Origin of the sequence: Haliea sp. E17 (assembly GCF_048323675.1) — a bacterium.
Classification (GTDB): Bacteria; Pseudomonadota; Gammaproteobacteria; order Pseudomonadales; family Halieaceae; genus Mangrovimicrobium.
Map to the genome: position 1 here is coordinate 57672 of NZ_JBLWFK010000005.1, position 56946 is coordinate 114617.

The window sequence follows — 56946 nt, forward strand, 5'->3', positions numbered from 1 at the left end:
GAGTTCGCGCCCTACCGCGAGCGCTTCGGGCTGGACGTCGAAAAACGCAACTGAGCGGAGCCCGCGCAATGCACGAACGCATTTCCATCGACAGCATCGCCTTCATGCGCGAAAGCCTCGATACCCAGGCGGGCTACTGGCGCCGACTGGGCGCCAGCCGGGTCACCCTGCTCGGCGCGCATATCCAGATGGCAGGCGTGGAGGCCACTGCCGCCGCCCTGCAAAGCGCCGGCTGCAAGCTCGAATCCGTCGTTCACCCCTTCCTGCCCCAGCAACACCTCAGCGCCAACCCGGCCAGCTGGCAGGCGCCGCGCGACAGCCTGAACGCCGAGATCGAGGCCGCCGCGGCACTGGGCGCCAATTCCATCTACATGGTGACCGGCGGCCACGGCGGCATGGACTGGGAAGACGCCGCCCGGGTATTCACCGAGGCGGTGGCGCCCTGCGCGGCCAATGCCCGCGCCGCCGGTGTGCACCTGCTGATCGAGAACGCGCCGCCGGCCTACGCGGACATCCACCTTGCCCACAGCCTGCGCGACACCGTACACCTGGCGGAACTCGCCGGCCTCGGTGTCTGCATCGACTTGCCCGGCTGCTGGACCGAAGCCGGTTTGCGCGACACCTTCAAGCGGGCGATGCCCCTGACCCAGCTGGTGCAGGTGAGCGACTACGTTTACGGCGACCGCTGCGTCCCTGCCCGGGCGGTGCCGGGGGACGGCGACATGCCGCTGAAGCGCCTGTTCGAATGGCTGCTGGATGCTGGCTACAAGGGCGCGTTTGACCCTGAACTGATCGGCCCGCGCATCGACGAGGAGGGCGGTTTCGCCGCCACCCAGCGCGCCGCGGACTACCTCGACACACTGTTACGCGAACTCGGCGCCTGAACCAGGGCCGGTTTGCGAGGGAGACAAGCATGGCCTATGGCGACAGCCCCGCCGACGAACCCCTGCGCGATGCCTGGCGGGAGTTCTGCCGTAAACTGGAAGCCGCCGGCGACCGGGTGTTCAAGGATTACAACCCGGCCACCCCCGAACACCGCGCCGACGCCTTCCGCTTCCTCACCCAGAACCTCGGCCAGGCCTTCGACTTCGCCCTGGAAACCCGCGATACCCGCTACCCCGCCATTCACCGCTTCTGTACGCCCTACTGCAAGCTGGGCGGCGACGCCGCCGACTTCATGTACCAGCAGGCGTGGATCGACGGCGAGAGCGTTTACCGGATCAGCGGCAACCGCGGCACCGCGAAATTCTTCAACATCACCGTGCAGGGCGAGCGCCCGGAAACCCAGCCGGGCACGGATATTCCCAGCCTGCACGATCCCTTCGGCGATATTCCCGAGGCCAATATCTTCGGCCACCAGTTGCAGACTGCCTGGGACGGCAGTTTCGAGCTGTACATCGGCGGGCCCCAGCGCGGCCCCAACTGGCTGCCGACCACGCCGCAGTCGCGCAAGCTGTTTATCCGCAATGGCTTCGACCACTGGGACGAACTGCCGGCGACCATCAGCATCGAACGCATCGACATGGACACGCCCCGCCCCCTGCCCACGGTCGACAATATCACCGAGGCCATGGCCTGGGCCGGCACCTTCGTCGAGTCGCTGATGGACGACTGGCCCGACCATCCCTACGAGTACAGCCCCGCGGTGGACCCGGTCAAGGTCAACGCCTTCCCCGCGGATGCCGCCAACGACAGCTCGGACCAGAAGCGCGGCCGACTGGCCGCCAACATGTGCTGGGAGCTGGCCGCGGACGAGGCGCTGATCCTGGAGTTTCCCCAACACAGCGGTTTCTGGATGCTGGCCAACATGGGCACCTTTTTCAACAGCATGGATTATCTCTACCGCCAGGTCAGCTACACCCCGGCGCGCACCGCACTGGGCAGCGACAATATCGTCAGGCTGATCCTGTGCGCACAGGACCCCGGCTATCACAACTGGATGGACACCCAGGGCCTGGTCCGCGGCAACGTGATCTACCGCAACCTGCTTTCCACCGAGAACGCGGACTTCAGCACTCGCGTGGTCGGCGTCGACGAACTGGCGCAGGTGCTGCCCGCGGACACCCCGCGGGTAACGCCGCAGCAGCGCGCACAACAGTTACACACACGCTTCAACGCCATCCGCAGGCGTTACGGCATCTGAACTGCAGGCGCCGCTGCAACGCAGCCGCCAGCTGCGCGCAGGCGGCTGTGCCTGCAATCAAACAGGCTTCCCTCCCGGGCATCGGCTATATTGACCTGCAAGCTTTCGGCATAATCAAGCGCAGCAGCACATTCGGCGCCGCGCCAACCAGCGTCCAGGGGGACAAGCAGATGCAAGCTTCGACGAAAACACCGGAACAGCGCAACGCGGAACTGACCGACCTCGTGGTGCGCCTCGGGCTGATCGCGCTGCTCGCCTGGTTTGCCCTGAAGGTGTTTTCACCCTTCATGGGACTGATGGTCTGGGCCATTGTCCTGGCCATTTCACTGTACCCGCTGAATGAAAAGATTGCGGCCAAGCTCGGCGGAAGCAATGGTCGCGCGGCGACCGTACTGGTACTCGGCCTGGTACTCATCCTCGGTGTTCCCACCGTGCTGCTCGGCATTTCCCTGATCGACAACGCACTGGACAGCTACCGCAGCTTTTCCGCCGGGGAGCTGCGCATCCCCGCACCCAAGCCCAGTGTGCAGGAATGGCCGGTGATAGGCCCGCAAGTGTTCGAAGCCTGGGACGAGGCCGCCAGTAACACCGCCGCCTTCCTGCGCGAGCACGAGACCCAGGTACGCACCCTGTTCCGCGACGCCCTGGGTTTCATGGGCAGCGGCCTCACCACCATCCTGGCCTTTATCGGCGCCTTTATCATCGCCGGCATCATGATGGCCTACGCCCACCCCGGCGCCAGTTCCACCCGGCGCATTTTCGTTCGGGTCTGTGGGCCGAAAACCGGCCCCGAACTGCACCAGCTTACCGTTGCGACTATCCGCTCCGTCGCGGTGGGTGTGGTGGGCGTGGCCTTCATCCAGGCGGTGCTGCTGGGCATCGGCTTTCTCTTCGCCGGTGTTCCCGCCGCGGGCATACTCGCCCTGGTCGCCCTGCTGTTCGGTATCGCCCAGATTCCCGCGGCAATCATCGTCCTGCCGGTCATCGCCTGGATGTGGACGGCCGGCGATGCCTCGACTGTTTCCAACGGCATATTTACCGTCTACCTGCTGCTGGCAGGGCTCGCGGACAATGTCCTGAAACCACTGTTGCTGGGGCGCGGCCTCGCGGTGCCCATGCCGGTGGTACTGATCGGCGCCATCGGCGGCATGCTCAGCAGCGGCATTATCGGCCTGTTTATCGGCGCCGTTATCCTCGGGGTGGCCTACCAGATATTCATGGCCTGGGTCGATGAGGCGGACGTCCCCGAGGAGGCCAGCGCGGCGGCGGACGGCGAATGAAACGAGCCCGTCGGCTCGCGGTTATCGCACTGGCGGCCGTCGCCAGCGCCTGCACCACGCTCGGGCCTGATTACAGCGAACCGGATATCGCCTGGCTGGCCGGCTGGCAGCCCGGGCTCTACGGCGAAGTCGCGCAACAGGCGGACGCGGCCGGCCTCGGCAGCTGGTGGCAGCGCTTCGACGACCCGGTGCTCGACGACCTGGTGATCAAGGCGCGCAGCGCCAATCCAGGCCTGCGCATCGCCGGCCTGCGGGTGCTCGAGAGCCGCGCCCTGCAGGGCATCGCCAGCGGCCTGCGCTACCCGCAAGTGCAACAGATCAGCGCTTCCGGGGTAGCGGTAACCCAGGATACCGACGGCGGCCTCAACGACGGGCACAAGGATTTCCGCACCGCGGATGCTGCCTTCACCGTCGGCTGGGAAATCGATTTCTGGGGGCGATTCCAGCGCAACATCGAATCCGCGGACGCCGCCTACTTCGCCTCGGTGACCAACCAGCACGACGTACAGGTACTGCTGGCAGCTCAGGTGGCCTCGCTCTACTACAGCTACAAGACCACCCTGCAACGCATCGAGATTGCGCGCAGCAACGTCAAACTACAGGAGCGCAGCCTGCAGATCACCCAGAAGCTGTTCGACGAGGGACAGGATTCCGAACTGGATGTGCAGCAGGCGAAGGCCCAGTACCTCGGCACCCTGGCGACCATCCCCGCCCTGCAACTGGGCCTCACCCAGACCCGCAACGCCCTCGCCGCGATCCTCGGCCGCGCGCCCGGCGACGTGCCGGAGCTGGATGCGGTCGACAGCACGCTGCCGGAACTCGAGGCGGCGAGCGTGGCGCAACTGCCCGCCGAGCTACTGCTGCGCCGCCCGGATGTGCGGGTCGCCGCGTGGCAGGCCGCCGCACAGTCGGCGCAGGTGGGCGTCGCCCAGGCCGACCTCTACCCGGCGATTTCCCTCGGCGGCAGTATCGGCTGGTCCGGCAGCAGCGTGAACGCCGTCGGCGACACTACCCGACTGGCCGGTGGACCGGCGCTCAGCTGGAATATTTTCAATTACGGCCAGCTGAAAAATAACGTGCGGGCCCAGGACGCGCGCCTGCAGCAGGCGCTGGAAGGTTTCCAGGCCACCGTGCTGAGCGCCGCCCGGGAAGTGGACGACAGCGCGGCGAAAATTGCCCAGACCGGCGCCAGCCAGCAGATTCTCGACCAGTCGGTGACCGCCGCCGAGCGCTCGCTGGCGATCGCCAGCAAGCGCTATCGCGAGGGCTATTCCGACTTCCAGCGGGTTCTCGACGCGCAGGCGGCGAGCTTTGCCCAGGCGGACCGCGCCATCGTCAACCGCGGCGACCACGTGGCCGCGGTGATCGCCCTGTACAAGGCACTCGGCGGCGGCTGGCAGGCCGCTACCATCGACAACCTGGTGCCGCAGGAAATGCGCGAGACCATGCAGGAACGCACCGACTGGGGCGACCTGCTGGATGCGCCTCTCACCGAACCACCGGAGCAAGGAAACCCGCCATGAGCGAGTCCAACCCGACCACGCCCGCACCGGACGCCGCGCCAGCCCCCGCCAACGAGGCTCCTCCGCCGCCGCCCTCGACCAACCGGGGCGTGCTGGTGGTCCTGGTCCTGCTGCTCGTCTCCCTGGCCTGGTACCTGCTGGCGGACCGCTTCACGCCCTACACCTCGCAGGCCCGGGTGCAGGGCTACGTGGTGGGTGTCGCGCCCAAGGTGGCGGGTGTGATTACAGCCATCCACGTGGAAAACAACACCCGGGTCCAGCAGGGGCAGAAGCTGTTCAGTATCGACCGCTCGCAGTACGACATCGCCCTGCAAAGCGCGCTGTCCAACCTCGACAATACCCGCCAGCAGGTCTCCGCCGGCGACGCCGCTGTGGAACAGGCCCGGGCCAACCTGGTCGCGGCCGAGGCCGGGCAGCTGAAGGCCCAACAGGACTACAGCCGCCTGAAGCGCCTGCGCGAAGACGACCCGGGCACGATTTCCGAGCGGCGCCTGGAGATCTCCAGCGCCACCCTGGCCCAGACCCGGGCCCAGGTCGCCGCCGCCGTGGCAGGCGTGCAGCGCGCCATCGAGCAGAAGGGCGGCGACAGCGACGATTCCGGCAACACCCTGCTGCAGGCGGCGCAGGCGGCGGTGGACAAGGCGCAGCTGGACCTCGACAACACGACGGTGGTCGCCCAGTCCGACGGCGTGATCACCGACCTGCGCGCCGATGTCGGCCAGTTCGCCGGCACCGGTAGCCCGGTACTCACCCTGGTGGCGGTGCAGCAGGTATGGATAAACGCCGACTACACCGAGAACAACCTCGGCCACCTCAAGCCCGGGACACCGGTGGAGATCCTGCTCGATTCGATGCCCGGGCAGGTATTCGGGGGACGGGTCCGGGATATCGGTGTGGGCGTGAGCGCCGGCTCGCCGCCGCCGCCCGGCGCCCTGCCCAGCGTGCAGAACAACCGCGACTGGCTGCGCCAGGCGCAGCGCTTCCCGGTGCAGGTGGATTTCACGGAAAGCCCCTCCCCCGAGATCCTGCGCAACCTGCGGCTCGGCGGCCAGGCGTCGGTGATTGCCTACAGCGAGGGCCACTGGCTGCTGAGGATGCTCGGCAAGGCCTACATCCGGGTGCTCAGTGTGCTGTCCTATGCCTACTAGGACACGGGAGCCGCGCTGATGCATATCGCCGAGCGCCGCTGCTACCGGCTGGCCTGCGCGACCGGCATCGCGCTGGCGCTGGGCTACGGCATGGGCCTGGCGATCCCTTTTATCGCACCGCTGCTGGCGATACTGCTGGGCGCCAAGCCCGCCCGCCCGCCGGGACTGAAAGCGAGTATCATCGTCATCCTGTTCATGGTCGTCGCCCTCGGCATCGGGGTTGCCATCGGCCCGCTGCTGCAACTCGCGCCGGTCTCCGCGCTGTTGCTGATCTCACTGGGCCTGTTTTTTTCCAGCCGGCTGGCCATCGTCGGCGGCAAGGAAGTGCCCTCCACCCTGCTGGCCATGGGCTTTACCGTAATTCCTGCCGCCAGCTGTGTCAGCCAGGCGCTGGCCCTGGCGATCATCGCCACCCTGGCACTGAGCGTGGCGATCGCCATCGTCAGCCTGTGGCTCGCCTATCCCCTGTTCCCGGAGGGCAGCGGGACGCCGCCACCACCCCCGGCGCCGGTCAGCCCGGAGGAAGGCGGCTGGCTGTCCCTGCGCGCCACCCTGATCGTCCTGCCGGCTTTCCTGCTGACCCTGACCAACCCGGCGGCCTACCTGCCACTGACAGTGAAAAGTATCCTGCTGGGGCGGGAGGCGACCGAGGTCCGCCTGCGCGACGCCGGCCGCGAACTGATCGGCAGTACGGCACTGGGCGGAATCTGCGCCATCGCGGTGTGGGGACTGCTGAGCCTCGCGGTGGAACTGTGGTTCTTCACCGGCTGGGTGGTGCTGGTGACGCTGCTGCTGATGTCCGGTGCCTACGGCGCGCGCGCCAGCCGCTTCGGGGCCAGCTTCTGGGTCAACACCCTGACCACCATGCTGATCCTGCTCGGCGCCGCGGTGCAGGACAGCGCCAACGGCAAGGATGTCTACCAGGCCTTCGCGGTGCGCCTCGCCCTGTTCATCGCGGTGACTCTCTACGCCATACTGGCCATGGCGTTACTGGAGAACTGGCGCAACTGGCGCGGCGACCGAACCCGGAGAATGACTCATGCTGTTTAACCTCGCCCTTGGAATCGGCACCATGATCGTCTGCCTGCTGTTGCAGGGAATCCTGGTCGTCGCCGCCCTGCGTTACTATTCCCGCCGCTACGAGCGAATGTCGACCACCTTTATGGCCGCAATGCGGGTCACCGCGGGACTGATGCTGATCCTGATTATCGGCAACCTGGCCCAGGCGGCGGCCTGGGCGCTGCTGTTCATGGCGCTGGGTGAATTCGGGAGTTTTACCGAAGCGTTCTATTTTTCCACAGTCAATTTCGCCACCCTGGGCTACGGCGATATCGTCATGTCGGAAGCCCACCGCGTACTGGGTCCGCTGGAAGCGGTCAACGGCGTGCTGATGATCGGGGTATCCACCGCGGCGCTGTCACGGACCTTCCAGGAAGTGGTGAAATTCAGGGTTCACCGCGGCAGCGAAGAGCTCCCCCGCGTGCCGACCAATGGAGATTGAGAGCGAACTGAAATTCGCAGTAGCGCCGCGTACCGCGGGAAAACTGCTCAAATCCACAATCCTGAAGCAGGCGGCGACAGGTAAGCGCCGCAAACGCCGTCTGGTCAGCACCTATTTCGACACCCGCCAGCACACCCTGCGCAAGGCCGGCGCCGCACTCCGGGTGCGCCGCGGCGGCGACAGCGGAAGCTGCGAACAAACGATAAAGCTGCCCGCGCCGGGGCCGGCAGGCATGCAGAACTACGAGGAATGGAATACGCCGGTGGACGGCCCGGAGCCGGAGCTGCGCCGGTTTGACTCCGCGGCCCTGCGCCGTCTCGGTGAGGGCAAGTTCAAGGCCCGCCTGGAAGCGGTGTTCACCACCGATGTCGAACGCACCTCAATTCACCTGGTGCGCGGCAATACCCATTTCATGCTCGACCTGGATATCGGCGAACTGTGCGGACACGGCAAGCGGGAGCGCCGGGAGCCGGTCTGTGAGGCCGAGTTCGAGTTGCTCAGCGGCGACCCGCTGCGCATGCTCGATTTCCTGCTCGAGCTGGACCGGGACATCGGCTGGCACCCCCTGTATATGACCAAGGCGCAACGCGGTTACGCGCTGGCCCGTCCGGCACTGCGGGTAAAACGCAGTAAGGCGAGGACGGTGGCGCTTGAGCCGGGTGCTAGTGTCGGCGAGGCATTTCTCTGTATTGTCGGGGAGGCGCTCGGGCACCTGCAGCGCAACCTGCAACCGGCGCTGCAGGGCCAGCCCGAGGGCGTCCACCAGGCCCGCGTGGCGATACGCCGCACCCGGGCCGCGCTCCGCGGGTTCAAGTCAATCCTGCCCTACGACAAGCGCAAGGCGTTCAATGGGGAGTTTCGCTGGCTGCAATCGCGCCTCGCGCCGGCGCGCGACTGGCATGTGTTTCACAGCGAGACCCTGCCGCAGATAGCGCGGGAGGCCCCTGCGCAAAGTGACGACCTCCGGCGACTGCATCAGCTGGCGACGCGGGAGCGCAAACACGCAACCGCCGAAGCCCGCGAAGCACTTGCCGGCCAGCGCTTCACCCGTCTCATGCTGCAGTTCCAGCGCTGGCTTCTGTCCCTGGACAAGGCCTCCGGGGATATCTTCACCCAGTCCCTGCAGCCCTTTGCGCTCAGTGTACTGGGCAGGGCCCACCGCGACCTGTTACTGGATGGCCGCCCCCTGTCAAAAATGACCGAGGAAGAACGCCACGCCCTGCGCAAACGCGGCAAGAAATCCCGCTATGCGATGGAGTTCTTTTCCAGCCTCTGGCAGGGAGCGGCCGCAGACCTCTACCTGAAACAGCTGGAACAGTTACAGGACCGGCTGGGGGAAGCCAACGACGCCGTCGTCGCGCGCAAGCTGATCGCCAGCCTGCCGCCGCGCGCCCTGTCATCTTCCGGCCTGCTGCTGGTGCAGGACTGGTCGGCGGCCAGGGAGGCCAGCTGCCGCCGGGCGGGGCAACCGGTGTGGCGGAAAATGCAGCGCGCAACGTGTTTCTGGCATTGACCGCGCAGCGGGCAGCCGGCGGCACGACGGACAATTCCATCATTTCCAGACCAGCCATCCCATGCAGCCGGGTTCTTGCGTATGCTGGGTTGAGCGGGGGGAATTCCCCGTGTCACGGACGACAGACAACGCACGACAGGGAGAAGTCAGCATGAATCTGAAAACATTGATCATCGCCGCAGCGGCATTTTTCACCAGCGGCGTCAGCCAGGCGGCCACCATAGCCACCTGGGATATGACCGGCCAGCCCGGGGACCAGACGGTAATGGTCGCCAGTAATCTGGCAAGCGGCCTGCAAGCGGCGACGCTGTCCCGCGGCGCCGGTCTCAACGCGACCACCGGCACTGACTCCTTCAGCAGTTCCGGGTGGTCGGGAAGCGAGGCGGACGATTACCTGAGCCTCAGCCTCTCGGTTGCCGAGGGCTACCTGCTGAACCTCGACTGGCTCGCGATCGGCACCCGCGCCTCCAACACCGGCCCCGGCAGCATTGGCGTGTTTTCCAGCCTGGACGGTTTCAGCAGCCCACTGCAGGGCATTGCGCAAAATGGCGGCGAGGTGGTCGCTTCGCTGGTCGATCTCAGCGGCCTCGGGACATTGACCGGCAATCTGGAACTGCGCCTGTACGAACTGGGCAACACCCAGGCGGACGGCAGCGGCGACACCAGCGCCGCCGGCACGTTTCGCGTGGTTAACAGCACGGGCGGCTTCACCCGTTTCGAGGGTGAGCTGCAGCTGACCCCGGTGCCCCTGCCCGCCTCGCTGTGGTTGTTTGGTTCGGCATTGGCAGCACTGGGCATGCGCGGCAGATCGACTAGCTGCGGCTGAACAATGATTGTCCTCGCGGCGGGCCGGCGCCACTCCGGCTCCCGGTCCGCTGCAGTCCCCTGACCCGTGCGCCGGAATTGGGGACGGCGGGCTCGCGGCGAATTTCAGCGTGTACTGGCGATAATAAGCAGTTACGCTTGGACCTGCATTTCCAGCTCATCCAACCGACAGCACTCCAGGCAGGTACCCATGATTCGCCCCTCGCGCTTCCCCGCGGCAATTGCCGCGTCCATTCTCAGCACCCTCGCCGTGGTGACCCCCGACACCCGGGCCAGCGAAGCGCTGACGGAGCAACAGTTACAGGCAGCCTACCAACACCTGCACCAGAACCCCGAGCTGTCCCTGCAGGAGGAACAAACCGCCGCCTATCTCGCCGACCACCTCGAGGCAATGGGCTACCAGGTCACCCGCAATATCGGCGGGCACGGCTTGGTCGCACTGCTGCAGAACGGTGACGGCCCAACCATTATGTACCGCGCCGACATGGACGGCCTGCCGGTGGCGGAAAATACCGGCCTGCCCTTTGCCAGCAAGGCGACCGGCCTGTCGCAGGGAGACAGCCAGGTGCCGGTCATGCACGCCTGCGGCCACGACGTTCACATGACGGTACTGTTGGGCGTGGCCGCGGAAATGATGGCCCATCGCGGAGACTGGCATGGCACCCTGGAACTCATCGGCCAGCCCGCCGAGGAACTCGGCGCCGGCGCCCTGGCGATGCTGCAGGACGGCCTGTTCACTCGCTTTCCCCAACCGGACCTGAACCTTGCGCTACACGTTTATCCGGACCTGCCGGTCGGCACCATCGGCTACGCACCGGAATACGCGATGGCCAACGTCGACGAAGTGGATGTGACCATCTACGGCAAGGGCGGCCACGGCGCCTACCCGGAATCGAGTATCGATCCGATCATGATGTCGGCGGAAATCATCACGATGCTGCAAACCATTGTCAGCCGGGAATTGTCCGCGCTGGAACCGGCGGTGATCACCGTCGGCTCCATCCACGGCGGCAGCAAGCACAACATCATTCCCGACGAAGTCAAACTGCAGCTGACCGTGCGCAGCTATGCGGACGATACCCGCGCCTTCCTGCTGCGCCGCATCGAGGAGATCAGCCAGGGAATCGCACGCACCGCGGGTGTTCCGGAAGATCGTTTGCCAGAGGTTGTGGTCACCGACGAATACACTCCCTCGGTGTACAACAATCCCGCCCTGACCGAACAGGTGGTGGATATCCTGCGCAAGGGGCCGTCGGCAGCGCCGGTAGTGAAACTCAAACCCAGTATGGCGGGGGAGGATTTCAGCCGCTACGGCCGCACCGATGCACGCATTCCCTCACTGTTGCTCTGGCTGGGCGTTACCAGCGAAGCGCGCATTGCACAGGCAAAGGCGCAGGGAACCAACCTGCCCAGCCTGCACTCCGCAAAATTTGTCCCGGATGCGGTTCCGGCGATCGAGGCGGGGGTCGCGCAAATGTCTGCCGTGCTGGTTGCGCTGTTTGCCGAAGGCGTCGCGCCGGGCACGCCTGAATAAGCGGCTGCAAACAAAACGGGGCCGCTAGCGGCCCCGTTATGCGGAACAGCCTGCAGGCTTATTCCATCGCTTTTTTCACCTCGTCGGCGGCTTCGTCGGCAGCATCGGCGGCATCGTCAGCGGCCTCTTCCATCGCATCGCCCGCCTCTTCCGCCATATCACCGGCGTCATCCATTGCGTCATCCATTGCATCGCCGGCCTCATCGGCCATATCACCCGCCGCATCCTTGGTGTCTTCCCAGGCATCGCCCATCGCGTCGCCTGCGTCGGACATGGCTTCACCAGTCGCGTCCATTGCGTCGCTGGCCATGTCTCCGGCGGAATCCACCGCTTCACTGGTCTTTTCCTTCACGGTCTCCGCTGCTTCGGACATCGACGACTTGGCCGAGTCCACATCTTCCTTGCTGCAAGCAGACAGCGACAATGCAAAGACCGCGGCAACAGCCGCGACAACCATATTGTTGATTTTCATACCTGTAATTACCCCTTGTTGTTCACAAACGAGTCTACGAAGGTTAGCTCCTGCTTTTGTTTACTGCCAGTTTTCTGCACAGGGCTGGGGTGACTATAACCCACCGGGCGCCAGGATAAACCCCCGCTGCAACAGCGGGGTGTACCAGTAATGCGTCAGGAGGCCGGGGGTACCAGGGCTGCGGCAATCGCGCGCCAGTCGATGTATTTGAAGTTCTGGTTGGCGGCGGGCAGGACGTTGTAACCATCCTGCACCACCAGCATCCCCTGCGGATACTGCGCGCCGAGCGCGGCGTGGGTGACAGCGAGGCCATCGGTGTCGCTGGTGCCGTCGATACCGCGCGCCGCGTCCGTGGTGACACGGAAGCGACCGAGATAGCGGTGCGGCGGCAGGCGCTCGAGCAGGGCATAGCTGTTATCGCCCTGGCTGGACACCACCAGGTAACCGCTCTCGCCCTGCTGGTAGATATCCATGCCCTCAACATCCGCGTGCAGGTGTTTGCCGTCCACCGCGGCAATCATCACCGGCGCTGCCGGATTGCCCGGGCTCGTGGACATCACGCTGACGCCCTGGTCCTCGACCCCGATAAACAGGCGATGGTGGGTGTCGTCCGCGACACAACCTTCGGGCTGGTCCGGCAGGGTGATCTCACGCAGCAGGGAGCCGCTGAAGCCGCTGTCGCGGCCTGCCAGCTGCCACTGCTGCAGTCGCCCGTCCTTGTCGTTGACGAATACCTGCAGCGATTCGCCGTCATCGTACATGCACAGGCCATAGGGATCGTCGAGGCCGGTTTCGATATCCGACTCCTGCAACCAGCGCACTGCGCCGCTGCCACTGATACCAAACAGGCTGATGCTCTGGCGCGTACGATTGGAGGCGGCGGCGAGGGCGACAAATTCCGGGTGCCCGCGCAGGGGACGCAGGTCCACGTTATTCAGCCGCCCCGTGGCAATCGCCGCGGTTTCACGGCCGTCGAGGCCGTAGACGCGCAGCCCGAAGCGCTTGTCGGTACCCAGCACCAGGCTGGCCTCCGGCGCGTCCGGGTTGATCCAGATCGCCGGGTCATCGGCGCTATCGCCATGAGTGGGCACCGGGGTGGTTTGCGTGCTGGCGTGAACCGCCGGCAACTGCGCCGGGCGTGCACTGGCCAATTCGGCAACGGTGACCGCGCCGACCCGCAGCTCGCCGTCGACGACAGCGAAGGATTCCGCTTCCGGGTCGAGCTTGCCCAGCGGTGCGTAGGCGGCCAGCAACTCCCGGGCAAGGCTGCCCTCGCCGGCATTGTGCCGCCAGACGCCGACCCCTTCCTCCAGCACATACAGGCTTGCGCTGGCGTCATCGACGAAACAGTCAGCGGCCTCCACCACACCGGGTATCCTGCGCACCGGCTGCAATGGTGCGCCGGGGGCGGGCAACAGCCACTGGGCCAGGTAACCGCGGTCACTGAAGGCGTAGACCTGCAATTCGCTGTCCTGTAGCGAGAGGCAGGCGCCATCGAGGACCTGGTTATCGGGCGTGAAGCGCTGCTCGGACAACTGGCCACGGGAATCCCGGTGGCGCAGCACCAGCTGGTTGGCTTCGTCATCCAGCGCAATCGTATATAGACTGCCGTCAGCGAGCTCGCGCTGCTCCGCCTGTCCCGACAGGGGTAGCAGGACCGCGCACAGCAGCGCGGCCCGCAACGGCATCGGTTTGCACCAGCGCATCAGAATGCACTCATGCGCAAGCCCACCACATAGGTGCGCCCGTACTCCTCGTACTGCCAGTTGTATGCCTGGTCGTCCTGGTAGAAATAGCGCGGCTCATCGGTCAGGTTGACCCCTTCAAAGTACACCTGCAGGCCATCCATGATGTTGTATTTCACACTGGCGTCAAGCTGGGTGTGGTCGTCCTGGTAGACGTCTTCGCTTTTATCCCCACCGACCACCGCCAGTGCCTCGGACTGGTAATTCACCGCCAGGCGCAGCTGCAGGCCGTAGTTTTCGTAGCCCACCATCAGGTTACCGACTTCGCCGTAGGAGCCGGGCAGGTCCACGTCGCGGCCATCGAATTCGGCGTAGGAGTCGATCAGGGTGCCGTTGATACCGAGCATGAATCCGTTGTCGAACTGCTTGAACCAGGCGATTTCCACACCGCGCACTTCGGCAGAGTCACCGTTGATGTACTGCAGCACGTCGGCGTCGTCGATGTCCGCCGGGCTCAGGCCCACCAGGCTGGTCCAGGGCGTCAGGTCGATGCTGCCGGCGACGTTGGCCTGGGCGATGTAGTTGTCGAGGTTCTTGTAGAACACGCCCAGCGAGAACATGCCGATGTTGGCTTCCGGGTAGTATTCACCGCCGAGGTCGAGGTTGATCGACTCGTAGGGATCGAGTTCCGGGTTGCCCAGGTCCTCGAGCTGCAGTTCGGTCTCACCGTCATCTTCCTCGATCTCCGCGAGCGAGGAGGGATTGAGTGCACCGAAGCTCGGCCGGGCAATGGTCTGGCTGGCCGCCGCACGGGCGACAATCTGGTCCGACACATCCCAGCGCACGGTCAGGCTGGGCAGGAAGTAGTCGTAGTCGCCGTCCTGGCGGCTGGTGCCGAAACCGGTTTCCTCGAAATCCAGGGTATTGTTTTCATACACCGTGCCGGTAGCGCCCTCGGATTCGAATTCGGTGAGCTCGTAGCGCACCCCGCCGATCAGGGTCACCGTGTCGAAATCCATGGTCGCCATCAGGTAGCCGGCGTAGATATCTTCCTGGATGTCGTAGTCGCCGACCGTGGACTCGGTCAGCGACTCGTCCGCATTGCGGTTGTCATCAGTGAGGCCGCGGGTAAAACTGCGCAGGGCGGAACGGCTGAGGCCGAAGCCGAAGTCGGCCAGGTCAAAGTCCGGATTTACGCCGCGAAATTTCAGGGCATCGACGTCATCGAAGCTGTCGAATACATCGATGGTCGATTTGCGGGTCTTGTCGCGCAGGCGTACCTTGGCGCCGCCCTTGATCTCCGTCGACGAGCCCCACAGGTCGAACTGGCGAGCGATATCGAAGGTGGCGCTCCACTCTTCATCCTCGACCAGGTTATTCTCCACGGTAATGTCGTCGAGAATGAAGTTCTGCGGGAAGTAGGCCATCGGGTCCAGTACCACCTTGGGCGTTTCGCCCAGTGAGGTATAGGCGAAGGCATAGTCGTCGGCGCCTTCGAACTTGCTGTCGTGGCGACCGGGTTCATCTTCTTCCGCGTAGGAGTAGCCGAGGGAGTACTCGAAAGTCCAGTCGCCGCGCTGGTTGAGGCCGCCGATTACCGCGGAGATGATGTCCTGGGTTTCCTTGCGGTCCTTCAGGCTGCGCGCATATTCTGCGGCGTCGAACTGGCCGCCGCCCGCAGACACCTGGCCCGAGTCCTCGTCGGGCTCGATCTCGATGCGGTTGCGGATTTCCTTGTCCTCGAAATCGCTGTACAGGGTGCGCAGGTAGTACTCGTCGCCTGCGGAGGGGCGCCAGTCCAGGTTGAACACCGCACCCATGCGCTGGCGGGAAATCTGGTAGTCGCGCAGTTCCAGTTGTTCCGGGTACAGCAGGCCGTTGGCCTCTGCAGGGGTCCAGCCGCCGTCCTGTTCGAGGTTCTCGGAGCCAAACTCGCGGTCCTGGTAGCTCACGGAAAGGGCGACGGCCAGGCTCTCCGGCGCGCCGGCATCGAAGACATTGCTCCAGGTTGCGGTGCCCTGCGGGCTCCACTCTTCCATCAGGTCGTTGTAACCGCCCTCGGCGGTGACTTCGAAATACTGGCCGTCGCGGTCAAAGCCGGACAGGCTCTTCACCTCGATGGTGCCGCCGATGGCGTCGCCGTCCATGTCCGGGGTGAAGCTCTTGCTGACCTTGAGGTTTTCCAGCAGGCCCGAAGGTACCACGTCCAGGGCGGTGGCGCGCTGGTCCGAGTCCGGCGCCGCAATATTCACGCCGTTGATCTTCACCGTGTTCAGGCTGGGCTGCAGGCCGCGGATACCGACGAAACGGCCCTCGCCCTGGTCGCGCTCAATGAACACGCCCGGCACCCGCTGCAGGGCCTCGGCAATATTCTCGTCGGGCAGGGCGCCCGCCTCGTCGGCGGTAATCACGCTGGCGATGTTGCGCGAGGCGCGCTGCTGGTTGATGGCGCTGGCGTTTTGCGCGCTGGCGCCGTACACCAGCACGTTCTCCAGCGGCGGCAGGTCCTTGCCGACGCGCACGTTCTGCACCACGTCGTCGGCTCCGACAACCACGGTCTGGCTCACTTTCTCCGCGCCGACGTACTCGACCTCCACGGTCCAGTTACCCTCCGGCAGGTTGGGGAAGCTGAAGCGGCCGTCGCGGCCGGTGCTGGTGGTGAGCTTGAGTTCCGGAATCCTGACGATCGCCGCACCGAGGAAACGGGTGCCCGAGGCATCGGTAACCCGGCCATCGAGGCGGGCCGCCTGCGCACCGCTGGCGAGTACGGTGGCCAGTGCGGAAAATGTGACTACTCGACGAAAAGTGTGGCGGGAAAATGACAACATACTGATATCCATATTCTGGCGGAATGGTGCCGCAAAGCTACCGGCGATCAGTTAAGGAAAAGTTAAGGACCGGTAACGGTTTTGTTACAACCGCAGATAATTTCCCTACAGAATCAAAGGCCAAACAGTTACAGTGCCGGAAACGGCCAACATGAAAATTGCATGAACGTACTGTTCAATATCCTGGTGATCGCGACCGCGGTGATGATTCACTACGAGGCGCTCTACCAGTTGACCCGCCTGCTGCCGAAGCTGGGCATCCCCCACCGCATGCGCATCGTCCTCGGCGTGTTCGCCGCGTTGACTGCCCACGCCGCCGAGGTCTGGGTATTCGCGCTCTCCTACTACTGGATGGACCAATCGGGCTGGGGTGCGCTGGAAGGTGCGCTGGAGGGCTCGTTCATGGATTACGTGTACTTTTCCTTCACCATCTATACCACCCTGGGCGTCGGCGATATCGTGCCGCACGGCGATATTCGCTACCTCACCGGGCTGGAGTCGCTCACCGGGCTGGTGCTGATCACCTGGAGCGCCTCCTTCCTCTACCTCGAAATGACCCGCTACTGGAATCGCGACTGACATGAGCAGCATCCACATCCGCCCGGCGACCGCCGCTGACAGCGAACTGATTTACCGCTTCGTCCACGACCTTGCCACCTACGAGCGCGCGCCACAGGAAGTGACTACGAGCCCCGCCGAACTGCGCGAGGCGCTGTTCGGCCCCACGGCCCGCGGAGCCGAGGCAGTCATCTGCGAGATCGGGGGGCAGGCCGTCGGATTCGCCCTGTATTTCTACAATTTCTCGACCTGGCTGGGAAAGTACGGCATCTACCTGGAGGATTTGTACGTAGACCCGGAGTTCCGCGGTCACGGCGCCGGCAAGGCGCTGCTGCGCTACGTGGCGCAAAAGGCCGTGGCCGAGGGCTGCGGCCGCTACGAGTGGAGCGTACTCGACTGGAACACCCCCTCCATCCGCTTTTACGAGGCCTGCGGCGCCACGGCGATGAGCGAATGGGTCGGCTATCGGCTCAGCGGTGAGGCGCTGCGCCGTTTCGCCGAAGACGGGGAGTCGCGCTGAGGTTTACTCGGCCTCGCCGCCAAACAGTTTCAGCACGGAGCTGAATAACACCGTTACCGCGTCGGACATCAGGGCGAAGTCCGCATCCAGGCGCGCGGCGTTGTCCGCCTCGGGTATGTCCTCGTTTTCCTTCATCAGTTCCTCCGAGAACTTGAGCCGGCGCAGGCAGAGATCCTCCGCCAGCAGGAAAGTCACCCGCTCCTGCCAGTCCAGCGCGATACGCACGACCTGGCGCCCTGCGTTGAGGTGGGTCTCCACTTCCTCGCTGAGCAGGTCCACACCGCGGCAGCGCACCACGCCGCCCTCCTCGCCGGGCTCGCGCAGTTCACAGTCCTCGCGCAGGGTGAATTCCTCGGGCGGGCTCTCGTGAGCCAGCCACGCGGTCATGCAGGCAGCGGGCGACTGCTTCACCTCCGGCAGCACCACCGGGAAGTTGCCGACGCATTCGCGGAACAGGTTGAGCAGTTCCTCGGCGCGACTGGCGCTGGCGGCATCCACGAACACCCAGCCGGCGCGGGTATCGATGTAGGCGAACACGGCGTTGGAACGACTGAAGGCGCGCGGCAGGCAATCCTGGATGATTTCATCCTTGAGGGTCAGGCGCTCCTTGCGGTAGACCTTGCGCGCCTGCTCCTCTTCGATCAGCGCGACCTTCTCCTCCAGTTGCTCCTTGACCACGGTCGAAGGCAACAACTTTTCCTCGCGCTTGAGCTTGAGCAGCAGGCGGCCATTGGCGGCGTGCACCAGCGCCGAAGTCTCGGCCCCCAGGGGCGGCACCCAGCCCACCGCGAGTGCCTGGGACTTGGCGCAGGGCTGGAACGCGCGCGGCGCCAGTTGCTCCGCGAGCTGCTCGGGACTGAGATCGAAGGGCGAGGTAAGGCGGTAGGCGCGGATATTCTTGAACCACATGGATGTCGGGCGTCCTTTACGGAAAAGCCGCGCATTGTAACCCCTTGGGGGGGTAGGTGCGGAAGGGCCAGCGCGCGATCCTTGCTCCCGGGCGTAACGGCCGGCCAGGCTGGCCCGGGTCCGGTAACCTGCCCGATGGCTTGTCTCGCCCGGTAAGCACTTCTAACATGCACTGCTACCCCCCTGGATCAGCTCTCGACAGGAGACCCGCAATGAAATACCTGCACACCATGGTGCGCGCCAGCGACCTCGACGCCAGCCTCGACTTTTACTGCAACAAGCTGGGGCTGGTAGAAGTCCGCCGCTACGACAACGAGGGCGGCCGCTTTACCCTGGTGTTTCTCGCCGCTCCCGACGATGTCGCCCGCGCCGAGAGCGATGCCGCCCCGCTGGTGGAAATCACCTGGAACTGGGACCCGGAGGAATACAGCGGCGGGCGCAATTTCGGGCACCTCGCCTACCGCGTCGAGGATATTTACGCCAGCTGCCAGAAACTGATGGACGCCGGAGTCACCATCAACCGGCCGCCACGGGACGGCAATATGGCCTTTATCCGCTCGCCGGACGGCATTTCCATCGAGCTGCTGCAGGAGGGCGATGCCCTGCCGCCCCAGGAGCCCTGGGCTTCCATGCCCAATACCGGCAGCTGGTAAAACGGGGCTGCGGCCGGTGAACAGCCTGGGCACGCGGCTCATCGTCCTGCTGATCGGCTGTGCGGTGCTGATATTCGGCGCCGGGATGCTGCTCGATTACCACCTCTCGCGCAAGGAGATCCTGGAACGCGTGGTCGCCGAGTCGGCCAACGAGGTCAACACGGTAATCTCCGACCTCGAGAACTGGCTGTCCGGGGTGGAGGGCGCGACACAATTCCTCGCCCGGGTGCTGGAGCGCCAGGTGGTCGTCGAACAGGACGAGTTGCGCGCCATGCTGCGCGACGTTGTGGCCAACAACAGCGAAATCTATGGCGCCACCATCGCCCTCAACCCGGCACTGACCGCGGACGCGCGCGGCTTCGCCCCCTACTACTACCACCGCGACGGCAAGATCCGCTACGCCGACCTGACCACGGACGCGGCGGACTACCAGAATACCCAGTGGTTTACCCTGCCCCTGGAAAGCGGGCTGGCGCTGTGGTCGGAGCCCTATTTCGACCACGGTGGCGGCGAGGTCAACATGACCACCTACTCGGTACCCGTCTACCGGCTGCAGGAAAATGGCCAGCGCGTGCCCTACGCCGTGGTGACGGCCGACGTGCGCCTGAGCGACCTGCAGAAGGCCCTCGACCGGCTGCAATACGGCCCCAACGCCTACGGCATCCTGGTCAGCCGGGGCGGTATCGTGATGAGTGGCCGCCGGCCCGGCAATATCATGCAACATTTCAGTGTGGCCGAGGGCAGGCCCCGGGCGGAGTCCGGCACCCTGCAGCAATTGTTCGAGCGGGCGCTCAACGGAGAAAATGTCAGTACTACCGTCCCCTGCCCGGAAGCGGAGGGCCAGTGCACCCTCCGGGTGGGCCGCCTGCACACCACCGGCTGGCCATTGATCCTGGTGTACGACCAGCGCCAGGCGCTCGCCCAGCTGTATGCCTTTACCCTGAAAACCGCCCTGGTCAGCATCGGCACCATTCTCCTGGTCTCGCTGGCCATGTACCTGATCACCGCGCGCCTGACCCGCCCGCTGAAGGCGCTGTCGGCAGCCGCGGAGCAAATCGGCAAGGGCGAGCTGGATTTTCCCCTGCCGCAGGCCCGCGGCGGCGACGAAATCGCCACGCTGGTGCGCGCTTTTCGCGAGATGGGCGGTAACCTGCAGACCCATATCCAGGAACTGGCGGACGCCGCGGCCAACCGCAGCCGGCTCGAAGGGGAATTGTCTGCCGCCCGCGAAATCCAGATGTCGATGCTGCCCGGCGGCGGCGAGGCCCTGCACCAGGAGGGCCGCTGCAGCCTGTGGGCCCGCGTCGAGCCGGCCAGGACCGTGGGCGGTGATTTCTACTCCTGGCAGCAACAGGGCGACTGCTTCTGGTTCGCCGTGGGGGATGTCTCCGACAAGGGCGTGCCCGCCGCCCTGTTCATGTCCCGGGCCATCAGCCTGCTGCAGCAGTTGACCGAATCCACCGACGACCCCTGCGCCGCGCTGGCGGCGCTGAATGAGCTACTGTACCGGGACAATCCGGCCTGTATGTTCGTTACGTTGCTGCTCGGCCGCATCGACAGCCAGAGCGGACTGTTGCAGTACGCGGTGGGCGGCCACCCGGGTCCCAGCCTGCGCCACGGCCAGAGCGTCAATTCCCTGGCGCCGGCCAGCGGCCCGCCCCTGGGCCTCGCCCCGGCGCAGCAGTTCCCGCCCAACCAGCTGGTACTGGAACCCGGCGATTGCCTGGCGGTGTTTACCGACGGCGTGGAGGAGGCCTTTGACGGCCACGGCGAGATGTTCGGCACCGAGCGCTTCAACGCGGCCCTGGCCAGGGTAGTGCGCCTGCCGATCCAGCAGGCGGGACAACAGCTGTTTGCCACCATCGCCGACCACGCCACCAATATCGCCCAATCGGACGACATCGCTATCATGCTGCTGCGCTTCTGGCCCGCCGTCAGCGCGGCGTTCACGCCCGGTGCGCAGCTGGTCAGCCGGGTCGGGGACTGGCTGCAGCCGCAGCTTTCCGCCTGGTCAATTACCGGCGATCTCGCGTTCGAGGTGATGCTGCTGGCGGAGGAAATCGTCACCAACATCGACAAGTACGCCGAGCTGCAACCCGGCGCTGAAATCACCCTGCAGCTGGTCCTCGCCGGAGATGTGCTGGCGATGGAAATCCGCGATCCGGGCTACGCCTTCGATCCTTTTGTCGAGGCCCGCCGGGCACAGCTGTGCAGCGCCAGTACCAGCGCCAGAATCGGCGGGCTTGGTGTACACTTGATCGAGAAGTTCAGCGATCGCCAGAGCTATCGACGCCAGGATGGACAAAATATCCTGCGCGTGGAGAAATATGTCACCTGCTCTGGCGATACAACGGGAAGCGACACCTGACACGGAATCTCACAGCGGACCTTGCATGAAACTGACAACCACAGTCACTACTGACGAAGCGGCATCAGTCGCACGGGTCCTGCTCGACGGCGCCCTGAATACGGATACCGCGCCGGACTTCGAAAAGCGCCTGCAGGCGGTTACCGAGGAAGGCTGGCAGCTGACGGTGCTCGACATGCGCGACCTCGACTACATCAGCTCCGCCGGCCTGCGGGTCATTTTCAAGGCCGCCAAGCAGATCCACAGCGAGGGTCGCACCCTCGCCGCCGCCAACCGCAAACCCCACATCGACAAGGTATTCGAGATCCTGAAAGCCCTGCCCGATATGGCCGTGTTCGCCAACGACGAGGAACTGGACAGCTATCTCACCGATATGCAGCGCAAGGTGCAGTCGGGCGAGTAGCTCCGGCCCAGACTGGCCGCGTCCGCCGCCACCGAGCGTGACACCGTCATCCCGCGGCCGGGCCCGCTGCGACGGCGCCATCGCGGCATCCGGCGCCGCCTTTTCCCGCTGCCGGCACTATCGCTACGCCCTGTGGCGGACCTGGGACGCGCGCCGCCCCTACGCGATGATCATCGGTCTCAATCCGTCCACCGCGGACGCTACCCACAACGACCCGACTGTCACCCGCTGTATCGGCTTTGCCCGCGACTGGGGCTACGGCGGGCTGTACGTATTGAACCTCTTCGCCTTCCGCGCCACCCTGCCCGCGGACCTCAAGCGCGAACCCCGACCGGTCGGGCCGGCCAACACCCGCTGGCTGAAAAAAATCGGCCGGGATGCCGGCATCGTGGTCGCCGCCTGGGGCAACGATGGACAACACCTGAACCGCGCCAGCGCGGTTCGGGCATTGTTTCCGGACCTCTACTGCATAAAAATGAACAGGTCCGGCGAGCCGGCGCACCCGCTCTACCTCCAGCGGGGATTGCCGCCGCAGCCGATCAGCTAAAAACAAGACAAGGACTACATCATGATACGGACCATCACCAGCCTCCTGCTTGCAGCCGTACTTGCCGCCGCCAGCCATGCCGCCACTCCCGTCCCACAGCAGCCGCTGCCGCCGGTCAATATCGACGACCTCGGCGAGTGTGTCGGGGCGGAGGGCGATACCAGCTTTGTTCCCTGGAGCAGTGATTCCCTGGCGGGCAAGGTGCAGGTGGTCGAACACACCGCGGCGCGCGCCGGCGTGGAGAAGCTCAACAGCGCGTTTTACTCGGCGCTGGCAGCGGCCGGCCTGCCCGGTGACAAATTCGGCATCACCAAGATCGTCAATTCCGATGACGCGATGTGGGGAACGTCCAGCCTGGTCGCCGGTGAAGTCGCCAAAAACAAGCTCGCCACGCCAGACATCGCCTTCGTGGTCGATGCCGAGGGCACAGCCCGCCAGCGCTGGGACCTCGAGGAAAAAACCGCGGCCCTGATCATCCTCGACAATGCGGGACAGGTGGTTTACTTCAAGCAGGGGGGCACCTCGGCGGAGGATGCGGCAACGGCGCTCAAGCTGCTCGAATCCCTGGTAATCGCCGAGTAAGTGCTGGCAGCGGGGCCCGGCTCAACCAGCCGGGCCGCAATTCAGGATTTGAGGAAGTTCAGGATCCAGCGCCCCACCCGCTCGCCCTCGGGCTCGCCCTCAACCGAGGCGACGCCCGCTGAATAGACGGGTTCGCCGAGGGTCTCGCGGCGAAAATCCATGATGGCCCGGGAATAGCCGGGCACGAATTCGGGGTGGCCCTGGAAGGTGAGGATGTGATCGCCGACCTGTACCACGGCGTTTTCGCAGAATTCGGAACCGGCCAGCACGCTGGCGCCCGCGGCGTTCTCCACCACCTGGTCCTGGTGGCTGACCAGGATATCGAAGGCTGCGTTGCCGCCGTCGTGCCAGTCCGGCTGGCGGGTGAACTCATGGGTGTGCAGTCCCACGCCCCAGCCCTTGGGCGATTTCTCGGTCCTGCCGCCGAGCGCCTGCGCCACCAGCTGGTGACCGAAGCAGATACCCACCAGTTTTTTCCTGCGCGCGTCCAACTCGCGGACAAACTCCATCAGGCGCGCTATCCACGGCTGGTCCTCGTAGACGGAGGACTTGCTGCCGGTGATCAGGTAGGCATCCACCTCGTCGATGTCCTCGGGGTATTCACCCTGCTCCACGTCGTAGACGGCAAATTCGAGGTCCGGATCCAGCCGTCCCAGCAGGGCGATGAACATATCGGGGTATTCGCCGTACTCGGGCACCCACTCGGGGCGCACTGCGTCGGTCTTGAGGATGCCTAGCTTCATTTGCGGGTTTCACCTACGGGGGATCATGGGTAATTCGGCCCATATTAGGGACTGGGTTTGTGGGCTGTCCATACCACTTTGAGGCAGTGTTCTGTGTTTGAACCGGAACCCTGACACCGCACCCGTAACCGGTCGCAGGCGCTCACTTGGGCAGAAGCCCACGGCAGAATGAACCCTCCCATGTCACGGAAAATACACACCTTTGTCATGGAATTGCCATGCCGCTGGCGCAGCATTGGCAGTATGGAAATATTGGGGTCACTGCAGAGATTTGAAGCGCGCCTGTTCGAACGCCTCTTCCGGCAGACCGAGCGGCGGATGGTGATCCCCCTTGCCCGCGCGATTTCCCGCTCCGGCGACGGCTATGTGCATGTCCTGGTGCCGCTGCTGGTGCTGAGCCTCGACCCGGAGAGCGTCCCCGACCTGATCGCACTGCTGGCGCTGTCGCTGGCGGTGGAGCGCAGTCTGTACTGGCTGGTGAAAAACAGCCTGCGCCGGCCCCGGCCGCAGGAATCGGTGCCCGGTTTCCGCAGCCTGATCACTGCTAGCGACCAGTTCAGTTTTCCCTCCGGACACAGTTCCGGGGCTTTCCTGCTGGCCGCGGTGCTGCTGCTGATCTACGGCGGCGCGGCGGCTCCGATGTTTCTCTGGGCGGGCGCGGTGGCGCTCTCGCGCATCCTGCTGGGGGTGCACTTCCCCGGCGATACCCTGGCCGGCGCCCTGATGGGCAGCGGCATCGCCCTGATCACTGCGGCACAACTGGGTCTTTATTGAAGTGAAAATTCTCTATGCGGTACAGGGCACCGGGCAGGGTCACATCAGCCGGGCGCGGGCCATGGCGGAGGCGCTGCGCGAGTGGCCGGTCGAGGTCACCTGGCTGTTCAGCGGCCGCCCCCGGGAAGCGCTGTTCGATATGGAGCCCTTCGGTCATTTTGCCTACCGGCAGGGGCTCTCCTTTACCACCCGTGCCGGCAGGCTGCGTTACCGCGCAACACTGCGCGATAACCGCTTGCGCCAGTTTGTGCGCGATACCCGCGAACTCGACCTGCGCCCCTACGACCTGCTGGTCTGCGACTACGAACCGGTGCTGGCCCACGCGGCGCGGCGCCAGGGGCGCAGTCTCGTCGGTATCGGCCACCAGTATGCTTTCGGCCCGCACACCCCAAGGGCCGGGGAGAGCTGGCTGCAGGAACAGATCCTGGCGCGCTTCGCGCCGGTGAATGTTCCCATGGGCCTGCACTGGCACCCCTACGCGGACAATGTCCTGCCGCCTATTCTCGACCTGCCCGACCTGCCGGTCAGCCGCGGCGAGCACCTGCTGGTCTACCTCCCCTTCGAGGACCAGGATGCGGTTACCGCCATCCTGCGCACCTTCCCGCGGCGCAGGTTCGTGCAGTACGCGCCGGGACTGCGCGACGAGGAGTGCGGCAACGTCGCGCGCCGCAGGGCGGATTTCAAGGGATTCAAGCTCACCCTGGCCTCCTGCGAGGGGGTGATCTGCAACAGCGGCTTCGAACTGATCAGCGAGTGCCTGCAGTGGCGCAAACCGGTGCTGACCAAACCCCTGCACGGACAGATGGAACAGCACTCCAACGCCATGGCGCTGGAACAGCTGGGCTATGCCAGCGTCACCCAGGTCTTCGATGCCCCGGCCCTCGCCGACTGGCTGGCCGACCGCCACCGCACTGCGGATATCCAGTTTCCCGCGGTGGCGCCCGCCCTCGCCCGCTGGCTGGCCAATGGCTGCGCCGAATCACCGGCGGCACTGGCGAGGACGCTGTGGCGCAGCGCGCCGAGCCAGCGCATCCCCGCGCCGCGGCCGACCTCGGGTCGCGACCTGCCGGCGGTGGCCTGGGGGCGTTAGGCGGCGCAGTTTCGACGACCCCGGTTCTGGGTTAATGTGTGCCCTGATTTCCAGGGAACCCACCGTGCACTATAAAAATCTCCTGAGCGCCCTCCTGCTCTCTCTGTTCACCGCCAGCCTGGCCGCCGCCGGCGATTTCGTCGGCTCGGAGACCTGCACCGGCTGTCACGCCGAACAACACACCCTGTGGACTGGCTCCGACCACGACCTCGCCATGCAGGAGGCCACCGCGGAAACCGTGCTCGGGGATTTCGACGACGCGACGTTCAGCTACAACGGTATCACCAGCCGTTTTTTCCGCAGCGGCGACAAGTTCATGGTGCGCACCGATGGTGAAGACGGCAAGCTGCAGGACTTCGAGGTCGCCTACGTATTCGGCCACTACCCGCTGCAGCAGTACCTGCTGCCGCTGTCGCGCGGTCGCCTGCAGGCACTGTCCATTGCCTGGGACTCGCGGCCCGCAGCGGAGGGTGGCCAGCGCTGGTACCACCTGTACCCCGACGAGACCATCGACGCCAGCGACCCGCTGCACTGGACCGGCCCCTACCAGAACTGGAACACCCGCTGCGCCGAGTGCCACAGCACCGACCTGCAGAAGAACTACGACCTGGCCAGCCGCAGCTTTACCACCCGCTACGAGGAGATCGATGTCGCCTGCGAGGCCTGTCACGGCCCGGGCCGGAAGCACCTTGCGCTGGCCGCGCAGGACGCCCTGGCGGGCGTCGCGGACGGCGGCTTTGCCGTCCACCTGAAGCAGCGCGGCGAGTGGCATTTCCCGGAAGATGGCGCGATCGCCCAACGCACGGCGCCGCTGGAATCCCGTGCCCAGGTCGACGCCTGTGGTCGCTGCCACAGCCGCCGCGGCACCCTCGGGGACTATCACTACGGCGCCGACCTGCTCGACACCCACCGGCTGGCACTGCCGGTCCCGCCGCTTTACTACGTCGACGGCCAGGTGCTCGACGAGGACTACGTCTACGGCTCCTTCGCCCAGAGCAAAATGCACCAGGCCGGCGTGGTCTGCAGCAACTGCCACGAACCGCACAGCGGCCAGCTGCGCGCGCCGGGCAACGCGGTCTGCGCCCAGTGCCACAAGCCCGCGGTGTACGACACCCCCGAACACCACTTCCACGCGGCGGGCAGTACCGGCGCCGAATGCGCCAACTGCCACATGCCCGAAACCACCTACATGGGCGTGGACCCACGCCGCGACCACAGCCTGCGGGTACCGCGGCCGGACCTGTCGCTGGTGCTGGGCGTACCCAACGCCTGCAACCAGTGCCACCTCGACCGGGACCCGGACTGGGCGCTGGCTGCGCTGCGCGACAAGGGCGTGGTCTTCCGCGACACCGCGCGGCACCCGGCGCGCGCCTTCGCCCAGCTCGCCGCCGGCGATGGCCGCGCGCTGCCGGTGCTGGCGAGTATCGCCATGGACAGCAGCGCGGCGCCAATCTGGCGCGCCAGCGCCATGGAGGCCCTCGGTGAAGTGGGCGGCCGCGAGGCGATGCAGAGCATGTCCCAGCTGCTCTACAGCGACGACAGCATCATCCGCGCCAGCACCGTGCGCAGCATCCAGTTCCTCAACCTGCAGCAACAGCTGCAACTGCTGACGCCGCTGCTGGAGGACCCGGTGCTGACGGTGCGCATGGACATCGCCAGCAACCTCGCCGCGGTGCCGCTGGAACAACTGCCCGCAGAGCAGGGACAGAAGCTGCGCAAACTGTTTACGGAATATGAAAGCGTACTGAAGAAGGACGCCGACATGCCCTCGAACCTGATGCAGCTCGGCGTGTTCTACGCCAGCCGCGGGCAGGCAAAAGAGGCGGAAAACATGTACCGCGCAGCACTGGAGCTGAACCCGCAGATGATCGGCGCCTACCTCAACCTGGCGGACCTCGAGCGCGCCCGGGGGCAGGACGACGCGGCGCGGCTACTCCTGCTCGACGCGCTGGCCATCACCCCGGACAACGGCAGTGTGCTGCATTCGCTGGGCCTGCTGGAAACCCGCGCCGGCGACCGCGCGGCGGCGCTGGACTACCTGGGCCGGGCAGCCGCGCTGGAGACCACCGGCATGCGCCACCGCTTTGTCTACGCGATTGCCCTGCACGATCTCGGCGAGCCGCGCAAGGCGATTGCCGAACTGGAAAAGCTGCTCAAGCAGTTCCCGGGCAACGCGCAGTTGATCCAGGTCCTCGCCGCCTACAGTGAGGAGATTGGCGACAGCGAGCGGGCCCGGCGCTACCAGCAGATGTCCGGGGTACGCTAAGGGCGCACCAGGGCTAGCCGCCCGCTTGCTCCCGCAGGCGCTGGTCGCGGGCGAACCACTGGTCCAGCGCGGCGTAGTACAACTCCCTGAGGTCCGCGGCCTCATTGGCCAGCTGGTGCCCCGCTGCCGGCAGGTAGAATACCTCGCTGCCGGCAAACAGCCTGAGCAGGCGGGGAATGTTGTAGCGCCAGTCCACGGTGCCGTCCTCGCGGCCCTGCACCAGCAACAGCGGCCCGGCGCCGAGGTCGCCCCCGGGGAGTCGCTGGAGCCAGCGCTGCAGCGCGGCGATCCAGCGCAGCGGCACGCGCTGGCACTGCAGCGGGTCGCGGCGGATGAAGGCCAGGAAATCCTCGTCGGAGGAGTTGCGGTTGAACTTGCGGGCCAGGCTGTCGGTAAACGGGCTCAGCATGTGATAGCCCAGCTGCACCAGTCGCCAGCGCGCCGGGCGCACCAGCGGCGCGAGGTAGGCTGTGCGGGCAAAGGGCCAGTACTGCTGGCGCGCGCACTCGGTGAGCACCGCACACCCGGTGCTCTGGCCGAGCGCATACAGCGGCTGCGCGTCTGCCAGCCCGGCGGCGGCCAGTGCATCGCGCAGGGCCTGCGCATAATCGCCAAAATCATCGATCACCGCGGGCTCGCCCGAGGACAGGCCGTGTCCCGGCAGGTCGAATATAAGAACGTTGTAGCCGCGCGACAGGCCGTAGGCGATCAGCTTGCCGTAGAGCCCGCAGTGATCGTAGTAGCCGTGCACCAGCAGCAGGCTGGCGCGCGCCGCCGGTTGCAGCCAGCGGTGCAACATGATCCGGAAGGGGCCGGAGTCGACCAGGCCCGCGCGGTAGGAAGCTTCGGGGAAATGGGCGCTGAACTCGATGCCGTAGAACCGGCAGAATTCCAGTAAAGCCGCACCGGGGTGGGCCCCATCGCTGAAGGTTGGCAGCTGCTTGCGCAGGTCGGCGAGGTCAGCGGGGCTCATGCGGGGCTACTCCATTGCTCCGTGGCGCGGGTGGATTACAGTTGCGGGTTTCCCGACTTGCCGGGAAGCGACGCGCCCCGCCCGCACCCGGGCGAGGGCTCTCCTGAGTTGCGGCCGGGAATTCCCGATGGTCACCCGGCCGCCGGCAGCACCTTCAATTGACCTTGGGCTGCAATTCCCCGGCGTCGTAGCGCCGCTGCATTTTTTCCAGCGACAGGACCTTGATGCGGTCCGCGTTACCGGCGGTACCGAAAGCCTCGTAGCGGGCAATACAGATGTCACGCATGGCATCGATGGTGGTGGCGAGGAACTTGCGCGGGTCGAATTCCGCCGGGTTTTCGGCGAGGAAACGGCGCACCGCACCAGTGGAGGCCAGGCGCAGGTCGGTGTCGATATTCACCTTGCGCACCCCGTGCTTGATGCCTTCCTGGATCTGCTCGACCGGTACCCCGTAGGTCTCGGGGATATTGCCGCCGTACTGGTTGATGATCTCCAGCCACTCCTGGGGCACCGAGGAGGAACCGTGCATTACCAGGTGGGTGTCGGGGATGCGGGCGTGAATTTCCTTGATGCGGTCGATGGCGAGGATGTCGCCGGTCGGCGGGCGGCTGAACTTGTAGGCGCCGTGGCTGGTGCCGCAGGCGATTGCCAGGGCGTCCACTTCCGTCGCCTTGACGAACTGCGCCGCTTCCTCCGGGTCGGTGAGCAGCTGGTCGTGGCTCAGCTTGCCGGCGGCGCCGATGCCGTCTTCCTCGCCGGCTTCACCGGTTTCCAGTGAACCCAGGCAACCCAGCTCGCCCTCCACGGAAACGCCGCAGGCGTGGGCCATATCCACCGCGAGGCGGGTGACCGCCACGTTGTAGTCGTAGTCCATGGGCGTCTTGCCGTCGGTGCCGAGGGAGCCGTCCATCATCACCGAGGAAAAACCCAGCTGGATGGAGCGCTGGCACACCGCCGGGGAGGTGCCGTGGTCCTGGTGCACCACCACCGGGATGTGCGGGAATTCCTTCATCGCCGCTTCCATCATCGCGTGCAGGAAGGGCGCACCGGCGTATTTCCGCGCGCCGGCGCTGGCCTGCATGATCACCGGGGAATTGGTCCTGTCGGCCGCCTCCATGATGGCGCGGGTCTGTTCCAGATTGTTGACGTTGAATGCCGGCACACCGTACTGGTACTCGGCGGCGTGGTCCAGCAACTGGCGCATGCTGATAAGGGGCATGATGTATCCTCGGGTAGTGTTCTGGTCAGTCCGCCGCGCGGGCTTCGAGCATGGCAACCGCCGGCAGTGTCTTGCCCTCGACGTATTCGAGGAAGGCGCCGCCACCGGTAGAAATATAGGAAACCTTATCGGCAATGCCATATTTGTCAATTGCCGCCAGGGTGTCGCCACCACCCGCGAGGGTGAAGGCCGGCGATTCCGCAATCGCGTGGGACAGGGCCTCGGTACCGGCGCCAAACTGGTCGAACTCGAAGACGCCCACCGGGCCGTTCCAGAGGATGGTGCCGGCGCTGCGCAGGAGGTCGGCGACCTCGCGGGCGGATTCGGGGCCGATGTCGAAAATCATGTCGTCGTCAGCGACGTCGTCGGCCGACTTGGTCTCGGCGGCGGCGGACTCGGAGAATTCCTTGCCGGTGACCACGTCCACCGGCAGCGGGATGCTGGTCTTCGCCATCAGCGCCTGCGCCGCGGGAATCAGGTCCGCCTCGCACAGGGACTTGCCCACCGGCTTGCCCGCCGCGGCGAGGAAGGTATTGGCGATGCCGCCGCCGACGATCAGCTGGTCCACCTTATCCGACAGGGTCTCCAGCACGGTCAGCTTGGTCGACACCTTGGAGCCGCCGACAATCGCCACCATCGGCCGGGCCGGCGAGGACAGCGCCTGCTCCAGGGCGGTCAGCTCCCCTTCGAGCAGCGGACCGGCACAGGCCACCGGAGCGAACTTTGCCACCCCGTGGGTCGAGGCCTGGGCGCGGTGGGCGGTGCCGAAGGCGTCCATGACGAAGATTTCGCACAGGCCCGCATAGGCTTTGGCCAGCGACTCGTCGTCTTTCTTCTCACCGGGATTGAAGCGCACGTTTTCCAGCAGGGCGACCTCGCCGGCGTTGAGTTCCACGCCCAGGCGCCACTCGTCGACCAGGCTGACCTTCTGCCCGAGCAGCTCGGCCAGGTGCGCCGCCACCGGCGCCATGGAATATTCGGACTCGAACTCGCCCTCGGTCGGGCGCCCGAGGTGGGACATCAGGATGACTTTGGCACCGGCGTCCAGTGCCATCCGGATGGTGGGCAGGGCCGCGCGGATGCGGGCGTCCGAAGTGACTTTGCCGTCCTTAACCGGCACATTCAGATCTTCCCTGATCAGTACGCGCTTGCCCGCGAGATCGAGATCGCGCATCAGTTTCACGTTGAGGGGCATCGCTTGCTTCTCCTTGTAGAATATTCAGGCCCGAATGGCATCAGGCTTCCAGTTGGGACCAGTAATCGGCGACGTCCAGCATCCGGTTGGCGTAGGCCCACTCGTTGTCGAACCAGGTGAGGACCTTGACCAGGCGCCGGCCGCTGACCAGGGTCTGGCTCGCGTCGACGATACTGGAATGCGCGTCGTGATTGAAGTCGCAGGAGGCCAGTAGCTCGCGGGTAAAGCCCAGGACGCCGTGGAAACGCTCTGCCGCAGCGGCTGCCAGCGCCTGGTTGACCTCGTCCACGCCGGTGTCCCGCTGGGCCTGTATGGTGAGGTCCATGGCCGAGACGTTCAGGGTCGGCACGCGCAGGGCCTGGGCGCTGAAACGCCCGGCCATTTCCGGCAGGATGCGCTCCAGGCCGCGGGCCAGACCGGTGTCGATGGGAATGATCGACTGGAAGGCCGCGCGGGTCTTGCGCAGGTCGGTGTGGTGATAGGCGTCCAGCACCGGCTGGTCGTTCATCGCCGAGTGAATCGTGGTGATGGTACCACTCTCGATACCCACTGTGTCCGCCAGGGCGCGGATCACCGGCACGATGCCGTTGGTGGTACAGGAGGCGGCGGAGACGATTCGGTGACCCGCGTGCAGGTCGCCCTCGTTGACGCCGTAGACGATGGTCGCATCCACGTCCGGTTCTCCGGGCTGGGACAACAGCACCCGCTGCGCTCCCTGCTGCAGGTGGCGTTCAGCGCTGGCGCGGTCGGAGAAGGCGCCGCTGCACTCCAGTACCAGGTCGACGCCCAGCTCCGCCCAGGGCAGGTCGCCAATCTCCGCCTGCCGCAACAGGGTGACGCGGTGGCCATCCACTATCAGGGAGTGCTCATCCCCGCCGAGTTCGCCGGGGAAACGCCCGTGGGTGGAGTCGTAGCGGGTCAGGTGCAGGACAGTCCCGGCGTCGGCAAGTTCGTTGATCGCAACAATCTCGAAACGCGAGCGCAGCGGGCTTTCCTGCAGGGCGCGAAGCACGCAGCGGCCGATCCGGCCGTAGCCGTTGATCGCGATCCGCGTCAGTTTGCCGTGTTCGCTCATACCCTTACTCTTCGAACAACACCTCTTCCACCGCGGCCACCACGTTCTCCACGGTGAAACCGAACTCCCGGAACAGTTCGCCCGCAGGGGCGGATTCACCGAAGCTGGTCATGCCGACGATGCGGCCGTCGAGGCCGACGTACTTGTACCAGTAGTCTGCCGCCAGTGCCTCCACCGCAACCCGGGCGGGCACATCTGAGGGCAGCACGGATTCGCGGTAGGCGGCGTCCTGGGCCTCGAAAGCTTCGGTGCAGGGCATGGAGACCACGCGCACCTGCTTGCCGTTTTCCGTCAATTGCGCGGCCGCGTCCATGGCCAGGCCGACCTCGGAGCCGGTGGCGATGATGATCGCTTCCGGCGCGCCGGCGCAATCCTTGAGGACGTAGCCGCCGCGGGCCACGTTGGCCAGCTGTTCGGCGTCGCGGGCCTGGTGGGGCAGGTTCTGGCGCGAGAACACCAGGGCCGTCGGCCCGTCGCGGCGCTCGATGGCGGCCTTCCAGGCCACCGCGGACTCGACGTCGTCACAGGGGCGCCAGTTGAAGAGGTTGGGGGTCGTGCGCAGGTTGGCCACCTGCTCCACCGGCTGGTGGGTGGGGCCGTCCTCGCCGAGGCCGATGGAATCGTGGGTGTAGACCCAGATCGCCTGCTGCTTCATCAGCGCCGACATGCGCACCGCGTTGCGCATGTACTCCATGAACACCAGGAAGGTGGCGCCGTAGTTGATGAAACCGCCGTGCAGGGCGATACCGTTGGCGATGGCGCCCATGCCGAATTCGCGCACGCCGTAGTACAGGTAGTTGCCGCTGGCATCGTCGCGGGTGATGCCCTTGGAGTCACTCCAGATGGTCAGGTTGGAGCCGGCGAGGTCCGCGGAGCCACCGAGCAATTCCGGCAGCAGCGGGCCGTAGGCGTTGAGGCAGTTCTGGGAAGCCTTGCGCGAGGCCACGGTCTGGCCTTCCGCCTGGCACTGTTCGACATAGGCCTGGGCCTGCGCACTGAAGTCTTCCGGCAGGTCGCCGGCCAGGCGGCGCTTGAGCTCGGCGGCCAGTTCCGGGTAGGCGGCGCTGTAGGCGGCCATGGACTCGTTCCAGGCCTGCTCCGCGGCGGCGCCGGCCTCTTTCGCATCCCAGCCGGCGTAGATTTCAGCGGGAATCTCGAAGGGCGCGTAGGTCCAGCCGAGGGCCTCGCGGGTCGCCGCCACTTCGGCTTCGCCGAGTGCCGCGCCGTGGCAGGACTCGGTGCCCTGCTTGTTGGGGGAGCCCTTGCCGATGATGGTCTTGCAGCAGATCAGGGTGGGCTTGCCCTTTTCCTGGCGGGCCGCTTCGATGGCCGCCTTGACTTCGGAAGAGCTGTGGCCGTTGACGTCGTTGATCACATGCCAGCCGTAGCTGCGAAAACGCGCCGGGGTGTCGTCGGTAAACCAGCCCTCGACCTCGCCGTCGATGGAGATGCCGTTGTCGTCATAGAAGGCGACCAGCTTGCCCAGGCCCAGGGTGCCGGCCAGCGAGCAGACCTCGTGGGAGATGCCCTCCATCAGGCAGCCGTCGCCGAGGAAGACATAGGTGTAGTGGTCGACTACCTTGTGGCCGTCGCGGTTGTAGCGGTCAGCCAGGGCTTTTTCCGCGATCGCCATGCCCACGGCGTTGCCGAGGCCCTGGCCCAGCGGGCCAGTGGTGGTCTCGACGCCCGGGGTGTAGCCGTACTCGGGGTGGCCCGGGGTCTTGCTGTGCAACTGGCGGAAATTCTGCAGCTCGCTCATCGGCAGGTCGTAGCCGGTGAGGTGCAGCAGGGAATAGATGAGCATGGAGCCGTGGCCGTTGGAGAGCACGAAGCGGTCGCGGTTGGCCCACTTGGGGTTGGTGGGGTTGTGGCTGAGGTAGTCGTTCCACAGCACCTCGGCGATATCCGCCATGCCCATTGGCGCCCCGGGGTGGCCGCTGTTGGCCTTCTGGACCGCGTCCATACTGAGGGCGCGGATGGCGTTGGCGAGTTCGAGTCGGGTTGCGGGCATGGGTGTCTCCGGGGCCGGGCTGGGCTGCTCAAAAAAAGGCCGCTATTTTCGCGTAACGGCGGGGTGGGGGCAAACCTCCCGGGCGTGAATTGTTGGGGATCAGGGGCTTATCCGCCAACCTATATCGAAATTTTTTGATATAGGTTGCTTTAGCTGCTAGACTTCACCGCCATGACACTCGCCCAACCCGCCCTCGCGGCCGCGCCGGACACTTCCGCCGCGGTCGACACCACCGCCCTGGCCGCGCTGTGCAAGGCCAGCGGGGACCCCCTGCGCCTGCAGGTATTGCGGGTGCTGCGCGAGGATTCCTTTGGCGTCATGGAGCTGTGCAGCATCTTCGAACTGCGCCAACCGGCGCTCAGCCACCACCTGAAGGTGCTGGCCAATGCCGGCCTGGTGGCCACCCGGCGCGAGGGCAACTCGATTTTCTACCGCCGCGCCCTCCCCGGCCAGGCGCCGGGGCTGGAGGCACTGCAGGCCGCCCTGTTCGAGACCGTGGACCAGGTGGCGCTGCCGGACAGCGTGCTGCGCGGCCTGCGCCAGTTGCAGGGCCGCCGCGAGGAGAACTCGCGCAGCTTCTTCCGTGACAACGCCGACAAATTCCGCGAGCAGCAGGACCTGATCGCCAGCTACGACCAATACGCCGGCACCGTCGCCGAGGTGCTCGCCGAGGCGCCGCTGCCGGGCCGCAGGCTGGCGCTGGAAGTCGGCCCCGGCGACGGCCGTTTCCTGCTGGAACTGGCGCCGCGCTTCGAGCGGGTGGTGGCGCTGGATATCGAGTCCGCAATGCTGGAACAGGCCCGGGTGCGGGCTGAGGCCGCGGGCCTGGACAACGTCGAGTTCCTGCACGGCGACACCGTCCACCCCGCCCTGCAGGGGCTGGCGGCGGACTGCGTGGTCATCAACATGGTGTTGCACCACACCCCGGACCCCGGCGCGGTGCTGGCGGACATCGCCGGCTGCCTGGCGCCGAAGGGCGTGCTGCTGGTCACCGACCTGTGCGCCCACGACCAGGGCTGGGCGCGGGAGAATTGCGGCGACCTCTGGCTGGGCTTCGATCCGGCACAGCTCGCAAGCTGGGCCGCGGCTGCCGGACTCGCCGAGGTCGGCGGGGTATTCCTGGCGCAACGCAATGGATTTCAAGTACAGGTGCGCCTCTTCGGCCACCGTGAATAAAAGGACTGCAGTATGAGCGAATATGCGATTTTCACCTCCGAATCAGTGTCCGAGGGACACCCGGACAAGATGGCGGACCAGATCTCGGACGCCATCCTCGACGCCATCCTCAAGGATGACAAGAACGCACGGGTCGCCGTGGAAACCCTGGTAAAAACCGGTATGGCCGTGGTCGCCGGTGAAGTCACCACCTCGACCTACGTGGACCTCGAGCAGATCGTCCGCGACGTCATCCTCGACATCGGCTACAACAGCTCCGACGTCGGCTTCGACGGCGCCTCCTGCGCGGTCCTCAACGCCATCGGCAAGCAGTCCCCGGACATCGCCCAGGGTGTGGACGAAAAGCTCGAGGACAACAAGGAGCAGGGCGCCGGCGACCAGGGCCTGATGTTCGGCTACGCCACCGACGAAACCGACGTGCTGATGCCCGCGCCGATCTACTACTCCCACCGCCTGGTGGAGAAGCAGGCGGAACTGCGCAAGCACAAGGTCCTGCCCTGGCTGCGCCCGGACGCCAAGAGCCAGGTGACCCTGCGCTATGAAAACGGCAAACCGGTGGCCATCGACGCGGTGGTACTGTCCACCCAGCACTCCCCGGACATCGGCCAGGCGGATATCCAGGAAGCCGTGATGGACCTGATCATCAAGGAAGTCCTGCCCGCGCAGTGGCTGCACGCGGGCACCCGCTACCACATCAACCCGACCGGCAACTTCGTCATCGGCGGCCCGGTGGGCGACTGCGGCCTGACCGGGCGCAAGATCATCGTCGACACCTACGGCGGCATGGCCCGCCACGGCGGCGGCGCCTTCTCCGGCAAGGACCCCTCGAAGGTGGACCGCTCCGCGGCCTACGCCGGCCGCTACGTGGCCAAGAATATCGTCGCCGCGGGCCTCGCCGCACGCTGTGAAATCCAGGTCTCCTACGCCATCGGCGTGGCGGAACCGACCTCGATCTCGATCAACACTTTCGGTACCGGCAAGGTCTCCGACGACACGATCGTCGAACTGGTCCGCGAGCACTTCGACCTGCGGCCCAAGGGCCTGGTCGAGATGCTCGACCTGAAGCGCCCGATCTACCGCGCGACGGCGGCGTATGGGCACTTCGGGCGTGAGTTGCCGGAGTTTACCTGGGAGAAAACCGACAAGGCTGAGGCGCTCAAGGCCGCGCTGTAAAGTCTGGTTGGGTATGAGGAAGGTGGTTGTGAGCCGGAGCCGAGCACCGTATATGCCTGTAGGAGACACGCAAAAGCGCCATCCATGGCAGCTCGGCCTCGGCCATCCCTGGCCTCGGACGGTCTCCCACAGGCATATACGGCACTCGACTCCTCATCCGGCACGCTGCCCCGGCTTCTGGACAGCGCTCGCTTCCGGGATAGAAGCAACCAGTCGAGAGTTGCTTCGTTGCCCTGCGCCAAGTATTCCGCTCCTGAGCGAGGGCGGTGTGCGGTGTGGTTCCTCGCAGGAGCGTGTGAGGCCATGGATGGCCGAACCCGAGCTGCCATGGATGGCGCTTTTGCGACTCCGGCGAGGAACCACACCGTACGCCGACCGGATTCGGGCCACCCAATACCACGTAACTCAAAACACGTAAATTCATTGAAAATATTGGCACAAGGCCAAAGAAGGATTCAACCATGACTACAGCAGAAAAGATCGACAGCCAGGACTACAAAGTCGCGGATATCAGCCTCGCCGCCTGGGGCCGCCGCGAACTGGACATCGCCGAGGGCGAGATGCCCGCACTGATGGCCCTGCGCGACAAGTACCGCGACAGCAAGCCGCTGGCCGGCGCGAAGATCCTCGGCTGCATCCACATGACCATCCAGACCGGCGTGCTGATCGAGACCCTGGTGGAACTGGGCGCCGAGGTGCGCTGGTCCTCGTGCAATATCTTCTCTACCCAGGACCACGCCGCCGCAGCGATCGCCGCGTCGGGAGTGCCCGTATTCGCCTGGAAAGGCGAGACCGAGGAAGAGTACGAGTGGTGCATCGAGCAGACCATCCTGAAAGATGGCCAGCCCTGGGACGCCAACATGGTGCTGGACGATGGCGGCGACCTCACCGCCATGCTGCACGACAAGTACCCGGCAATGCTGGAGAAGATCCACGGTATCACCGAGGAGACCACCACTGGTGTGCACCGCCTGCAGGAAATGCTCGAAGCCGGCACCCTGAAAGTGCCCGCGGTGAACGTCAACGACTCGGTGACCAAGTCCAAGAACGACAACAAGTACGGCTGCCGCCACAGCCTCAACGACGCCATCAAGCGCGGCACCGACCACCTGCTGTCCGGCAAGAAGGCGCTGGTCATCGGCTACGGCGACGTCGGCAAGGGCTCCGCCCAGTCCCTGCGCCAGGAGGGCATGATCGTGCGCGTTACCGAGATCGACCCGATCTGTGCCATGCAGGCCTGCATGGACGGCTACGAGGTAGTGTCGCCCTTTATCAACGGCGTCAATGACGGCACCCCGGCCAGCGTCGACAGCAACCTGCTGCAGAACATCGACCTGCTGGTCACCACCACCGGCAACTACAATGTCTGTGACTCCAACATGTTGAAGGCGCTGAAAAACGGCGCGGTGGTCTGCAACATCGGCCACTTCGACAACGAGATCGACACGGCTTTCATGCGTCGCGAGTGGGAATGGGAAGAGGTCAAACCGCAGGTGCACAAGGTCTACCGCGACCGCGCCAGCAACGACCACCTGCTGCTGCTTTCCGAGGGCCGCCTGGTCAACCTGGGCAACGCCACCGGCCACCCGAGCCGGGTGATGGATGGCTCCTTCTCCAACCAGGTGCTGGCGCAGATCTACCTGTTCGAGCGCAAGTTCGCGAACCTGGAGCCGGAGATGAAGGAAGCGGCGCTGAAGGTCGAGGTACTGCCGAAGAAACTCGACGAGGAAGTCGCGGCGCACATGGTACGCGGTTTCGGCGGTGTGATTACCCGCCTGACCACGGAGCAGGCGAAATACATCAACGTGAAGGTGGAAGGGCCGTTCAAGCCGGACAGCTACAAGTACTGATTGGCGGTTTGATCTGTAGCCCCCGGGGACTTCGTAGTGCCGGGGACAAGAACAGCGATGGGTTGCGGAACACGCCGTGAACCCATCCATGGGGGCTCGGGCTCGGCATCCGTGCCTCGCACGGTTCCGCAACCCATCGCTGCTCTCGTCCCCTGATTCAGTGCAGCCTTCGAGGCTGACGCAGTTTCCACGCAAGTGGGTCCAGTGCGCAAATGACTGGGATCACTGCGAAGGAGTGTGGCGGTGAAGCAGTCCGGTCAGGACCGTGCGAGGCATGGATGCCGAGCCCGAGCCTACATGGACGTATTTACGGCGTGTCCTGACCGGACTGCTTCACTGCCGCGCTCCGAACCTGAATCGAAGCTCCACGCCAATACACCGAACTGACATGAACACCCGAATACCAGAGTCAACATAATGGCCAAGCAAAAACCCAGAATCAGTTTCGAGTTCTTCCCGCCCAAGACACCCGAGGGCAAGCAGAAGTTACTCGAGGAAACCGTACCGGCGCTCAATGCGTTGAACCCGGTGTTTTTCTCCGTGACCTACGGTGCCGGCGGCACCACCCGCGACTCCACACTCGGCATCGTCTCGAAGATCCGCGAGGCCGGCATCGACGTGGCGCCGCACCTGTCATTCGGCGGCGATGACGAGAATGCCGTCGGCGAATTGCTGGATACCTACCAGCAGCGCGGCATTCGCCGCCTGGTGGCCCTGCGCGGCGATATGCCCTCCGGCATGGGCGCCAGCACCCAGCTGGTTTACGCCAATGAACTGGTGGAATTCGTGCGCCGGCGCAGCGGCGATCACTTCGAGATCGAAGTGGCGGCCTACCCGGAAATTCACCCGGAATCGAAGAGCTACGACAGCGACATCCACTTCCTCAAGCAGAAACTGGACGCCGGCGCCAACAGCGCCATTACCCAGTATTTCTACAACGTCGAGTCCTATTTCTATTATCTGGATCGCTGCGCGGCGGCGGGTATCGACAAGCCCATCTACGCCGGGGTGATGCCGATCACCAACTTCCAGAACCTGGCGCGCTTCTCTCGCAACTGCGGGGCGGAAATTCCGCGCTGGATCTGCAAGCGCATGGAGGGCTACGGCGACGACCAGGAGAGCATCCGCAAGTTTGGTCTCGAGGTGGTCACCCAGCTGTGCCAGACCCTGATCGACTCCGGCGCCCCGGGCATCCACTTCTACACCATGAACCAGGTGGAGCCGACCCGGGAGATCTACAACAGCCTGGGCCTGTAAATGCGCATTCCGCGTATCCATACGGAGCAGGCGCTGCAGCCGCACGCACTGGTGGAGCTGGAGGCGGGAGCCTCCCGCCACCTCGCCAGCGCCCTGCGCATGCAGGCGGGAGATGCCCTGGTGCTGTTCGACGGCCGCGGCGGGGAGTATGCGGCGAGCATCGCGCAGGTGGAAAAACGCGCTGTCAGTGTACAGATCGGTGAATACCGGGCGGTGGACAACGAGTCGCCCCTGGCCATCCACCTCGGTATCGGCCTGTCCCGCGGCGAGCGCATGGACCTGGTGGTACAGAAGGCCACCGAACTGGGTGTCGCCGCGATCACACCGCTGTTCACCGAGCGCAGCGAGGTCAAACTCAAGGGTGAGCGGGCCGCCAGGAAACTCGGCCACTGGCGCCAGATCGCGATCAGCGCCTGTGAGCAGTGCGGCCGCAACACCCTGCCGCAGGTCCACGCGCCACTTGCCTTCGGCGACTGGCTCGCCGGGAGCGACAGCCAGCTCAAGCTGGTGCTTCACCACCGCGCCGAACCGCTGGCGCTGGACAGCGCACCGCGCTCGGCGAGCCTGCTGATCGGCCCCGAGGGCGGCCTGTCGGGGGCGGAAATCCAGGCGGCAGAGGCGGCGGGATTCCACTCCCTCGCCCTCGGTCCGCGGGTGCTGCGCACGGAAACCGCACCGCTCGCGGCCATCGCCGTGCTGCAGGCCCGCTGGGGCGATATCTCCATATAACGCCAGCCCGCGCTTGCGCGCTCTGGTGCCATTGCGTAATTTAGCGGCTAGCTGGCGCGCATCACCGATGCCTGCGGCCAGCCAGCCATTTCGCCAGCCAACCGCCGGATGTTTCCATGACCGTAAAGCTAGGCGTGGTGATGGACCCCATCGCCGCCATCACCTACAAGAAAGACACCACCCTGGCCATGCTCTGGGCCGCCCAGGACCGGGGCTGGGAACTGCATTACATGGAACAGTCCGACCTGTTCCTGCGCGACGGCGAGGCGCGGGCGCGCACGACGCCACTGACCGTGTTCCGCGACCCCCAACGCTGGTACGAATTCGGCGACCCGGTGGACCGCCCGCTGGCGGACCTGGACGTGATACTGATGCGCAAGGACCCGCCCTTCGACAACGAATTCATCTATACCACCTACATCCTGGAAGCCGCCGAGCGCCGCGGAACGCTGATCGTCAACCGCTGCCAGGGCCTGCGCGACAGCAATGAAAAGGTGTTCGCCACCGAGTATCCCCAGTGCTGCCCCCCGGTGCTGGTCAGCCGCGACATGGAGCGCCTGAAAGCCTTCCAGCGCGAACACGGCGATGTCATTTTCAAACCGCTGGACGGCATGGGCGGCAGCAACATCTTCCGCGTGCAGCCGGGGGACCCGAACCTCAGCGTGATCCTGGAGTCGCTGACGGCACACGGCACGCACACCATCATGGGCCAGAAATTCATCCCCGAAATCACCGAGGGCGACAAGCGGGTGCTGGTGGTCGGCGGCAAGGTCGTCCCCTACTGCCTGGCCCGGGTGCCGCTGGTCGGCGAGACCCGCGGCAACCTGGCGGCGGGCGGCAGCGGCCGGCCGCAGCCCCTGACGGACCGCGACCGCTGGATTGCCGACCAGGTGGCACCGGCGCTGCTGGCGCGCGGCATCCTGTTTGCCGGCCTGGATATCATCGGCGACTACCTCACGGAAATTAACGTCACCAGTCCCACCTGCGTGCGCGAGATCGACGCCGGTTTCGGCACCGACATCGCCGGCGACCTGATGGACTGTATCGCCGGGGAGCTGGCACAGCGGAACTGATCACCGGGCATGTACTACCTGCATCACATCGCCGCCGAGCAACGCCGCATGCGCTACGCCATCGCGGCGGCGCTGGCTTTGCACGTGGTGGTGGTCTCGGTGGTGTCTTTTCGCGGCCTGGGCGGGACCCCAAACGCGCGCCAGATCGAGGTCACCCTGACCACCCGCAACAGTGACCGCAGCCCCGACGACGCCCGGCATATCGCCCAGAGCAACCAACTGGGCAGCGGCCAGCAGGCGGAGCGCGATAACGTGACTTCCCCGGACGCGGCCCTGCCGCTACCGGACACCTCGCAGCCCCGGTCCGCGCCACCGCGCACCGAGGAAACCGTGAGCGCCAGTGGCGAACTGCTCTCCTCGGTAGCCGCCGCCCCGCGCTCGGTGACCCCGCGGGAACAGCGCGACCACAACAACCCGGCCCCGGGGCTCAGTCCCGAAGCGCGGGACCAGCAACAGCAAATGGCTGCCCAGCAGGCCCAGCCGGACCGCCAACTGCGCTCCGAATCCCGCGCCCCGCGGGTGCGCAGGCTGACCGGGGTTTCCGCGAAACAGGCCGCGGATGCGGCCTACCTGCTGGACTGGCGGCAGCGGCTGGAAGCGGTCGGCAACAAGTATTACCCGGAGGCCTCCGTGCGCTACGGCATGTACGGCAACCTCAAACTGCTGGTGGCGATTCGCAGCGACGGCAGCCTGGAGGACGTCAAGGTGCTGGAGTCCTCCGGCTATGCCGTGCTCGACGAGGCGGCGATCAAGATCGTGCGCATGGCCGCCCCCTACTCGCCGTTTCCCGATGAGCTGGCCGCCACTACCGACATGCTGGAAATCGTCCGCACATGGCAATTCCAGCAGAATGAGCTAGGCTCAAATTGACGCGGGGGACATGCCCCCCCGCGGGTAAGGAGCCCGGTTACTCCATGGCGGAACGATTTCACGCGACAACCTCACGCAGCAGCGACAGCCTCAGGAATCACTTCCTGCTGGCCATGCCCTCGCTGTCCGAAGGCATCTTCTGCCACAGCATCACCTATATCTGTGAACACGGTGAGAGCGGCGCCATGGGCATCGTCATCAACCAGCCCCTGGAACTCAGCGTGGCGGAGATTTTCGACCACCTGCAGATCGACAGCCTGCGCGATTTTACCGACGAGCCGGTGCTGGCCGGCGGCCCGGTACAGATCGACCACGGCTTCGTCCTGCACCGCGGCTCGACGGCCCAGTGGGAAGCCAGCCTCACCGTCACCGATGAAATCACCCTCACCACCTCGCGCGATATCCTGCGCGCGATCGCCCACGGCAACGGGCCCCAGGAACACCTCATCGCGCTGGGCTATGCCGGCTGGTCCGCGGGCCAGCTGGAACAGGAACTGGCCTCCAACGCCTGGCTGACCCTGCCGGCGGACAGCGACATCATCTTCCGCACCCCCGCGGAGAACCGCCTGGCGGCCGCCGCCGCCCAGCTCGGGATCGACATGAACCTGATTTCCGCCGAAGCGGGGCACGCCTGAGCACCATACTCTGTTTCGATTACGGCTTGCGCCAGATCGGTGTGGCGGTGGGCAACACCCTGCTCGGCACCAGTACGGCCCTGCCGATCCTGCGCGCCCGCGACGGGGTACCCAACTGGGAGGAAGTGGCCGCCCTGGTAGCCGAATGGCAACCGGCCCTGCTGGTCGTGGGGGAACCCCTCAACATGGATGGCAGCGACAGCGAACTGGCCCAGCGCGCGCGGCGCTTCGCCGGCCGCCTGCACGGACGCCTGGGGCTGCAGGTCAGCCTGTTTGACGAGCGGCTGAGCAGCCGCGAGGCAAAATCCCTGGCCCGGGAGCAGGGCCACCGCGGCGACTACCGGCGCGCGCCGGTGGACAGCGTGGCGGCGGCGCTGATCCTGGAGAGCTGGCTGGCGGAGCAGCCAGCCGCCGATAACTGAAGCCGAATTTCAGCGCCGGCCGATAAAGCGCCCGGTATCGTCCTCCTGGTCCATCGACAGGGAAAACTCGCTGCCCTGTGAAGAGCGGCCCTTCTCGTGCATCTTGATTGCCAGCCGCACGTCGTTGGCGGAGTCCGCGTAGCGAACCGCGTCCTCGTGGGAGATAAGGCCTTCCTTGTACGCCTTGACCAGCGACTGGTCGAGGGTCTGCATGCCCAGCTCGGTGGACTTGGCCATCAGGTCCTTGATCAGGTGTACCTCGCCCTTGCGGATATAGTCCGCCACCAGCGGGGTGTTCAGCAGGATCTCCACCACCGGGGTGCGGCCCTTGCCGTCCTTGCGCGGCAACAACTGCTGCGCCACCATCGCCTTGAGGTTCAGCGACAGGTCCATCCACACCTGGTTGTGCTGTTCCGCCGGGAAGAAACTCTGGATGCGATCCAGCGCCTGGTTGGCGTTGTTGGCGTGCAGTGTGCACAGGCAGAGGTGACCGGTCTCGGCGAAGGTCAGTGCCTGCATCATGGTCTCGGCGGTGCGCACCTCACCGATGAGGATCACGTCCGGCGCCTGGCGCAGGGTGTTCTTCAGGGCGATATCGAAGGATTCGGTATCCACCCCCACCTCACGCTGGGTGATGATGCACTGGCCGTGCTGGTGCATGTATTCGATCGGGTCCTCGATGGTGATGATGTGGCCGCGGCTGTTGTGGTTGCGGTAACCCACCATGGACGCCAGCGAGGTCGATTTACCGGTACCGGTCGCGCCGACGAAGATCACCAGCCCGCGCTTGGTCATCGACAGTTCCTTGATGATCGGCGGCAATCCCAGTTCGTCGACACCGGGGATATCGGTCACGATGCGGCGCAATACCAGGCCGCATTCACCGCGCTGCACAAAACAGCTGACACGGAAGCGTCCCAGGCCCTCGCGGCCGATGGCGAAGTTCAGTTCGTGGTGCGCGAGGAACTCGCGCTGCTGTTTCTCATCCATGGTCGACAGGACGAGGTCGCGGGCCTCCTCGGAGCTCAGCGGCGTTTCGCGCACCGGGAAAATGGTGCCGTCGACCTTGATGCTGGGCGGCGCACCGGTGGAGATAAAACCGTCCGAGGCGCCCTCGTCGACCACCCGTTGCAAGAGATCTTCTATTTTCATCTTCACGTCCTCCTGGCAGGCCCTCAGGCACTGCCGCAGCGGCGATTGTCAGTGCCGCCGCCGGCGTTGCCGGCGCGGTTAAAAGTTTTCCGGCATGCGCGCCTTTTCCCGGGCCACTTCCCGGTGAACGACGCGTTTCTCCACCAGTTCTGCAAGGCACTGGTCGAGCGTCTGCATGCCGAGGGCCTGGCCGGTCTGGATTGCGGAGTACATCTGCGCGACCTTGTCCTCGCGAATGAGGTTACGGATCGCGGGGGTACCGCGCATGATTTCGTGGGCGGCCACCCGGCCACCGGTGGCCCGCTTCATCAGGGTCTGGGATATCACCGCCTGCAGCGACTCCGACAGCATGGAGCGCACCATGTCCTTTTCCGCCGCCGGAAATACGTCGATCACCCGGTCGATGGTCTTGGCCGCCGAGGTGGTGTGCAGCGTACCGAATACCAGGTGGCCGGTTTCCGCGGCGGTCAGCGCCAGCCGGATGGTCTCGAGGTCGCGCATCTCGCCGACCAGGATGATGTCCGGGTCCTCGCGCAGGGCGCTGCGTAGCGCCTCGGCGAATCCGTGGGTATCCTTGTGGACTTCCCGCTGGTTGACCAGGCATTTCTTCGATTCGTGGACGAATTCGATCGGGTCCTCGATGGTGAGGATGTGCTCGTACTTGTTGTCGTTGATGAAATCGACCATCGCCGCCAGCGTGGTCGACTTGCCGGAACCGGTCGGGCCGGTGACCAGCACCAGGCCGCGGGGCATCATGGAAATATCGCGGAACACCTGGCCCATGCCGAGGTCTTCCATGGTCAGCACCTTGGAGGGAATGGTCCGGAATACGGCGCCGGCGCCGCGGTTCTGGTTGAAGGCGTTGACCCGGAAACGGGCGACGCCGGGCACTTCGAAGGAGAAGTCGGTCTCGAGGAATTCCTCGTAGTCCTTGCGCTGTTTGTCGTTCATGATGTCGTAGATCAACTCATGAACCTGTTTGTGCTCCATCGGCGGCAGGTTGATGCGGCGTATATCGCCGTCGACCCGGATCATCGGGGGCAGCCCCGCCGACAGGTGTAGGTCTGACGCTCCCTGCTTGGCGCTGAATGCCAGCAGTTCAGTGATATCCATATTTCTCCCCTTTGGTGCGAGCGCAGCCCCTGTGCGCCCCTACGCAGCGCGTGCCGACGGTTGCGCCAACTCGTTATTCATTTCCCCAGTATTTGTTGGCTGGCCGTGGGGTAACGGTATCGGCTACCATCCCCGCATGATCCAGCCCTCGCTCAAAGACAATATAACAAAGCTGACACAGAGGGTACGTTTAACTGTAGAAATGTGCGGTAGGACACAGGACCGGATAACGCTGCTCGCGGTGAGCAAAACCCGCCCGGCGAGCGAGCTGCGCGCCGCCTTCGAATACGGCATCGACCAGTTCGGGGAAAACTACCTGAGCGAGGCGCTGGAGAAGATGGCGGACCTCCAGGACCTGCCCCTGACCTGGCATTTCATCGGCCCCATCCAGTCCAACAAGACCCGCGCCATCGCCGGGCATTTCGCCTGGGTACAGAGCGTGGATCGGGAAAAGATCGCCCGCCGCCTCGCCGAGCAGCGCCCCGCAGACCTGCCGCCACTGAACGTGTGCATCCAGGTCAACATCTCCGCCGAGGCCAGCAAGTCCGGCGCCAGTCCCCGTGACCTGCCCGCGCTGGCGCAGTGCATCAGCGAACTGCCGGCCCTGCGCCTGCGCGGGCTGATGGCCATACCGGCGCGCAGCGACGATCCCGCACAGCGGCGCGCGGTATTCGCCGAACTGCACTCCCTGTATCGCGAACTGCGGGCGGTACATCCATCCGTCGACACCCTGTCCATGGGGATGTCCGGCGACTTTGCGGAGGCGATAGCGGAGGGCGCCACGCTGCTGCGTATCGGCAGCGCCCTGTTCGGACCGCGCAACGGGTGAAACTGACCCGCCGCAACAGGTATACTGCGTGACTGTTTTTTCCACCACCGCGCAACAATCGCGAGGATAACTTGGACACACCAGTGATCGCCTTTATCGGCGCCGGCAACATGGCCACCAGCATTATCGGGGGCCTGGTCGAGAGCGGCACCCCCGCCAGCAGTATCCGCGCCGCCGACCCCTACCCCGAAAGCCTCGAACGCCTGCGCGGGGTGGCGCCGGTCGCGACCTTTAACGACAACGCCGCGGCGGTCAGCGGGGCGGACGTCATCATCCTGGCGGTCAAACCGCAGGTGATGGGCGAGGTCTGCAAGGCGCTCGCGCCGGCGCTTGCGGGCAGTGGCGCGCTGGTCATCTCGATTGCCGCCGGTATCAATATCAGCAGCCTGAAAAACTGGCTGGGCGCCGCCACCGCGGTGGTGCGCTGCATGCCCAATACCCCCTCGCTGCTGCGCTGCGGCGCCACCGGCCTGTACGCCAGCGCCGAAGTCAGCGAGCAGCAAAAAGCCCACGCCGGACAGATTCTCGCGGCGGTGGGGCTGGTCGAGTGGGTCCCCGGCGAGGCCGACCTCGACGCGGTAATCGCCGTCTCCGGTAGCGCCCCGGCCTACTTCTTCCTGTTCATGGAAGCGATGATCGAAAGCGGCACCCGTATGGGACTGGAGCGCGAGACGGCCACCCGACTGGTGCAACAATCCGCGCTCGGCGCCGCCCGCATGGCCCTGGAAGACGCAGCCGACCTGGTGGAACTGCGGCGCCGGGTCACCAGCCCCGGGGGTACCACCCAGGCGGCTATCGCCAGTTTCGAGGCCGCGGGGCTGCGGCAGATTATCGATGAGGCCATGCAGGCGGCGGTGGACCGCTCCGTCGAAATGGCCAGGGAAATGGGATAAGCGCGCATGGGAGCGATCAACGAAATTACCGTTTACCTGATCCAGACCGCGGTCAGCCTGTACCTCGTCGCCATGCTGCTGCGCTTCCTGCTGCAACTGGTGCGCGCGGATTTCTACAACCCCATCTGCCAGTTCCTGGTAAAAATCACCAACCCGCTGGTCATTCCGCTGCGCCGGGTACTGCCGGGTTTCGGCGGTATCGATTTCGCCTCACTGCTGCTCTCCCTGCTGCTGCAGTTGCTGGCGATCGTCGTGCTGCTGAAACTCTACGGGCTGGGACTGCCGAACATCCTCCTGCTGGTGCTGTGGTCCGCCCTCGGGCTGGTCGGCCTGGTGGTGAATATCTATTTCTTCGCGCTGCTGGCCATGATCATCCTCAGCTGGATTGCACCGGGCGGCAACAACCCCGCGCTGGTCCTGCTCTACCAGGTCACCGAACCGGTGATGGCGCCGTTCCGCCGCCTGCTGCCGCCGATGGGCGGCATGGACTTCTCGCCGATCCTGGTCTTCATCCTGATCAACGTGCTGCAGATCCTGCTGCGCCACATGGCCGGTGCCATTGGCCTGCACCCCGCGCTGGTAATCGGCATCTGAGTCCGGCGCGATGAGTAACGCCGCAGACAATCGCTCGGTGGGCCTGGTGAGCCCGCAGGTGGCACAGTTTGACGAGCCCCTGACGCTGGCCTGTGGCCGCGTCCTCGACCAGTACCGGCTGGTATATGAAACCTACGGTGAGCTCAACGCCGCACGCAGCAATGCCGTGCTGGTCTGCCACGCCCTCTCCGGGAATCACCACGCCGCGGGCTACCACGAGGGCGACACCAAGCCCGGCTGGTGGGAAGAGTGCATCGGACCTGGCAAACCTATCGATACCGAGCGTTTTTTCGTCGTCAGCCTGAACAACCTCGGCGGCTGCCACGGCTCAACCGGCCCCACCTCGATCAATCCCGCCACCGGCAAGGCCTGGGGGCCGGATTTCCCCTCGCTGCGCGCCCGCGACTGGGTGCACAGCCAGGCGCGGCTGGCGGACCGCCTCGGCATCGACTGCTGGGCCGCGGTAGTGGGCGGCAGCCTCGGCGGCATGCAGGCCATGCGCTGGTCGCTGGAATACCCGCAGCGCCTGAAGCACTGCGTGGTCATCGCCGCGGCGATGAAGCTCTCGGCGCAGAACCTGGCCTTCAACGAGGTCGCCCGCCAGGCGATTCTTTCTGACCCCGACTTCGACGAGGGGCGCTACATCTACAACGAACAGATTCCGGCAAAAGGGCTGGCGCTGGCGCGCATGGTGGGGCACATCACCTACCTCTCGGATAACGCCATGGCCAACAAGTTTGGCCGCGACCTGCGCTCCGGCAGCTTCAACATGGGCAACGACGAGGGTGTCGAATTCCAGGTGCAGAGCTACCTGCGCTACCAGGGCAGCCGTTTTTCCGGCAGTTTCGACGCCAATACCTATATCCTGATGACCCGCGCACTGGACTTCTTCGACCTCGCCCGGGAATACGACAACGACCCGGTGCAGGCTTTCTCCAATGCCCGCTGCAGTTTCATGGTGATGTCCTTCTCCACCGACTGGCGCTTTTCGCCGCAGCGTTCGCGGGAAATCGTCGACGCCCTCATCGCCGCCGACCGCCCGGTGAGCTATGTCGACATCGAGGCGGACGAAGGACACGACGCCTTCCTCATGCCGATTCCGCGCTACCTCGCCGCGTTCAGCGCCTACATGCAGCGCGTGGGGGAAACCACCTGATGCGCCAGGACCTGACCCACATCCTGCGCTGGATCGCACCGGGCTCCCGGGTACTGGACCTCGGCTGCGGTTCCGGCGAATTCCTCGCGCTGTTGCGGGAGTCGCGGCAGGTCCGCGGCACCGGCATCGAGATCGACGAGGCCAGTATCACTAACGCCATCGGCCGCGGCCTCAATATCGTCGAGCAGAACCTCGACGAGGGGCTCGGCAATTTCCCCGACCAGTGTTTCGACACCGTGGTCATGGCCCACGCCCTGCAGGCAGTGCACCACCCCGACCGGATTCTCGACGAAATGCTGCGCATCGGCCGGGAGAGCATCGTCACCTTTCCCAATTTCGGCCAGTGGCGCTGCCGCCTGTACCTCGGTGCGCGCGGCCGCATGCCGGTATCGAAATTCATGCCCTATTCCTGGTATGACACCCCCAACATTCATTTCTGTACGGTGGGCGACTTCGAGGCCCTGTGCCGTGACAAGGGCATCCGCATCCTGGCCCGGGACTTTATCGGCAGCCCGACCGGCGGCTCATCCCGGCTGGCCAGCCTGTGGCCCAACCTGTTCGCCACCACGGCGATCTACCACATCACCCGCTGAATGCTGCGCGCCTTCCGCCTGATTATCCTGGGCCTGGCCACAGTGCTGCTGGCGGCGCCGCTGTGGGCGCAGCAATCCCAGCGCTTCGGCCCCTACGAGTTGCACTACAGCGTGGTCAATACCACCTTCCTCGCGCCCGAGGTCGCCGCAGCCTACGGCCTTACCCGGGGCAGGGACTACGCCATCCTCAATCTCGCCCTGCAGGAACACCTGGAAGACGGCAGCGTCGCAGCACGCACCATGCAACTCAAGGGCACCACCTGGGACCTGACCGGCCGGGTGACCGAGCTGGCGTTCCAGGAGGTGCGGGAAAATCCCGCCATCTATTATCTGGCGGAATTCCGTTTCTTCGATGAGGAATTCCGCCACTTCGAGGTACACTTCCGGCCACAGGACACCAGCGAAACCCTCACTCTCAAGGTGAAGCACCAGATGTACCAGGACCTGGAGTAAACCCGGCCGTGACGCCCCCCCAAACCATCGTACTGGCCAGCGGCAACGCCGGAAAATTGCGCGAACTGGGCCGCATCCTCGAACCGCTGGGCGTGAGCCTGCGCGCGCAGTCCGATTTCGAGGTGCCGGAGGTTCCCGAGGATGGCCTGAGCTTTGTCGAGAATGCCATCATCAAGGCGCGCGCCGCCTGCCAGTACACCGGCCTGCCGGCCATTGCCGACGATTCCGGGCTCGAGGTGGACTACCTGAACGGCGCCCCCGGTATCCACTCCGCCCGCTATTCCGGCGAGGGCGATGCCGGCAACAACGCCAAACTGCTGCAAGCCCTGGACGGCGTCCCGGAAGATGCGCGCAGTGCGCGCTTCCAGTGTGTGCTGGTGTACATGCGCCACGCCGCAGACCCGATGCCGCTGGTGTGCCAGGCCAGCTGGGAGGGCCGCATTCTGACTGCCCCGCGCGGCGAACAGGGCTTCGGCTACGACCCGCTGTTCTACGTACCCGGGCAGGACTGCAGCTCCGCGGAACTGGACCGCGAGCTGAAAAACCGCATCAGCCACCGCGCCCGGGCCAGCGCCCTGCTGCTGGAGGCGCTGCGCCAGCGCCCCTGAAACGGCCCCGCCCGATGCAACTGCCACCGCTATCCCTCTACGTTCACCTGCCCTGGTGTGAACGCAAGTGCCCCTACTGCGATTTCAACTCCCACGAAATCGAGACCATTCCAGAGCGCGAATACGTCGCCGCGCTACTGTGCGACCTCGACCGCGACGCTCACCTGGCCGCGGGGCGCAGCATCAACACCCTGTTCATCGGCGGCGGCACTCCCAGCCTGTTCAGCGCCGAGGCGATCGCCGAATTGCTGCAGGGACTGCGCCAGCGGCTGTCCTTTGCCGCCGACTGCGAGGCCACCCTGGAAGCCAACCCGGGCAGCGCCGAGGCGCGCAAATTCCGCGACTTTCGCCAGGCCGGTATCACCCGGCTGTCACTGGGTATCCAGAGTTTTGACGACGACAAGCTGCGCGCGCTGGGCCGGGTGCACAACCGTGCACAGGCCATGGCGGCCATCGATTACGCCCGCAGCGCGGGATTTGACAGTTTCAACCTCGACCTCATGCACGGCCTGCCGGGGCAGGGTCGGCAGGACGCCCTCGCCGACCTGCAAACCGCGATTGATTTCGCCCCGCCGCACCTGTCCTGGTACCAGCTGACCATCGAGCCCAACACCGTCTTTCACAAGCGGCCGCCACTGCTGCCGGTGGAGGACGAACTCGGCGCCATCCAGGAGTCCGGCGAGGCCCTGCTGGCGCAGCACGGCTATCAACAGTACGAGGTATCCGCCTACAGCCGGGCGGGTGCCCAGTGCCGGCACAATCTCAATTACTGGCGGTTTGGCGACTACCTCGCCCTCGGCGCCGGCGCCCACGGCAAGGTCACCACCGCGGAGGGCCGCGTCCTGCGCTACGCCAAGACCCGGACGCCGCGCGATTACCTCGCCAACGCGCTCACTACCGTCGAGCAGCGGGAACTGGACGCGCAGGACCTGCTGGGTGAATTCATGCTCAACGCGCTGCGCCTCAACCAGGGCTTCAGCCTGGATCAGTTCGAGGCGCGCACCGGACTCGACCGAGGCGCATTGCAACCACAGCTCGGGGAGCTCGCGGCCAGGGGGCTGCTCGACACCGCTGCGGAGGCTGTGCGTGCCTCCCCTCTCGGGCGACGCTTCCTCGACACCGTCGTCGCCGAGTTTTTTCCACACTGAGGAGGGCCCATGGCCAACTACCTGAAATCCTGTGTACTGGCAGCATCCGCGCTGCTCCTGACCACTGTCTTCAGCAGCGTCACTATCGCCGATCCGCCCGGTGGCCTGCCCCCCGGCCTGAAGAAAAAAGTAGAGCGCGGCGGCGATTTGCCCCCGGGCTGGGAAAAGAAACTGCGGGTCGGGGATGTTCTCGATTACGACATCTATCGTCACGGACGGGTGATTGTGCCGGTGGACAACGACGGCGTGGTGACGCTCGAGATCGAGGGGCAACGGCTCAAGCTGGGTGTCGATACACGGCGCATCATCGACATCCTCGACTAGCCCAGCGCTTCAGTCGGCGGACCCGCTGCGCAGGCGGCGCGCTCAGCGCTTCTCGAACAGCAGGTCCCAGACGCCGTGGCCGAGACGCTCCCCGCGCTGCTCGAACTTGGTCTCGGGGCGGTGCGCCGGGCGCGGGGAAAAGTTGCCCTCGCCGGCCAGGTTGGCGAGCGCCGGTTCGGCACTGAGGACTTCCAGCATCTGCTCGGCGTAGTTTTCCCAGTCGGTCGCCAGGTGCAATACGCCGCCGGGTTTCAGCTTGCCCACCAGCTGCTGCACGAAGGGGGGCTGGATCAGGCGCCGCTTGTGGTGCCGCTTCTTGTGCCAGGGGTCGGGAAAGAATATCTGTACCGTATCGAGCGAGGCGTCTGGGATGCAGTCCCGCAGGACCTCCACGGCATCGTGGCAGTAGACCCGGATGTTGCCGATGCCCTCGTCGTCCATGGTGTGCAGCAGGCGGCCCACACCGGGGCGATGCACCTCCACACCGATAAAGTTTTTCTCCGGCGCGGCGGCGGCCATCGCCGCCAGCGATCCGCCCATGCCGAAGCCGATCTCCAGCACGGTTGCCCCGGGGCGGCCAAAACTGGCAGCGAAATCGAGCGCGCCATCGGCGTGTTCCAGGCCCCAGCTGGCCCAGTGGCTGGCATAGGCGCGCTGCTGCCCCGGCGTCATGCGGCCAGTGCGAAGCACGTAACTGCGAATCGGGCGGCGCCCGCTTGGCTCGTTCATCTCAGGGGATCAGTTTCCAGCCCGCCGCGGCGAGACAGGCCCAGCCGGCAATGAACGCCAGGCCGCCCAGCGGGGTAATGGCGCCGAGCCACTTGACGCCACTGAGCGCCAGTACATAGAGGCTGCCGGAGAACACTGCGATACCCAGCAGGAACAGCCAGCCGGCACTCTTCAGCAGCACTGTCTGGGGCTGCTGCAGGGCGATGATACCCACCGCCAGCAGGGCCAGGGTGTGATAGAAATGGTACTGCACTGCGGTCTCGAACACGCCCATAAGGTAGTCGTCCAGCCGGTTGCGCAAACCGTGGGCGCCAAAAGCGCCGAGGATCACCGCGAGCATGCCGCTGAGGGCGGACAGGGAAATGAATAGTTTTGCCATGGGGGTGGATTATAGCCTGCGGTGTTCAGCGAGTGTGCAAAACCGCGGGGGAAAAATGCGCACTCGCTGCGCGAGCTTTACTCGCACAGCGGGCACCGCAGGTATGGTTGATCAGGCGGCGATGGCGGCGCGGAGCTTTTTCATCGCATTGGTTTCGAGCTGCCGGATACGCTCTGCGGATACGCCGTACTGGTCCGCGAGCTCATGCAGCGTGGCTTTCTCTTCAGCCAGCCAGCGGCGGGCCAGGATGTCGCGACTGCGCTCGTCGAGATCGGCGAGGGCGCTGTGCAATTGCGCCTGGGTATTTTCCTGCCACTGCCCCTCTTCGACATTGAGGGCAGGGTCGGAGCCGGCATCCTCGAGGTAGTACTGGGGCGCCTGCCAGGCATCTTCATCGTCGCTGTCGACAGGCAGGTCAAAGGCGACATCGCGGCTGGCGAGACGGCCTTCCATGCGCTGCACTTCCCTGACATCCACACCGAGTTCGTTGGCAACGGCCTGGGCTTCGTCGGCGGTCAGCCAGGCGAGGCCTTTCTTGTGGCTGCGCAGGTTGAAGAACAGTTTGCGCTGGGCCTTGGTGGTGGCCACCTTGACGATGCGCCAGTTGCGCAGGATGTATTCATGGATTTCCGCCTTGATCCAGTGCACCGCAAAGGACACCAGGCGAACACCTTTTTCCGGATTGAAGCGCTTCACCGCCTTCATCAGGCCGACGTTGCCCTCCTGGATCAGGTCGGCCTCGGCCAGGCCGTAGCCGGAATAGCTGCGCGCGATGTGCACCACGAAACGCAGGTGGGACATCACCAGTTCGCGGGCGGCATCGAGATTGTCGTTGTAGTAGAGGTCCTCGGCGAGGTCGCGTTCACGCTCCGGGCTGAGGATGGGAATGCTGCCTACCGCGTGGACATACGCGGCAAGATTGGCACCCGGTACCATCTGGTCAACAGGTCGCAGACTGACTTCCATCGTTTGATTCTCCATACAAGGGGATGCCACAGTGGCCTGGCTTCGGCCCCATGGCCTTTTGAGCTACCCAATATTAGCACTCATTCTGTTAGAGTGCTAATCGCGGAAAAGTTCCTTTGCGAGGTGGAAATAATATCTTTTTGTGGCGTTAAATCAGTGGCTTACCGATATTTCGCCTCAGCGCGGCTGAATCTCGGACAGGTGGCGCCCAACCGCCAGCCAGGCTCCCGCCAGACCGAGCAGGCCGCCCAGCGCCAGCAGGTTGACCATGCCCATCAAGCCCAGGCCAGTGAGCTCGAAATCGCTCTGGTAGAGGGCTACCAACCGGCCCACCGGCACCTCGAGGTACCACAGCGTGGCACTCACCAGCAGCCCGGCTACCAGGCCGCCGCCGACTCCGTACCACAGGCCGGTATAGAGGAAGGGGCGACGCACGAAGGCGTCGCTGCCACCGACCAGCTTGACGATGACGATTTCCTCACGACGGTTTTCGATGGCCAGGCGGATAGTATTGCCGAGAATCAGCACGACTCCCACCAGCAACAGTGCTCCGATCGCCAGTACCGCCCGCCGGGCCAGCGCCATCAGGCTATTCAGGCGCTGCAGCCAGGCCATGTCCAGGACTGCCTCTTCGACCGCTTCCTGTGCCGCCAGTTCAGCGCGCAGGGACTCTATGGCATCCTGCGCCAGGCCCTCCACCGGGGTGACCAGCAGGAGGTTCGGCAGCGGGTTGTCATCGAGGTTCTGCAGGATTGTGGCAAAGCCGGAGAGCTCGCCAAATTCCGCCAGGGCCGCCTCCCGGGTGACCAGCTGCACCGACGCGACATCCTCGCGCCCCTCCAGCCCCCGCGCCAGGGCCTGCGCAGCGGCGTCTCCCACACCGATATCGAGGAACAGGGACATCTGCGTCGGGCTGTCCCAGCGGGCGCTCAGGCTGGTGGCGTTGTCCAGGGCGACTGTGAGGCCCACCGGCAGGGCCAGCGCGATGCCGATCACCAGCCAGGTCATCAGGCTGGACAGCGGCCGGTCCAGCAACTTGTGCAGACTGTCCGACGCCGACAGCTGGTGGTGGTGTCGCCAGGCCTGGTACTGGTCAGCCAACCGCGCGCGGCTGAGGCTGGCCCCTTCCGGGCGGGAGCGCGAACGGCTCACACGGCACCCCCGGACACCAGCCGACCCTCGCGGAGGGTGAGAATGCGATGGCGCAGGCGGGAGATCAGGGCCAGGTCGTGGCTGGCGATCAGTACCGTGACGCCCACCTGGTTGAAGGACTCGAAGAGTTTCATGATTTCTGCCGAAAGCTCGGGATCCAGGTTACCGGTGGGTTCGTCCGCGAGCAGGATTTTCGGCCGCCCCGCCACGGCGCGGGCGATCCCGACCCGCTGCTGCTCACCCCCGGACAGGGTGATCGGCATGGCGCGCTCACGCTCCAGCAAGCCTACCTTGTCCAGCGCTGCCCGCACCCGGCGGCCAATCTCGCGGTGGTCGTAGCCGCTGATTACCAACGGCAGGGCCACGTTGTCAAACACGCTGCGATCGCTGAGCAGCTGGTGATTCTGGAATACCACCCCGATATTGCGCCGGTGCTGGGGTACCCGGCGGCCGGGAACTGCGGCGAGGTCGCGGCCGTCGACCACCACCTTGCCGCGGGTCGGCCGGTCCATCAGCATGATCAGGCGCATCAGGGTGCTTTTGCCCGCCCCCGAGTGGCCGGTAAGGAATACAAGGTCGTCCCGGGCGATCTCGAAGCTGACCTCGCGGAGGGCGTCGAAACCATCCCCGTAGCGCTTGCTGACCCGCTCGAAACTGATCATGCAGCGCGGTCGTCCCCGGCAAACAGGGCATCGATGAAGGGTCCCGCCTCGAAGGGGCGCAAATCCTCCACGGACTCGCCAATCCCGATAAAGCGGATAGGCAGCTCCAGCTTCTTGGCGATGGCGAAAATCACGCCGCCCTTGGCGGTGCCGTCCAGCTTGGTGAGGGTGATACCGGTGACACCCACCCACTGGCGGAAGTGGTCCGCCTGGGCGAGGGCGTTCTGGCCGGTGCCGGCATCCAGCACCAGCATCACCTCGTGGGGTGCGCCGGCGTCCAGCTTGCCCATCACCCGCACCACCTTTTTCAGCTCTTCCATGAGGTTGTCCTTGTTGTGCAAGCGCCCGGCGGTGTCGGCGATCAGCACGTCGGTGCCGCGGGCCTGCGCCGCCTGCAGGGCGTCAAAGACCACCGAGGCACTGTCGGCGCCGCTGTGCTGGGCAATGACCGGGACGTTGTTGCGCTCGCCCCAGACCTGCAGCTGCTCCACCGCAGCGGCGCGGAAGGTGTCCCCCGCTGCCAGCATCACGCTCTTGCCCTGGTCCTGCAGGCGGCGCGCCAGCTTGCCGATGGTAGTGGTCTTACCCACACCATTGACTCCCACGATCAGTATTACGTAGGGTTTGTGATCACTCACTACCAACGCCTGTTCACAGGGCTCGAGCAGGGCC

The 56946-nt window shown here is 65.4% G+C and carries 57 protein-coding genes (2 of these 57 running past the window's edge); 39 read left to right on the top strand and 18 right to left on the bottom strand.

Annotation, left to right across the window (positions count from 1 at the left end):
- From ACNKU3_RS13680 to ACNKU3_RS13730, 11 genes are all read left to right on the top strand, one after another.
- On the top strand, positions 1-54 hold the end of the coding sequence (locus tag ACNKU3_RS13680; protein ID WP_418260054.1) for a sulfotransferase family protein. The gene continues 1113 nt to the left of window position 1, outside the view; the window shows 54 of its 1167 coding nt (coding positions 1114-1167); its start codon lies beyond the left edge, outside the window; the stop codon is at positions 52-54.
- Positions 55-68: 14 nt separating this feature from the next.
- Positions 69-884, top strand: coding sequence for a sugar phosphate isomerase/epimerase family protein (locus tag ACNKU3_RS13685; protein ID WP_418260055.1), 816 nt, complete (start codon positions 69-71; stop codon positions 882-884).
- A 29-nt stretch (positions 885-913) separates the two neighbouring features.
- Positions 914-2143 (top strand): hypothetical protein, encoded by a 1230-nt coding sequence (locus ACNKU3_RS13690; protein WP_418260057.1) that lies wholly within the window; start codon positions 914-916, stop codon positions 2141-2143.
- A 47-nt stretch (positions 2144-2190) separates the two neighbouring features.
- Positions 2191-3423, top strand: a complete 1233-nt coding sequence (locus ACNKU3_RS13695; protein WP_418260058.1) for an AI-2E family transporter — start codon at positions 2191-2193, stop codon at positions 3421-3423.
- Complete coding sequence (locus ACNKU3_RS13700; protein WP_418260059.1) at positions 3420-4946, top strand: efflux transporter outer membrane subunit; 1527 nt, start codon at positions 3420-3422, stop codon at positions 4944-4946. The genes ACNKU3_RS13695 and ACNKU3_RS13700 overlap by 4 nt, the downstream gene beginning before the upstream one ends.
- Complete coding sequence (locus tag ACNKU3_RS13705) at positions 4943-6094, top strand: HlyD family secretion protein (protein WP_418260060.1); 1152 nt, start codon at positions 4943-4945, stop codon at positions 6092-6094. Before ACNKU3_RS13700 ends, ACNKU3_RS13705 begins: the two co-directional genes overlap by 4 nt.
- Before the next feature lie 18 nt (positions 6095-6112).
- Positions 6113-7144, top strand: coding sequence for a DUF2955 domain-containing protein (locus tag ACNKU3_RS13710; RefSeq protein WP_418260061.1), 1032 nt, complete (start codon positions 6113-6115; stop codon positions 7142-7144).
- Positions 7134-7595, top strand: coding sequence for an ion channel (locus ACNKU3_RS13715; RefSeq protein WP_418260062.1), 462 nt, complete (start codon positions 7134-7136; stop codon positions 7593-7595). The genes ACNKU3_RS13710 and ACNKU3_RS13715 overlap by 11 nt, the downstream gene beginning before the upstream one ends.
- A complete protein-coding gene (locus ACNKU3_RS13720) occupies positions 7585-9108 on the top strand; it encodes a CHAD domain-containing protein (RefSeq protein ID WP_418260063.1) in 1524 nt (507 codons plus the stop codon). The genes ACNKU3_RS13715 and ACNKU3_RS13720 overlap by 11 nt, the downstream gene beginning before the upstream one ends.
- Before the next feature lie 151 nt (positions 9109-9259).
- On the top strand, positions 9260-9934 hold the full coding sequence (locus ACNKU3_RS13725; RefSeq protein ID WP_418260064.1) for a hypothetical protein: 675 nt from the start codon (positions 9260-9262) through the stop codon (positions 9932-9934).
- Positions 9935-10123: 189 nt separating this feature from the next.
- Positions 10124-11467 (top strand): M20 metallopeptidase family protein, encoded by a 1344-nt coding sequence (locus ACNKU3_RS13730; RefSeq protein WP_418260065.1) that lies wholly within the window; start codon positions 10124-10126, stop codon positions 11465-11467.
- Positions 11468-11525: 58 nt separating this feature from the next.
- Here ACNKU3_RS13730 and ACNKU3_RS13735 read toward each other — a convergent pair whose 3' ends face one another.
- From ACNKU3_RS13735 to ACNKU3_RS13745, 3 genes are all read right to left on the bottom strand, one after another.
- Positions 11526-11939 carry a hypothetical protein gene (locus tag ACNKU3_RS13735; RefSeq protein ID WP_418260066.1) on the bottom strand — a complete coding sequence of 138 codons (414 nt, stop codon included), beginning with the start codon at positions 11937-11939 and terminating at the stop codon, positions 11526-11528.
- 155 nt (positions 11940-12094) lie between these two features.
- Positions 12095-13645, bottom strand: a complete 1551-nt coding sequence (locus tag ACNKU3_RS13740) for a phytase (RefSeq protein ID WP_418260067.1) — start codon at positions 13643-13645, stop codon at positions 12095-12097.
- Complete coding sequence (locus ACNKU3_RS13745) at positions 13645-16452, bottom strand: TonB-dependent receptor (protein ID WP_418260068.1); 2808 nt, start codon at positions 16450-16452, stop codon at positions 13645-13647. The genes ACNKU3_RS13740 and ACNKU3_RS13745 overlap by 1 nt, the downstream gene beginning before the upstream one ends.
- Positions 16453-16614: 162 nt before the next feature.
- Here ACNKU3_RS13745 and ACNKU3_RS13750 point away from each other — a divergent pair, with 162 nt between their 5' ends.
- Positions 16615-17031 carry a potassium channel family protein gene (locus tag ACNKU3_RS13750; protein WP_418260069.1) on the top strand — a complete coding sequence of 139 codons (417 nt, stop codon included), beginning with the start codon at positions 16615-16617 and terminating at the stop codon, positions 17029-17031.
- Position 17032: 1 nt separating this feature from the next.
- Entirely contained in the window at positions 17033-17530 is a 498-nt protein-coding gene (locus tag ACNKU3_RS13755) for an N-acetyltransferase family protein (protein ID WP_418260070.1), read from the top strand.
- Between the two features lie 3 nt (positions 17531-17533).
- Here the strand turns inward: ACNKU3_RS13755 and rdgC are convergent, their stop codons facing one another.
- Positions 17534-18439: a recombination-associated protein RdgC gene (gene rdgC / locus ACNKU3_RS13760; RefSeq protein ID WP_418260071.1), complete on the bottom strand. Its 906-nt coding sequence runs from the start codon at positions 18437-18439 to the stop codon at positions 17534-17536.
- A gap of 212 nt (positions 18440-18651) precedes the next feature.
- Between rdgC and ACNKU3_RS13765 the strand changes: the two genes are divergently transcribed.
- The 5 genes from ACNKU3_RS13765 to ACNKU3_RS13785 are packed head-to-tail and all read left to right on the top strand — an operon-like array spanning position 18652 to position 22992.
- The gene (locus ACNKU3_RS13765; protein WP_418260072.1) at positions 18652-19092 is read left to right on the top strand and encodes a VOC family protein; all 441 of its coding nucleotides are present in this window, start codon (positions 18652-18654) and stop codon (positions 19090-19092) included.
- Positions 19093-19108: 16 nt separating this feature from the next.
- Positions 19109-21460 carry a SpoIIE family protein phosphatase gene (locus ACNKU3_RS13770; RefSeq protein ID WP_418260073.1) on the top strand — a complete coding sequence of 784 codons (2352 nt, stop codon included), beginning with the start codon at positions 19109-19111 and terminating at the stop codon, positions 21458-21460.
- A 25-nt stretch (positions 21461-21485) separates the two neighbouring features.
- Entirely contained in the window at positions 21486-21863 is a 378-nt protein-coding gene (locus ACNKU3_RS13775) for an STAS domain-containing protein (protein ID WP_418260074.1), read from the top strand.
- Positions 21864-21900: 37 nt separating this feature from the next.
- Positions 21901-22410: a DUF1643 domain-containing protein gene (locus ACNKU3_RS13780; protein ID WP_418260075.1), complete on the top strand. Its 510-nt coding sequence runs from the start codon at positions 21901-21903 to the stop codon at positions 22408-22410.
- A 21-nt stretch (positions 22411-22431) separates the two neighbouring features.
- Positions 22432-22992 carry a YtfJ family protein gene (locus ACNKU3_RS13785; protein WP_418260076.1) on the top strand — a complete coding sequence of 187 codons (561 nt, stop codon included), beginning with the start codon at positions 22432-22434 and terminating at the stop codon, positions 22990-22992.
- Between the two features lie 41 nt (positions 22993-23033).
- On the opposite strand, the gene ACNKU3_RS13790 is transcribed toward ACNKU3_RS13785, so the two are convergent.
- Positions 23034-23735: a glutamine amidotransferase-related protein gene (locus ACNKU3_RS13790; RefSeq protein WP_418260077.1), complete on the bottom strand. Its 702-nt coding sequence runs from the start codon at positions 23733-23735 to the stop codon at positions 23034-23036.
- Positions 23736-23915: 180 nt separating this feature from the next.
- On the opposite strand from ACNKU3_RS13790, the gene ACNKU3_RS13795 reads away from it, so the two are divergent.
- The 3 genes from ACNKU3_RS13795 (at position 23916) to ACNKU3_RS13805 (ending at position 27865) form a co-directional block, all read left to right on the top strand.
- A complete protein-coding gene (locus tag ACNKU3_RS13795; RefSeq protein ID WP_418260078.1) occupies positions 23916-24509 on the top strand; it encodes a phosphatase PAP2 family protein in 594 nt (197 codons plus the stop codon).
- A 1-nt stretch (position 24510) separates the two neighbouring features.
- Positions 24511-25599, top strand: coding sequence for an MJ1255/VC2487 family glycosyltransferase (locus tag ACNKU3_RS13800; RefSeq protein WP_418260079.1), 1089 nt, complete (start codon positions 24511-24513; stop codon positions 25597-25599).
- Positions 25600-25663: 64 nt separating this feature from the next.
- A complete protein-coding gene (locus tag ACNKU3_RS13805) occupies positions 25664-27865 on the top strand; it encodes a tetratricopeptide repeat protein (RefSeq protein WP_418260081.1) in 2202 nt (733 codons plus the stop codon).
- A gap of 13 nt (positions 27866-27878) precedes the next feature.
- Here the strand turns inward: ACNKU3_RS13805 and ACNKU3_RS13810 are convergent, their stop codons facing one another.
- The 5 genes from ACNKU3_RS13810 to tkt all read right to left on the bottom strand — a co-directional run bounded on the left by ACNKU3_RS13810 (position 27879) and on the right by tkt (position 34338).
- Complete coding sequence (locus ACNKU3_RS13810; protein WP_418260082.1) at positions 27879-28838, bottom strand: alpha/beta hydrolase; 960 nt, start codon at positions 28836-28838, stop codon at positions 27879-27881.
- Between the two features lie 154 nt (positions 28839-28992).
- Entirely contained in the window at positions 28993-30057 is a 1065-nt protein-coding gene (gene fba / locus ACNKU3_RS13815) for a class II fructose-bisphosphate aldolase (protein ID WP_418260083.1), read from the bottom strand.
- 25 nt (positions 30058-30082) lie between these two features.
- Entirely contained in the window at positions 30083-31252 is a 1170-nt protein-coding gene (locus ACNKU3_RS13820; RefSeq protein ID WP_418260084.1) for a phosphoglycerate kinase, read from the bottom strand.
- A gap of 40 nt (positions 31253-31292) precedes the next feature.
- The gene (locus tag ACNKU3_RS13825; RefSeq protein ID WP_418260085.1) at positions 31293-32327 is read right to left on the bottom strand and encodes a type I glyceraldehyde-3-phosphate dehydrogenase; all 1035 of its coding nucleotides are present in this window, start codon (positions 32325-32327) and stop codon (positions 31293-31295) included.
- A gap of 4 nt (positions 32328-32331) precedes the next feature.
- On the bottom strand, positions 32332-34338 hold the full coding sequence (gene tkt / locus ACNKU3_RS13830) for a transketolase (protein WP_418260086.1): 2007 nt from the start codon (positions 34336-34338) through the stop codon (positions 32332-32334).
- Positions 34339-34509: 171 nt separating this feature from the next.
- Between tkt and ACNKU3_RS13835 the strand changes: the two genes are divergently transcribed.
- The 9 genes from ACNKU3_RS13835 (at position 34510) to ruvX (ending at position 43523) form a co-directional block, all read left to right on the top strand.
- A complete protein-coding gene (locus tag ACNKU3_RS13835) occupies positions 34510-35514 on the top strand; it encodes a metalloregulator ArsR/SmtB family transcription factor (RefSeq protein WP_418260087.1) in 1005 nt (334 codons plus the stop codon).
- 12 nt (positions 35515-35526) lie between these two features.
- Positions 35527-36687: a methionine adenosyltransferase gene (gene metK / locus ACNKU3_RS13840; RefSeq protein ID WP_418260088.1), complete on the top strand. Its 1161-nt coding sequence runs from the start codon at positions 35527-35529 to the stop codon at positions 36685-36687.
- 461 nt (positions 36688-37148) lie between these two features.
- Positions 37149-38537, top strand: a complete 1389-nt coding sequence (ahcY, locus tag ACNKU3_RS13845; RefSeq protein ID WP_418260089.1) for an adenosylhomocysteinase — start codon at positions 37149-37151, stop codon at positions 38535-38537.
- 417 nt (positions 38538-38954) lie between these two features.
- Positions 38955-39794 (top strand): methylenetetrahydrofolate reductase [NAD(P)H], encoded by an 840-nt coding sequence (gene metF / locus ACNKU3_RS13850; RefSeq protein ID WP_418260090.1) that lies wholly within the window; start codon positions 38955-38957, stop codon positions 39792-39794.
- Positions 39795-40523 carry a 16S rRNA (uracil(1498)-N(3))-methyltransferase gene (locus tag ACNKU3_RS13855; protein WP_418260091.1) on the top strand — a complete coding sequence of 243 codons (729 nt, stop codon included), beginning with the start codon at positions 39795-39797 and terminating at the stop codon, positions 40521-40523. It abuts the gene before it with no gap.
- Positions 40524-40639: 116 nt separating this feature from the next.
- Positions 40640-41596, top strand: a complete 957-nt coding sequence (gshB, locus tag ACNKU3_RS13860; protein ID WP_418260092.1) for a glutathione synthase — start codon at positions 40640-40642, stop codon at positions 41594-41596.
- Positions 41597-41605: 9 nt separating this feature from the next.
- Entirely contained in the window at positions 41606-42466 is an 861-nt protein-coding gene (locus tag ACNKU3_RS13865; protein ID WP_418260093.1) for an energy transducer TonB, read from the top strand.
- A 44-nt stretch (positions 42467-42510) separates the two neighbouring features.
- Positions 42511-43101 (top strand): YqgE/AlgH family protein, encoded by a 591-nt coding sequence (locus ACNKU3_RS13870; protein ID WP_418260094.1) that lies wholly within the window; start codon positions 42511-42513, stop codon positions 43099-43101.
- The gene (gene ruvX, locus ACNKU3_RS13875) at positions 43098-43523 is read left to right on the top strand and encodes a Holliday junction resolvase RuvX (protein WP_418260541.1); all 426 of its coding nucleotides are present in this window, start codon (positions 43098-43100) and stop codon (positions 43521-43523) included. Before ACNKU3_RS13870 ends, ruvX begins: the two co-directional genes overlap by 4 nt.
- A 9-nt stretch (positions 43524-43532) precedes the next feature.
- Here the strand turns inward: ruvX and ACNKU3_RS13880 are convergent, their stop codons facing one another.
- Entirely contained in the window at positions 43533-44675 is a 1143-nt protein-coding gene (locus ACNKU3_RS13880; RefSeq protein ID WP_418260095.1) for a PilT/PilU family type 4a pilus ATPase, read from the bottom strand.
- Between the two features lie 78 nt (positions 44676-44753).
- Entirely contained in the window at positions 44754-45788 is a 1035-nt protein-coding gene (locus ACNKU3_RS13885) for a type IV pilus twitching motility protein PilT (RefSeq protein ID WP_418260096.1), read from the bottom strand.
- A gap of 136 nt (positions 45789-45924) precedes the next feature.
- On the opposite strand from ACNKU3_RS13885, the gene ACNKU3_RS13890 reads away from it, so the two are divergent.
- The 9 genes from ACNKU3_RS13890 to ACNKU3_RS13930 all read left to right on the top strand — a co-directional run bounded on the left by ACNKU3_RS13890 (position 45925) and on the right by ACNKU3_RS13930 (position 52386).
- Entirely contained in the window at positions 45925-46617 is a 693-nt protein-coding gene (locus ACNKU3_RS13890; protein ID WP_418260097.1) for a YggS family pyridoxal phosphate-dependent enzyme, read from the top strand.
- A 71-nt stretch (positions 46618-46688) separates the two neighbouring features.
- Positions 46689-47510, top strand: a complete 822-nt coding sequence (proC, locus tag ACNKU3_RS13895; RefSeq protein ID WP_418260098.1) for a pyrroline-5-carboxylate reductase — start codon at positions 46689-46691, stop codon at positions 47508-47510.
- A 6-nt stretch (positions 47511-47516) separates the two neighbouring features.
- Positions 47517-48104, top strand: a complete 588-nt coding sequence (locus tag ACNKU3_RS13900; protein WP_418260099.1) for a YggT family protein — start codon at positions 47517-47519, stop codon at positions 48102-48104.
- Between the two features lie 10 nt (positions 48105-48114).
- The gene (metX, locus tag ACNKU3_RS13905) at positions 48115-49260 is read left to right on the top strand and encodes a homoserine O-succinyltransferase MetX (RefSeq protein WP_418260100.1); all 1146 of its coding nucleotides are present in this window, start codon (positions 48115-48117) and stop codon (positions 49258-49260) included.
- Positions 49260-49853 carry a methionine biosynthesis protein MetW gene (gene metW / locus ACNKU3_RS13910; RefSeq protein WP_418260101.1) on the top strand — a complete coding sequence of 198 codons (594 nt, stop codon included), beginning with the start codon at positions 49260-49262 and terminating at the stop codon, positions 49851-49853. Before metX ends, metW begins: the two co-directional genes overlap by 1 nt.
- Entirely contained in the window at positions 49854-50306 is a 453-nt protein-coding gene (locus ACNKU3_RS13915; RefSeq protein WP_418260102.1) for a DUF4426 domain-containing protein, read from the top strand.
- Between the two features lie 8 nt (positions 50307-50314).
- Positions 50315-50914 (top strand): RdgB/HAM1 family non-canonical purine NTP pyrophosphatase, encoded by a 600-nt coding sequence (rdgB, locus tag ACNKU3_RS13920; protein WP_418260103.1) that lies wholly within the window; start codon positions 50315-50317, stop codon positions 50912-50914.
- Between the two features lie 14 nt (positions 50915-50928).
- Positions 50929-52062 carry a radical SAM family heme chaperone HemW gene (gene hemW, locus ACNKU3_RS13925; RefSeq protein WP_418260104.1) on the top strand — a complete coding sequence of 378 codons (1134 nt, stop codon included), beginning with the start codon at positions 50929-50931 and terminating at the stop codon, positions 52060-52062.
- Positions 52063-52071: 9 nt separating this feature from the next.
- On the top strand, positions 52072-52386 hold the full coding sequence (locus tag ACNKU3_RS13930) for a hypothetical protein (protein ID WP_418260105.1): 315 nt from the start codon (positions 52072-52074) through the stop codon (positions 52384-52386).
- A gap of 42 nt (positions 52387-52428) precedes the next feature.
- On the opposite strand, the gene trmB is transcribed toward ACNKU3_RS13930, so the two are convergent.
- The 6 genes from trmB to ftsY form a co-directional block, all read right to left on the bottom strand.
- A complete protein-coding gene (trmB, locus tag ACNKU3_RS13935; protein ID WP_418260106.1) occupies positions 52429-53115 on the bottom strand; it encodes a tRNA (guanosine(46)-N7)-methyltransferase TrmB in 687 nt (228 codons plus the stop codon).
- 1 nt (position 53116) lies between these two features.
- Complete coding sequence (locus ACNKU3_RS13940) at positions 53117-53494, bottom strand: DUF423 domain-containing protein (RefSeq protein ID WP_418260107.1); 378 nt, start codon at positions 53492-53494, stop codon at positions 53117-53119.
- 111 nt (positions 53495-53605) lie between these two features.
- Positions 53606-54460 (bottom strand): RNA polymerase sigma factor RpoH, encoded by an 855-nt coding sequence (gene rpoH, locus ACNKU3_RS13945; protein WP_418260108.1) that lies wholly within the window; start codon positions 54458-54460, stop codon positions 53606-53608.
- Between the two features lie 177 nt (positions 54461-54637).
- Positions 54638-55612, bottom strand: coding sequence for a permease-like cell division protein FtsX (ftsX, locus tag ACNKU3_RS13950; protein WP_418260109.1), 975 nt, complete (start codon positions 55610-55612; stop codon positions 54638-54640).
- Positions 55609-56274 carry a cell division ATP-binding protein FtsE gene (gene ftsE / locus ACNKU3_RS13955; protein WP_418260110.1) on the bottom strand — a complete coding sequence of 222 codons (666 nt, stop codon included), beginning with the start codon at positions 56272-56274 and terminating at the stop codon, positions 55609-55611. Before ftsE ends, ftsX begins: the two co-directional genes overlap by 4 nt.
- Positions 56271-56946, bottom strand: partial view of a signal recognition particle-docking protein FtsY gene (gene ftsY / locus ACNKU3_RS13960; protein WP_418260111.1) — the 3' portion only. 575 nt of this gene lie beyond the right edge of the window; 676 of the gene's 1251 nt are visible here — the last part of the coding sequence; the start codon falls outside the window, past its right edge; its stop codon occupies positions 56271-56273. Before ftsY ends, ftsE begins: the two co-directional genes overlap by 4 nt.

Coding starts and splice junctions, on each gene's coding strand:
- ACNKU3_RS13685 (WP_418260055.1), top strand. CDS start 69: ATGCACGAACGCATTTCCATCGACAGCATCGCCTTCATGCGCGAAAGC.
- ACNKU3_RS13690 (WP_418260057.1), top strand. CDS start 914: ATGGCCTATGGCGACAGCCCCGCCGACGAACCCCTGCGCGATGCCTGG.
- ACNKU3_RS13700 (WP_418260059.1), top strand. CDS start 3,420: ATGAAACGAGCCCGTCGGCTCGCGGTTATCGCACTGGCGGCCGTCGCC.
- ACNKU3_RS13705 (WP_418260060.1), top strand. CDS start 4,943: ATGAGCGAGTCCAACCCGACCACGCCCGCACCGGACGCCGCGCCAGCC.
- ACNKU3_RS13710 (WP_418260061.1), top strand. CDS start 6,113: ATGCATATCGCCGAGCGCCGCTGCTACCGGCTGGCCTGCGCGACCGGC.
- ACNKU3_RS13715 (WP_418260062.1), top strand. CDS start 7,134: ATGCTGTTTAACCTCGCCCTTGGAATCGGCACCATGATCGTCTGCCTG.
- ACNKU3_RS13720 (WP_418260063.1), top strand. CDS start 7,585: ATGGAGATTGAGAGCGAACTGAAATTCGCAGTAGCGCCGCGTACCGCG.
- ACNKU3_RS13725 (WP_418260064.1), top strand. CDS start 9,260: ATGAATCTGAAAACATTGATCATCGCCGCAGCGGCATTTTTCACCAGC.
- ACNKU3_RS13730 (WP_418260065.1), top strand. CDS start 10,124: ATGATTCGCCCCTCGCGCTTCCCCGCGGCAATTGCCGCGTCCATTCTC.
- ACNKU3_RS13735 (WP_418260066.1), bottom strand. CDS start 11,939: ATGAAAATCAACAATATGGTTGTCGCGGCTGTTGCCGCGGTCTTTGCA.
- ACNKU3_RS13740 (WP_418260067.1), bottom strand. CDS start 13,645: ATGCGCTGGTGCAAACCGATGCCGTTGCGGGCCGCGCTGCTGTGCGCG.
- ACNKU3_RS13745 (WP_418260068.1), bottom strand. CDS start 16,452: ATGTTGTCATTTTCCCGCCACACTTTTCGTCGAGTAGTCACATTTTCC.
- ACNKU3_RS13750 (WP_418260069.1), top strand. CDS start 16,615: ATGAACGTACTGTTCAATATCCTGGTGATCGCGACCGCGGTGATGATT.
- ACNKU3_RS13755 (WP_418260070.1), top strand. CDS start 17,033: ATGAGCAGCATCCACATCCGCCCGGCGACCGCCGCTGACAGCGAACTG.
- rdgC (WP_418260071.1), bottom strand. CDS start 18,439: ATGTGGTTCAAGAATATCCGCGCCTACCGCCTTACCTCGCCCTTCGAT.
- ACNKU3_RS13765 (WP_418260072.1), top strand. CDS start 18,652: ATGAAATACCTGCACACCATGGTGCGCGCCAGCGACCTCGACGCCAGC.
- ACNKU3_RS13775 (WP_418260074.1), top strand. CDS start 21,486: ATGAAACTGACAACCACAGTCACTACTGACGAAGCGGCATCAGTCGCA.
- ACNKU3_RS13785 (WP_418260076.1), top strand. CDS start 22,432: ATGATACGGACCATCACCAGCCTCCTGCTTGCAGCCGTACTTGCCGCC.
- ACNKU3_RS13790 (WP_418260077.1), bottom strand. CDS start 23,735: ATGAAGCTAGGCATCCTCAAGACCGACGCAGTGCGCCCCGAGTGGGTG.
- ACNKU3_RS13795 (WP_418260078.1), top strand. CDS start 23,916: ATGTCACGGAAAATACACACCTTTGTCATGGAATTGCCATGCCGCTGG.
- ACNKU3_RS13810 (WP_418260082.1), bottom strand. CDS start 28,838: ATGAGCCCCGCTGACCTCGCCGACCTGCGCAAGCAGCTGCCAACCTTC.
- fba (WP_418260083.1), bottom strand. CDS start 30,057: ATGCCCCTTATCAGCATGCGCCAGTTGCTGGACCACGCCGCCGAGTAC.
- ACNKU3_RS13820 (WP_418260084.1), bottom strand. CDS start 31,252: ATGCCCCTCAACGTGAAACTGATGCGCGATCTCGATCTCGCGGGCAAG.
- ACNKU3_RS13825 (WP_418260085.1), bottom strand. CDS start 32,327: ATGAGCGAACACGGCAAACTGACGCGGATCGCGATCAACGGCTACGGC.
- tkt (WP_418260086.1), bottom strand. CDS start 34,338: ATGCCCGCAACCCGACTCGAACTCGCCAACGCCATCCGCGCCCTCAGT.
- ACNKU3_RS13835 (WP_418260087.1), top strand. CDS start 34,510: ATGACACTCGCCCAACCCGCCCTCGCGGCCGCGCCGGACACTTCCGCC.
- metK (WP_418260088.1), top strand. CDS start 35,527: ATGAGCGAATATGCGATTTTCACCTCCGAATCAGTGTCCGAGGGACAC.
- ahcY (WP_418260089.1), top strand. CDS start 37,149: ATGACTACAGCAGAAAAGATCGACAGCCAGGACTACAAAGTCGCGGAT.
- metF (WP_418260090.1), top strand. CDS start 38,955: ATGGCCAAGCAAAAACCCAGAATCAGTTTCGAGTTCTTCCCGCCCAAG.
- ACNKU3_RS13855 (WP_418260091.1), top strand. CDS start 39,795: ATGCGCATTCCGCGTATCCATACGGAGCAGGCGCTGCAGCCGCACGCA.
- gshB (WP_418260092.1), top strand. CDS start 40,640: ATGACCGTAAAGCTAGGCGTGGTGATGGACCCCATCGCCGCCATCACC.
- ACNKU3_RS13865 (WP_418260093.1), top strand. CDS start 41,606: ATGTACTACCTGCATCACATCGCCGCCGAGCAACGCCGCATGCGCTAC.
- ACNKU3_RS13870 (WP_418260094.1), top strand. CDS start 42,511: ATGGCGGAACGATTTCACGCGACAACCTCACGCAGCAGCGACAGCCTC.
- ACNKU3_RS13880 (WP_418260095.1), bottom strand. CDS start 44,675: ATGAAAATAGAAGATCTCTTGCAACGGGTGGTCGACGAGGGCGCCTCG.
- ACNKU3_RS13885 (WP_418260096.1), bottom strand. CDS start 45,788: ATGGATATCACTGAACTGCTGGCATTCAGCGCCAAGCAGGGAGCGTCA.
- ACNKU3_RS13890 (WP_418260097.1), top strand. CDS start 45,925: ATGATCCAGCCCTCGCTCAAAGACAATATAACAAAGCTGACACAGAGG.
- ACNKU3_RS13900 (WP_418260099.1), top strand. CDS start 47,517: ATGGGAGCGATCAACGAAATTACCGTTTACCTGATCCAGACCGCGGTC.
- metX (WP_418260100.1), top strand. CDS start 48,115: ATGAGTAACGCCGCAGACAATCGCTCGGTGGGCCTGGTGAGCCCGCAG.
- metW (WP_418260101.1), top strand. CDS start 49,260: ATGCGCCAGGACCTGACCCACATCCTGCGCTGGATCGCACCGGGCTCC.
- ACNKU3_RS13915 (WP_418260102.1), top strand. CDS start 49,854: ATGCTGCGCGCCTTCCGCCTGATTATCCTGGGCCTGGCCACAGTGCTG.
- hemW (WP_418260104.1), top strand. CDS start 50,929: ATGCAACTGCCACCGCTATCCCTCTACGTTCACCTGCCCTGGTGTGAA.
- ACNKU3_RS13930 (WP_418260105.1), top strand. CDS start 52,072: ATGGCCAACTACCTGAAATCCTGTGTACTGGCAGCATCCGCGCTGCTC.
- trmB (WP_418260106.1), bottom strand. CDS start 53,115: ATGAACGAGCCAAGCGGGCGCCGCCCGATTCGCAGTTACGTGCTTCGC.
- ACNKU3_RS13940 (WP_418260107.1), bottom strand. CDS start 53,494: ATGGCAAAACTATTCATTTCCCTGTCCGCCCTCAGCGGCATGCTCGCG.
- rpoH (WP_418260108.1), bottom strand. CDS start 54,460: ATGGAAGTCAGTCTGCGACCTGTTGACCAGATGGTACCGGGTGCCAAT.
- ftsE (WP_418260110.1), bottom strand. CDS start 56,274: ATGATCAGTTTCGAGCGGGTCAGCAAGCGCTACGGGGATGGTTTCGAC.